The organism is Streptococcus cristatus ATCC 51100, assembly GCF_011612585.1.
Taxonomy (GTDB): domain Bacteria; phylum Bacillota; class Bacilli; order Lactobacillales; family Streptococcaceae; genus Streptococcus; species Streptococcus cristatus_H.
On record NZ_CP050133.1, the window covers coordinates 1735001 to 1792671 of the forward strand.

The 57671-nt window shown below is 43.4% G+C and carries 56 protein-coding genes, 1 tRNA gene and 1 rRNA gene (1 of these 58 cut by a window edge); 14 read left to right on the forward strand and 44 right to left on the reverse strand.

Going from position 1 to position 57671, the window contains the following annotated elements; all coding sequences use genetic code 11:
- Positions 1-80: 80 nt before the first annotated feature.
- The 4 genes from HBA50_RS08655 to rpoE form a co-directional block, all read right to left on the reverse strand.
- Positions 81-153 (reverse strand) — tRNA-Ala (locus HBA50_RS08655).
- A gap of 53 nt (positions 154-206) precedes the next feature.
- Positions 207-1753 (reverse strand): 16S ribosomal RNA (locus tag HBA50_RS08660).
- Positions 1754-2052: 299 nt separating this feature from the next.
- A complete protein-coding gene (locus HBA50_RS08665) occupies positions 2053-2535 on the reverse strand; it encodes a sigma-70 RNA polymerase sigma factor region 4 domain-containing protein (protein ID WP_045497765.1) in 483 nt (160 codons plus the stop codon).
- Positions 2536-2724: 189 nt separating this feature from the next.
- Entirely contained in the window at positions 2725-3315 is a 591-nt protein-coding gene (gene rpoE, locus HBA50_RS08670; protein ID WP_015604416.1) for a DNA-directed RNA polymerase subunit delta, read from the reverse strand.
- A gap of 257 nt (positions 3316-3572) precedes the next feature.
- On the opposite strand from rpoE, the gene HBA50_RS08675 reads away from it, so the two are divergent.
- Positions 3573-4538: an aromatic acid exporter family protein gene (locus tag HBA50_RS08675; RefSeq protein WP_045497768.1), complete on the forward strand. Its 966-nt coding sequence runs from the start codon at positions 3573-3575 to the stop codon at positions 4536-4538.
- Positions 4539-4617: 79 nt separating this feature from the next.
- Here HBA50_RS08675 and HBA50_RS08680 read toward each other — a convergent pair whose 3' ends face one another.
- From HBA50_RS08680 to HBA50_RS08715, 8 genes are all read right to left on the reverse strand, one after another.
- Positions 4618-6465: an APC family permease gene (locus tag HBA50_RS08680; RefSeq protein ID WP_045497771.1), complete on the reverse strand. Its 1848-nt coding sequence runs from the start codon at positions 6463-6465 to the stop codon at positions 4618-4620.
- 289 nt (positions 6466-6754) lie between these two features.
- Complete coding sequence (locus HBA50_RS08685) at positions 6755-7147, reverse strand: Mini-ribonuclease 3 (protein ID WP_045497774.1); 393 nt, start codon at positions 7145-7147, stop codon at positions 6755-6757.
- The gene (gene cysS / locus HBA50_RS08690) at positions 7140-8483 is read right to left on the reverse strand and encodes a cysteine--tRNA ligase (RefSeq protein WP_045497777.1); all 1344 of its coding nucleotides are present in this window, start codon (positions 8481-8483) and stop codon (positions 7140-7142) included. The genes HBA50_RS08685 and cysS overlap by 8 nt, the downstream gene beginning before the upstream one ends.
- A 17-nt stretch (positions 8484-8500) precedes the next feature.
- Positions 8501-9022: a dihydrofolate reductase family protein gene (locus tag HBA50_RS08695; RefSeq protein WP_045497780.1), complete on the reverse strand. Its 522-nt coding sequence runs from the start codon at positions 9020-9022 to the stop codon at positions 8501-8503.
- An 8-nt stretch (positions 9023-9030) separates the two neighbouring features.
- Positions 9031-9795: a nucleoside phosphorylase gene (locus tag HBA50_RS08700; RefSeq protein ID WP_045497783.1), complete on the reverse strand. Its 765-nt coding sequence runs from the start codon at positions 9793-9795 to the stop codon at positions 9031-9033.
- Between the two features lie 174 nt (positions 9796-9969).
- Entirely contained in the window at positions 9970-10587 is a 618-nt protein-coding gene (gene cysE, locus HBA50_RS08705; RefSeq protein WP_005591130.1) for a serine O-acetyltransferase, read from the reverse strand.
- Between the two features lie 88 nt (positions 10588-10675).
- The gene (gene pnp, locus HBA50_RS08710) at positions 10676-12874 is read right to left on the reverse strand and encodes a polyribonucleotide nucleotidyltransferase (RefSeq protein WP_045497789.1); all 2199 of its coding nucleotides are present in this window, start codon (positions 12872-12874) and stop codon (positions 10676-10678) included.
- Between the two features lie 1050 nt (positions 12875-13924).
- Positions 13925-15157, reverse strand: a complete 1233-nt coding sequence (locus tag HBA50_RS08715) for an RNA-directed DNA polymerase (RefSeq protein WP_052687621.1) — start codon at positions 15155-15157, stop codon at positions 13925-13927.
- Positions 15158-15428: 271 nt separating this feature from the next.
- On the opposite strand from HBA50_RS08715, the gene HBA50_RS08720 reads away from it, so the two are divergent.
- Positions 15429-17522: an RNA-directed DNA polymerase gene (locus HBA50_RS08720; RefSeq protein ID WP_045497792.1), complete on the forward strand. Its 2094-nt coding sequence runs from the start codon at positions 15429-15431 to the stop codon at positions 17520-17522.
- 254 nt (positions 17523-17776) lie between these two features.
- On the forward strand, positions 17777-19573 hold the full coding sequence (gene pepF, locus HBA50_RS08725; protein ID WP_045497795.1) for an oligoendopeptidase F: 1797 nt from the start codon (positions 17777-17779) through the stop codon (positions 19571-19573).
- Positions 19574-19662: 89 nt separating this feature from the next.
- Here pepF and HBA50_RS10445 read toward each other — a convergent pair whose 3' ends face one another.
- Complete coding sequence (locus HBA50_RS10445; RefSeq protein WP_045497799.1) at positions 19663-20007, reverse strand: hypothetical protein; 345 nt, start codon at positions 20005-20007, stop codon at positions 19663-19665.
- A 220-nt stretch (positions 20008-20227) separates the two neighbouring features.
- Here HBA50_RS10445 and HBA50_RS08730 point away from each other — a divergent pair, with 220 nt between their 5' ends.
- A complete protein-coding gene (locus HBA50_RS08730; protein ID WP_045497802.1) occupies positions 20228-20896 on the forward strand; it encodes an MIP/aquaporin family protein in 669 nt (222 codons plus the stop codon).
- A 91-nt stretch (positions 20897-20987) separates the two neighbouring features.
- Here the strand turns inward: HBA50_RS08730 and trxA are convergent, their stop codons facing one another.
- Entirely contained in the window at positions 20988-21302 is a 315-nt protein-coding gene (gene trxA / locus HBA50_RS08735) for a thioredoxin (protein WP_045497805.1), read from the reverse strand.
- A gap of 14 nt (positions 21303-21316) precedes the next feature.
- A complete protein-coding gene (locus HBA50_RS08740) occupies positions 21317-21538 on the reverse strand; it encodes a DUF4649 family protein (RefSeq protein WP_045497807.1) in 222 nt (73 codons plus the stop codon).
- Between the two features lie 226 nt (positions 21539-21764).
- On the opposite strand from HBA50_RS08740, the gene hslO reads away from it, so the two are divergent.
- Both hslO and dusB read left to right on the forward strand, forming a co-directional pair.
- Entirely contained in the window at positions 21765-22637 is an 873-nt protein-coding gene (gene hslO / locus HBA50_RS08745) for an Hsp33 family molecular chaperone HslO (RefSeq protein WP_045497810.1), read from the forward strand.
- Entirely contained in the window at positions 22624-23601 is a 978-nt protein-coding gene (gene dusB, locus HBA50_RS08750) for a tRNA dihydrouridine synthase DusB (RefSeq protein WP_045497813.1), read from the forward strand. The genes hslO and dusB overlap by 14 nt, the downstream gene beginning before the upstream one ends.
- Positions 23602-23660: 59 nt before the next feature.
- Here dusB and HBA50_RS08755 read toward each other — a convergent pair whose 3' ends face one another.
- The 9 genes from HBA50_RS08755 to HBA50_RS08795 all read right to left on the reverse strand — a co-directional run bounded on the left by HBA50_RS08755 (position 23661) and on the right by HBA50_RS08795 (position 31877).
- Positions 23661-24422, reverse strand: a complete 762-nt coding sequence (locus tag HBA50_RS08755) for a hypothetical protein (RefSeq protein ID WP_045497816.1) — start codon at positions 24420-24422, stop codon at positions 23661-23663.
- Positions 24423-24656: 234 nt separating this feature from the next.
- Positions 24657-25445 carry an NUDIX domain-containing protein gene (locus HBA50_RS08760; protein WP_045497824.1) on the reverse strand — a complete coding sequence of 263 codons (789 nt, stop codon included), beginning with the start codon at positions 25443-25445 and terminating at the stop codon, positions 24657-24659.
- 57 nt (positions 25446-25502) lie between these two features.
- Positions 25503-26318, reverse strand: coding sequence for a nicotinamide riboside transporter PnuC (gene pnuC / locus HBA50_RS08765; RefSeq protein ID WP_045497826.1), 816 nt, complete (start codon positions 26316-26318; stop codon positions 25503-25505).
- A gap of 21 nt (positions 26319-26339) precedes the next feature.
- Positions 26340-27398: an AAA family ATPase gene (locus tag HBA50_RS08770; RefSeq protein ID WP_045497829.1), complete on the reverse strand. Its 1059-nt coding sequence runs from the start codon at positions 27396-27398 to the stop codon at positions 26340-26342.
- A 179-nt stretch (positions 27399-27577) separates the two neighbouring features.
- Positions 27578-27979: a DUF4430 domain-containing protein gene (locus HBA50_RS08775; protein ID WP_045497834.1), complete on the reverse strand. Its 402-nt coding sequence runs from the start codon at positions 27977-27979 to the stop codon at positions 27578-27580.
- Positions 27963-28445: a hypothetical protein gene (locus HBA50_RS08780; protein ID WP_045497836.1), complete on the reverse strand. Its 483-nt coding sequence runs from the start codon at positions 28443-28445 to the stop codon at positions 27963-27965. The genes HBA50_RS08775 and HBA50_RS08780 overlap by 17 nt, the downstream gene beginning before the upstream one ends.
- Before the next feature lie 84 nt (positions 28446-28529).
- The gene (locus tag HBA50_RS08785) at positions 28530-28970 is read right to left on the reverse strand and encodes a GNAT family N-acetyltransferase (RefSeq protein ID WP_045497838.1); all 441 of its coding nucleotides are present in this window, start codon (positions 28968-28970) and stop codon (positions 28530-28532) included.
- A gap of 14 nt (positions 28971-28984) precedes the next feature.
- A complete protein-coding gene (locus HBA50_RS08790) occupies positions 28985-31414 on the reverse strand; it encodes an ATP-dependent Clp protease ATP-binding subunit (protein ID WP_045497841.1) in 2430 nt (809 codons plus the stop codon).
- Between the two features lie 4 nt (positions 31415-31418).
- Entirely contained in the window at positions 31419-31877 is a 459-nt protein-coding gene (locus tag HBA50_RS08795; protein ID WP_045497843.1) for a CtsR family transcriptional regulator, read from the reverse strand.
- 288 nt (positions 31878-32165) lie between these two features.
- Here HBA50_RS08795 and HBA50_RS08800 point away from each other — a divergent pair, with 288 nt between their 5' ends.
- Entirely contained in the window at positions 32166-32516 is a 351-nt protein-coding gene (locus HBA50_RS08800; protein WP_045497846.1) for a hypothetical protein, read from the forward strand.
- 264 nt (positions 32517-32780) lie between these two features.
- Positions 32781-33653: an AraC family transcriptional regulator gene (locus HBA50_RS08805; protein WP_142322402.1), complete on the forward strand. Its 873-nt coding sequence runs from the start codon at positions 32781-32783 to the stop codon at positions 33651-33653.
- Positions 33654-33763: 110 nt separating this feature from the next.
- Here HBA50_RS08805 and HBA50_RS08810 read toward each other — a convergent pair whose 3' ends face one another.
- The 10 genes from HBA50_RS08810 to rpsO form a co-directional block, all read right to left on the reverse strand.
- Complete coding sequence (locus HBA50_RS08810; RefSeq protein ID WP_045497848.1) at positions 33764-35875, reverse strand: ATP-dependent Clp protease ATP-binding subunit; 2112 nt, start codon at positions 35873-35875, stop codon at positions 33764-33766.
- 433 nt (positions 35876-36308) lie between these two features.
- Complete coding sequence (locus HBA50_RS08815) at positions 36309-37073, reverse strand: amino acid ABC transporter ATP-binding protein (RefSeq protein WP_045497851.1); 765 nt, start codon at positions 37071-37073, stop codon at positions 36309-36311.
- Between the two features lie 12 nt (positions 37074-37085).
- Complete coding sequence (locus HBA50_RS08820; RefSeq protein WP_045497853.1) at positions 37086-37772, reverse strand: amino acid ABC transporter permease; 687 nt, start codon at positions 37770-37772, stop codon at positions 37086-37088.
- 3 nt (positions 37773-37775) lie between these two features.
- A complete protein-coding gene (locus tag HBA50_RS08825) occupies positions 37776-38468 on the reverse strand; it encodes an amino acid ABC transporter permease (protein WP_045497855.1) in 693 nt (230 codons plus the stop codon).
- A gap of 21 nt (positions 38469-38489) precedes the next feature.
- Complete coding sequence (locus HBA50_RS08830) at positions 38490-39374, reverse strand: transporter substrate-binding domain-containing protein (protein ID WP_045497857.1); 885 nt, start codon at positions 39372-39374, stop codon at positions 38490-38492.
- A 15-nt stretch (positions 39375-39389) separates the two neighbouring features.
- The gene (locus HBA50_RS08835; RefSeq protein ID WP_045497859.1) at positions 39390-40388 is read right to left on the reverse strand and encodes a uroporphyrinogen decarboxylase family protein; all 999 of its coding nucleotides are present in this window, start codon (positions 40386-40388) and stop codon (positions 39390-39392) included.
- 252 nt (positions 40389-40640) lie between these two features.
- A complete protein-coding gene (locus tag HBA50_RS08845) occupies positions 40641-41690 on the reverse strand; it encodes an LLM class flavin-dependent oxidoreductase (protein ID WP_045497861.1) in 1050 nt (349 codons plus the stop codon).
- Positions 41691-41904: 214 nt separating this feature from the next.
- Positions 41905-43716 (reverse strand): glutamine--fructose-6-phosphate transaminase (isomerizing), encoded by a 1812-nt coding sequence (gene glmS, locus HBA50_RS08850; RefSeq protein ID WP_045497864.1) that lies wholly within the window; start codon positions 43714-43716, stop codon positions 41905-41907.
- Between the two features lie 221 nt (positions 43717-43937).
- Positions 43938-44351 (reverse strand): YjdF family protein, encoded by a 414-nt coding sequence (locus HBA50_RS08855; RefSeq protein ID WP_045497867.1) that lies wholly within the window; start codon positions 44349-44351, stop codon positions 43938-43940.
- Between the two features lie 377 nt (positions 44352-44728).
- Positions 44729-44998 (reverse strand): 30S ribosomal protein S15, encoded by a 270-nt coding sequence (rpsO, locus tag HBA50_RS08860; RefSeq protein WP_001018251.1) that lies wholly within the window; start codon positions 44996-44998, stop codon positions 44729-44731.
- Between the two features lie 274 nt (positions 44999-45272).
- On the opposite strand from rpsO, the gene HBA50_RS08870 reads away from it, so the two are divergent.
- From HBA50_RS08870 to HBA50_RS08885, 4 genes are all read left to right on the forward strand, one after another.
- Positions 45273-46199, forward strand: coding sequence for an aldo/keto reductase (locus HBA50_RS08870; RefSeq protein ID WP_045497874.1), 927 nt, complete (start codon positions 45273-45275; stop codon positions 46197-46199).
- 162 nt (positions 46200-46361) lie between these two features.
- On the forward strand, positions 46362-47543 hold the full coding sequence (aao, locus tag HBA50_RS08875; RefSeq protein ID WP_045497877.1) for an aminoacetone oxidase: 1182 nt from the start codon (positions 46362-46364) through the stop codon (positions 47541-47543).
- A gap of 13 nt (positions 47544-47556) precedes the next feature.
- The gene (locus HBA50_RS08880) at positions 47557-48078 is read left to right on the forward strand and encodes a DUF1697 domain-containing protein (RefSeq protein WP_045497880.1); all 522 of its coding nucleotides are present in this window, start codon (positions 47557-47559) and stop codon (positions 48076-48078) included.
- 9 nt (positions 48079-48087) lie between these two features.
- Positions 48088-48543, forward strand: a complete 456-nt coding sequence (locus tag HBA50_RS08885; protein ID WP_045497883.1) for an 8-oxo-dGTP diphosphatase — start codon at positions 48088-48090, stop codon at positions 48541-48543.
- Positions 48544-48725: 182 nt separating this feature from the next.
- Here the strand turns inward: HBA50_RS08885 and HBA50_RS08895 are convergent, their stop codons facing one another.
- The 7 genes from HBA50_RS08895 to tsaB all read right to left on the reverse strand — a co-directional run bounded on the left by HBA50_RS08895 (position 48726) and on the right by tsaB (position 53608).
- Entirely contained in the window at positions 48726-49466 is a 741-nt protein-coding gene (locus tag HBA50_RS08895) for a MerR family transcriptional regulator (RefSeq protein WP_045497886.1), read from the reverse strand.
- Positions 49467-49570: 104 nt separating this feature from the next.
- Positions 49571-50317: a class I SAM-dependent methyltransferase gene (locus tag HBA50_RS08900; RefSeq protein WP_045497889.1), complete on the reverse strand. Its 747-nt coding sequence runs from the start codon at positions 50315-50317 to the stop codon at positions 49571-49573.
- 122 nt (positions 50318-50439) lie between these two features.
- Complete coding sequence (locus HBA50_RS08905; RefSeq protein ID WP_045497891.1) at positions 50440-50778, reverse strand: AzlD domain-containing protein; 339 nt, start codon at positions 50776-50778, stop codon at positions 50440-50442.
- Positions 50768-51463: an AzlC family ABC transporter permease gene (locus HBA50_RS08910; protein WP_045497894.1), complete on the reverse strand. Its 696-nt coding sequence runs from the start codon at positions 51461-51463 to the stop codon at positions 50768-50770. Before HBA50_RS08910 ends, HBA50_RS08905 begins: the two co-directional genes overlap by 11 nt.
- A 9-nt stretch (positions 51464-51472) precedes the next feature.
- Positions 51473-52483, reverse strand: a complete 1011-nt coding sequence (gene tsaD, locus HBA50_RS08915; protein ID WP_045497897.1) for a tRNA (adenosine(37)-N6)-threonylcarbamoyltransferase complex transferase subunit TsaD — start codon at positions 52481-52483, stop codon at positions 51473-51475.
- Positions 52473-52925, reverse strand: a complete 453-nt coding sequence (gene rimI, locus HBA50_RS08920; RefSeq protein WP_045497900.1) for a ribosomal protein S18-alanine N-acetyltransferase — start codon at positions 52923-52925, stop codon at positions 52473-52475. The genes tsaD and rimI overlap by 11 nt, the downstream gene beginning before the upstream one ends.
- Positions 52922-53608 carry a tRNA (adenosine(37)-N6)-threonylcarbamoyltransferase complex dimerization subunit type 1 TsaB gene (gene tsaB, locus HBA50_RS08925; RefSeq protein ID WP_045497902.1) on the reverse strand — a complete coding sequence of 229 codons (687 nt, stop codon included), beginning with the start codon at positions 53606-53608 and terminating at the stop codon, positions 52922-52924. Before tsaB ends, rimI begins: the two co-directional genes overlap by 4 nt.
- Positions 53609-53895: 287 nt before the next feature.
- On the opposite strand from tsaB, the gene HBA50_RS08930 reads away from it, so the two are divergent.
- Together HBA50_RS08930 and rnjA are read left to right on the forward strand one after the other, a co-directional pair.
- Complete coding sequence (locus HBA50_RS08930) at positions 53896-54126, forward strand: DNA-dependent RNA polymerase subunit epsilon (protein ID WP_045497905.1); 231 nt, start codon at positions 53896-53898, stop codon at positions 54124-54126.
- A 3-nt stretch (positions 54127-54129) separates the two neighbouring features.
- On the forward strand, positions 54130-55812 hold the full coding sequence (rnjA, locus tag HBA50_RS08935) for a ribonuclease J1 (RefSeq protein WP_045497908.1): 1683 nt from the start codon (positions 54130-54132) through the stop codon (positions 55810-55812).
- Positions 55813-55840: 28 nt separating this feature from the next.
- Here the strand turns inward: rnjA and HBA50_RS08940 are convergent, their stop codons facing one another.
- The 3 genes from HBA50_RS08940 to HBA50_RS08950 all read right to left on the reverse strand — a co-directional run.
- On the reverse strand, positions 55841-56587 hold the full coding sequence (locus HBA50_RS08940) for a DNA alkylation repair protein (protein WP_045497911.1): 747 nt from the start codon (positions 56585-56587) through the stop codon (positions 55841-55843).
- The gene (locus HBA50_RS08945) at positions 56571-57158 is read right to left on the reverse strand and encodes a TetR/AcrR family transcriptional regulator (protein ID WP_045497914.1); all 588 of its coding nucleotides are present in this window, start codon (positions 57156-57158) and stop codon (positions 56571-56573) included. Before HBA50_RS08945 ends, HBA50_RS08940 begins: the two co-directional genes overlap by 17 nt.
- A gap of 214 nt (positions 57159-57372) precedes the next feature.
- Positions 57373-57671: the 3' portion of a GNAT family N-acetyltransferase gene (locus tag HBA50_RS08950; RefSeq protein ID WP_045497916.1), read on the reverse strand. The gene runs 106 nt beyond the window's last position; only the last 299 of its 405 coding nucleotides appear in the window; its start codon lies off the right edge, out of view — the gene reads right to left on this strand; it ends in the stop codon at positions 57373-57375.

The window sequence follows — 57671 nt, forward strand, 5'->3', positions numbered from 1 at the left end:
TCGGTTTATTTTCTTGTTACTATTTGATATAGTTATTCAATTTTCAATGGACAAGTTTAGAATAGTCATCACTATCCTAATGGAGCCTAGCGGGATCGAACCGCTGACCTCCTGCGTGCAAAGCAGGCGCTCTCCCAGCTGAGCTAAGGCCCCACAAGACCTCTCAAAACTAAACATGACGACCAATGGCTTCCGTTTTTCCTTAGAAAGGAGGTGATCCAGCCGCACCTTCCGATACGGCTACCTTGTTACGACTTCACCCCAATCATCTATCCCACCTTAGGCGGCTGGCTCCTAAAAGGTTACCTCACCGACTTCGGGTGTTACAAACTCTCGTGGTGTGACGGGCGGTGTGTACAAGGCCCGGGAACGTATTCACCGCGGCGTGCTGATCCGCGATTACTAGCGATTCCGACTTCATGTAGGCGAGTTGCAGCCTACAATCCGAACTGAGACTGGCTTTAAGAGATTAGCTTGCCGTCACCGACTTGCGACTCGTTGTACCAGCCATTGTAGCACGTGTGTAGCCCAGGTCATAAGGGGCATGATGATTTGACGTCATCCCCACCTTCCTCCGGTTTATTACCGGCAGTCTCGCTAGAGTGCCCAACTGAATGATGGCAACTAACAATAAGGGTTGCGCTCGTTGCGGGACTTAACCCAACATCTCACGACACGAGCTGACGACAACCATGCACCACCTGTCACCGGTGTGCCGAAGCAAAATCCTATCTCTAGGACGGGCACCGGGATGTCAAGACCTGGTAAGGTTCTTCGCGTTGCTTCGAATTAAACCACATGCTCCACCGCTTGTGCGGGCCCCCGTCAATTCCTTTGAGTTTCAACCTTGCGGTCGTACTCCCCAGGCGGAGTGCTTAATGCGTTAGCTGCGGCACTGAGTCCCGGAAAGGACCCAACACCTAGCACTCATCGTTTACGGCGTGGACTACCAGGGTATCTAATCCTGTTTGCTCCCCACGCTTTCGAGCCTCAGCGTCAGTTACAGACCAGAGAGCCGCTTTCGCCACCGGTGTTCCTCCATATATCTACGCATTTCACCGCTACACATGGAATTCCACTCTCCCCTTCTGCACTCAAGTTAAACAGTTTCCAAAGCGTACTATGGTTAAGCCACAGCCTTTAACTTCAGACTTATCTAACCGCCTGCGCTCGCTTTACGCCCAATAAATCCGGACAACGCTCGGGACCTACGTATTACCGCGGCTGCTGGCACGTAGTTAGCCGTCCCTTTCTGGTAAGATACCGTCACAGTGTGAACTTTCCACTCTCACACTCGTTCTTCTCTTACAACAGAGCTTTACGATCCGAAAACCTTCTTCACTCACGCGGCGTTGCTCGGTCAGACTTCCGTCCATTGCCGAAGATTCCCTACTGCTGCCTCCCGTAGGAGTCTGGGCCGTGTCTCAGTCCCAGTGTGGCCGATCACCCTCTCAGGTCGGCTATGTATCGTCGCCTTGGTGAGCCGTTACCCCACCAACTAGCTAATACAACGCAGGTCCATCTGGTAGTGGTGCAATTGCACCTTTTAATTGACTATCATGCAATAGTCAATGTTATGCGGTATTAGCTATCGTTTCCAATAGTTATCCCCCGCTACCAGGCAGGTTACCTACGCGTTACTCACCCGTTCGCAACTCATCCAGAAGAGCAAGCTCCTCCTTCAGCGTTCTACTTGCATGTATTAGGCACGCCGCCAGCGTTCGTCCTGAGCCAGGATCAAACTCTCATTAAAAGTTTGAGTTCTCACTCATTTCTGTCACTGACAGATTTATTGTTTTTTCTTTGTTCAGTACTACAACATATGTTGTAGCGCCCTGCACATTGGTTCGTCTTGTTCAGTTTTCAAAGGTCTTTATCGCTCTCTCAAGCGACAACTATATCAGTATATCACCTATCTATCCCCTTGTCAACACTTTTTTGAAATTTTTTTATCTTTTTTTCATCTTTTCTTCCTAACACCTCTATAACTACCTATAACTCAATAAATTAAAAGGGAAAGCCAACCTCTCCCTCTTACCTCTCCCCTATCCACTATATCACCGTGCTGCTAAAGTCTATTAAATATTCCTCTAACTCTCGCAACAGTCTTTTACGCCCCTTAAACCGTTCGTCACCTAGTAAGCGGTGGTATAACTCTAGTTGTTCTTTGTCTAACTTGGAAGTGTAGGCTGCTAACGAACTTCGAAGAGCGACTAAATCATCTAAAGCTAGTTCGCGCTTGCTCAGTCTATGACTAATGGTTCCAACTTCTTCATAAGACTGACGATCGAAGCGGCGTTTTTGGCTCTCTTGCTTGCGAAGTATGTCATGAATATGATTCCGAAATTTTGTCTTGAAGTAGCGATAGAGGCGGCTTTCATCTTGACTGATATCTGGATGACTTTCTTCCAGCTGGTGATAAACCAGCATACCTTCTTGTTCCCAGTCACTACTCTCCCATAAATGTACATAATAATCCCGTGCGCAGCGCCGGACGATCCACTGCACTTTCTCATAGCGTTCCTTGAAGTTCATGTTATCTCCTTTTTCTTTGATAATATGATTCTACAAGAAAAACTCTTCCCTCAGGCCTCCTGTCCCTATCCTGTCTATTTTATACCCTAACTGGTACTTAATGTAAGAAATTTCGGCATCTCAGGGACTTTTTATGACATGTTAGAACGCAAAAACAACTGCTTCAAAAAGCAGTTGTTTTTTTGGATATTATTCTTCGTCTTCAACATCCTGATCATCGTCAGAATATTCATCATCTTCTTCATTTAACTCAACTTCTTCGCCGAGATCATCTGGAGCTATTTCATTGATTTCAGCATCGTAGGCTTCAACCTCACTCTTTTCATCATCTGGATTGTCTTCATCGTATGAAAGAGCTGGATCCTCTTCATAAGAGTCCTCATCTTCAGGATCATCATCGCTATAATCAATCGCATCTTCGTCGCCATCCATAAAGGCATTAACGCGTTTTTTCTTGCGTTTCTTAGGCTCGTCTTCCTCGTCCGTTTCTTCCAAAGCGATGATTTCTTCATCGACTTCGTCAATGGCATACCAAGAACGAAGACCCCATTTATTGTCACCAAGTGGGATGAAGCTGCCATCTACATTCAGTTCTGTATAAAATAGAGGCAGCGCTTCTCGGATTTCGCTATTTGATTTTTCCAGATAATTTTGAATTTCATTGACAAGCTCATCGAAATACATTTCATGGTCACGCCCGCGCAATTCTAAGATGGCACGTGCTACCTCAATCATCGAAAGCTCACTTTTTTCTTGTCCTGCAAATACTTCTAATTCCAAAGTTATTCTCCTTAAGATTACACAGGCATTTAGCCAGGCATTTTTTCGCTACTTTCTATTGTACGATAAATTTGTCGTCTAGTCAAAAAAATTTCACCTAGACTATCCGACTTTTCAACTCCAGTCATTCTACCATAATCGTAGCATCTATGGAGCAGCATCTTCCTCTAATTTATAAACATTGACATATTTATCCTCACAAGTCTTCGACTAATCATGATATAATAGAAAAAACTTTGTTTAATAGAAAGAAGCTTATGCCTCTCCTCCAACGTACCATCAAACTAGCTCTCGCAACATGCCTGGCCGCTGCTCTAGCTGCTTTTTTAGGTTTGAACAATGCTATATCAGCTGGTATCATTGCTATCCTCAGTGTTTCTGACACCCGCAGAAGCACGATCAAACTGGCCCGCAACCGCCTCTTGTCTACTATTTTAGCACTAGCCATCGGGAGCTTATCTTTCATCCTTCTGGGATTTAACCTTTGGAGCTTAGGGATTTATATCCTACTCTACGTTCCCTTGGCTTATCTCTTTGGCTGGGAAATAGGCATCACCCCTAGTACAGTTTTGGTTACCCATCTGCTGCTAGCCCATTCTGTTTCTTGGCCTCTTTTGGCCAATGAAATGGCTGTCTTCCTCATTGGAACTGGATTCGCTCTCCTAGCTAATCTATATATGGTTTCGAACCAACAAGATATTGATAACTATCATATTCAAGTTGAAGAACAACTAAAGAAAATTCTACTACGTTTTGAATATTTCTTGAAAGCTGGAGACGGTCGAAACGATGCAACTCTAATTAAAGAACTAGATATTATCCTTCAAGAAGCCTTAGAACTGGTCTATCTGGACCATTCCAACCATCTCTTTCATCAGACCAACTACCACATTCACTATTTTGAAATGCGGCAGGAGCAGAATCGCATTCTAGAAGACATGGCAGGAAATATCAATAATTGCCAATTGGCAGCCAGTGAGAGCTTGATTTTAGCACGTCTTTTCTCCAAGACAGCCCAACAGCTCAGTCAAGAAAATCCTGCTCACGAATTAGTTGAAGAAATCGAAACCTGCTTGGCTGTCTTTCGCGAACGCCCGCTCCCTAAGACCCGGCAAGAATTTGAAACTCGCGCTACACTTCTGCAACTTTTACGAGACTTGGAAACTTTTATTAAGATTAAAGTAGAATTTTATCAAAATTACCAAAAGGTGCAAGCAAGTTAGCTCTATGCTATTTCCAATAGATAATAAAAGGAGTTGAAAATTCTTCAACTCCTTTTTCTCATTCAGTAAAGGCGTTCGCTCATTCTTTTAAGTGATATGAATAACTTGCGACTACGACATCCTCATACCATTTCAGATAGTATTTTAATTTTAAACTCATCTGGTTATGCAGAATATTCTGCCATCTTTTTTTAGGTATAAATTGAGGTACTAGGACCGTCACTGTTCGTCCTTCTTTTTTGGCTCGCTTGGCTACCTTAATCACATACTGAACTGTCGGACTGATGATATTGCGATAGCTAGTCGTGACTGTCTCGAAGCGAATATCAGGGAAGTAGTCAGCAAATTCCTCGGCTACTTCAGCATCTTTTTCAGCAGTTTCTGCTGTTGAAACGTGCATTGCCACGACTTCATCTCCGATACTGCGAGCATAGCTCATCGCTCCTACACTGACTCGGGTAACATTCCCGACTAGGACAATTACTGTATTACCAGTGTAGCTCTGACGCTCAATGTGGTCATGCAATCTCAACTGTTTAGCAACTCTATTATAATGCTGCTTGATAGATAAGAACAGCCAAGTCAAGACGATGATAATAGGAAAGAAAGGCCAAATATCTTGAAGACGGAACAAGAGCAAGATAAGGACAATCCCATAACAAATGATCGCACCAAGGATATTCGCAATCGAATGCTTCAAGAAATTATTTCCATATTTTTTCTTCCAATGGACAACCATACCGGTCTGGGAGAGTGCAAAGGGCACGAACACACCAATCGTGTACAGGGGAATCAAGCGTTCTGTATTTCCCTTAAAGATGAACAAAAGAGCAATGGCACCAAAAGCCAGGGTGAAAATGCCATTAGAATAGCTGAGCCGATCTCCTTTTTCCATGTACATATGAGGCATGTATTTGTTCTTAGCCATATTGTAGGAAAGCATCGGAAAAGCTGAGAAGCCTGTATTGGCTGCCACTGCTAAGATCAAAGCAGTCGACAATTGGAAAACATAGAACAAGATACGACCAAGGGGAGAAGGCCCCAAAATCGCTTGCGCCATCTGAGCCAAGGTCGTTACACCTTTGACAGGCACGATGCCAATCCAATAATTCAAGAAGGTAATGCCCGCAAACATGATTCCTAGGATTAAGGCCATAATCGATAGGGTAGCTGCGGCATTATGGGCTTTGGGTTTCTTGAAAAAAGGGACCGAATTGGAAATAGCTTCCACTCCTGTCAAGGAAGCAGAGCCGCTGGTGAAAGCACGAAGCAGCAAGATCAAACTGACTCCAGTAATCGGACTACCAATGCTCGCAGTTGCATGATAGTCTAAATTTCCTATCAGGATTTGCACAAAACCAAAACCAATCAACAATAAGGTGCTGACAATAAAAAGATAGACAGGAATCATCAAGGAAGTGGCCGATTCTTTTAGTCCTCGGAGATTCATTAGCATCAACAAGAGAACTAGGAAAATAGAAATATGTAAATTGTAAGGGTGTAAGACGGGAATCGCAGAGGTAATTGCGTCCGCTCCCGAAGCGACCGAAACAGCTACTGTCAACATGTAATCTACCAGTAAGCTTCCGCCAGCAATCAAACCTGCCGTTGGAGATAGATTTTCTGTCGTCACCATATAAGCTCCTCCTCCTTGAGGATAAGCATGAATAACCTGACGATAGGAAATCGTCAAACTCGCTAATAGAATCAAGACGACAATTCCTATGGGAAGCGACCACCAAATGGCACCAACAGAAACTGAAGTCAAGACCAAAACAACCTGCTCTGGTCCATAAGCAATCGAAGACAAAGCATCACTGGAGAGCATGGCTAAAGCTTGCATCTTAGTCAGTAAATGGCCATCTTCTCCCTCTTTCCCTGATTTTAATGGGCGTCCAATAAAAAAGCCTTTTAGCTTGGAAAACATAAGTTCCTCCTTTAAAAACATGAGCCATTCTACTCCTTTTCAGAAAACATGTCAATACTTTTCTGAAAATAAATTTCAATCTCCTACTTTTCATCCAATTATATATTTAAAGTTTTAAACTCAATCTTCTATAAAATTTTCCAGTTTTTCTGTAGACAACATGCTTGTTTATATAGGAGCATCAAAAAACGAGCTTTATGTAAAACTCGTCTTTGATATATAAATTTCTTAAATCCTAGTGGTTGTTAGTAAAAGAATTCTATCTCAGAATAAATAAGATAGCAGTGCATCAGGACGAGGCCTCTATCTTCCGGATACACCAGTCAATCAGTTCTTCCAGTCGCTCAATTGCTTCGGTCATATGCAGGTAGCCCATGACTGCCTCAAAGCCAGTAGACATACGGTAGGTAACGATGTCCGTATTCTTAGCCTTGGTGTGGCTGTTGGCATTGCGACCGCGCTTGTAGATATCCTCTTCCTTCTCCGTCAGAATCCCTTCTTCCAGCATGAGAGAGATGAGATTAGCCTGAGCCTTGGCAGAAACGTACTTGGTCGCTTCCCTATGCAGCTGATTGGGCTTAGTCAGCCCCTGAAAAATCAGGTGCCGCCGGATATACATGGAGTAGACAGCATCTCCCTCAAAGGCGAGGGCAATGCCGTTAATCAGGTTGACATCAGTCACGTGTCCACCTCACTCCGTCCTTAGTATCTAAGAGCTTGATGCCCTGAGCGGCCAATTCATCCCGAATACGGTCTGCAGTCGCAAAGTCCCGATTAGCCCGCGCTGCCTGGCGTTCCTCAATCAAGCGCTCAATGTCCGCATCCAGGACTTCTTCTACAAAGACGATACCGAAAACTTCTAAGAGCTTGGCAAAGGCTTCCTTAACTTCAGCGGTGTAATTGCCAGAGTTGATCCACTTGGCTAGCTCGAAGACAACCGTGATACCGTTAGCTGCATTGAAATCTTCGTCCATAGCGGCAGTGAATTTGTCCAGAAAGGCCTGAAGCTGAGCAGAGTCTGCCTGACCAGTGAAAGGCTGCTCATAGGTATTTTTCAAATACTTGAGATTGACGGCTGCATCATGAACAGCCTTTTCTGTGAAATTAATCGGCTTGCGGTAATGCTGGGTCGCAAAGAAAAAACGCAGCACCTGACCATCAATGGTCTTGAGAGCATCGTGAACAGTGATAAAATTGCCTAGAGATTTGGACATCTTGACGTCGTCGATGTTAACAAAGCCATTGTGCATCCAGTAGTTGGCAAAAGTCTGACCAGTCTTGGCCTCTGACTGGGCAATTTCATTGGTATGATGAGGAAACTCTAGGTCTGCCCCACCACCGTGGATATCAATGGTATCACCCAAAATCTCCGTCGACATGACCGAACACTCAATATGCCAGCCCGGACGACCAGGTCCCCAAGGACTGTCCCAAGAAATCTCGCCCGGCTTAGCCGCCTTCCAGAGAGCAAAATCTACCGGATTTTCCTTACGAGCAGTCTCATCATCTGTCCGACCAGAAGCACCCAACTCCAAGTCTGCCAAGGTTTTGTTGGCTAATTTGGCATAATCACGAGACTTTTCGACGCGGAAGTAGACATCGCCCTCTGACTCATAGGCGTAGCCTTTGTCAACCAAGTCCTCAACAAAACGGATGATGTCAGCCATAAACTCCACCACCCGCGGATGACGAGTCGCAGGTTTTACACCCAGAGCTGAGACATCCTCACGAAAAGCTGCGATATACTTGTCAGCCACCTCTTGAGGCGTAATGCCTTCTTCCTTGGCGCGATTGATAATCTTATCATCTACATCTGTAAAATTGGAAATATAGTTGACCTCAAATCCCCGATACTCAAAATAGCGACGAACTGTGTCAAAAGCTACTGTTGAGCGGGCATTGCCGACATGGATATAGTTATAAACCGTCGGACCGCAGACATACATGCGAACCTTGCCCTCTTCAATGGGCACAAATTCACGTAGGCTGCGGGTCATGGTGTCGTAAATTTTAATCATGCGGTCCACTCCCTTCTCTATTTCTGACTTTTTCGGCTGAAAACCAGCTCTGCAAAAGGGCCAAATTGTCTGAGGCTATTCAGTTGGTAAAAGCGCTGCCCTTCCTCTTGGGTAAAGAGGGGAACCCCCTTTCCTAGGATAAGGGGTGCTATCTGAATAATGAGGTGATCGAAAAGATCCGCATCCAAGAGCGGTCTTACCAAGGAATTACCACCAATCACAAAGACATTTTTGCCTTTATCAATCTGGTGAACAAAGTCCACCACATCCCCAGCTACTGGCTGGTAATTGCTGACAGGCAGGTGCCTATCATGCGTAAAGACATAGTTTTCCGTAGCTTGATAAAAACTTTCTACATCTTGCAAATCTTGGATTTCCTCAAAGGTCCGCTTGCCCATGATGGTGATATCCATTTGCCTGTAAAAGTCATCATAGCCTGTATCCTCTACAGAACCAAGCTGATGCAGCCAGTCTATCCTGTGCTGGCTGTCTGCCAAGTAGCCATCCATGGTGATACAGCCGTAAAAATATACTGCCATTCTTGTAGTTACCTTTCTAGTTCCTTTGCTATTGTCAAAGCGATAGTGAAAAAAGTCATGGCATTAGCTGTCCGCTCTTCATGGCGGGCATCCCAGATTCGGTTATGATGATCCACATAGTCAGCTGTGTAGAAGAATTGATAGACCTTGGTCTTGCGAAATTGACTCCAAGCCATGATAGCTGAAGCTTCCATGTCCACCACTTGAGCTCCAGCAGCCAAGCGACGCTTGACCTTATCAGGCGTTTCTCGATAAAAGGCATCAGTCGTCCAAGTCTTGGTGCGGATATGCTCAATATCGTGCTTGTCAAAGATGGCTTCTATCTTAACCAATAGAGCTTCGTCATAGGCTACTTCGTCACCCGGTGGGGCATAATGGTAGCTAGTGCCTTCATCTCGCAAAGCAGCAGCCGGCAGGATAATCTTGTCCGCCTCAATTGAGCGATCCAAAACGCCACAGGAACCTAGAATGATGAAATTCTTGAAGCCTCTGGCCGCCAACTCCTCCAGTTGGCCAATCACTGATGGAGCTCCAATAAGCGCAGTCATGACCGCAACTTGATTTCCATCATAATTATATACATACCAAGGGAATTGACCGTTAAGATTTTTTAAATAGCCTCCTTGATAGACTTTTTCTGACTCAATCAAACGTTTCAGAATTTCGCCATTAAAGGACAGGATGATAGTTTCACAAACCTCACCCTTGTCCATCATCTGCCTATCTGTTGGCTCAATAACCCCAGCTTCATCTTCGAATTCCTCTAATAACATAACTTCACTTTCTTTAAGACTTCAGCAAATCCAGCTTCATCTTTTCTATGCGGCGCAGTTTGGTCTCATCTTTTCGGCTTCACTTATAGTGAGCCCATTGGGTTACAGTTTGCCAAATTACTCCTTAGCAAGACCCCCTAAAGTATCTTGTTAGCTGTCCAAAATTGGCCTTTCTTAGAGCTCCGACGAATGGTGGCTGGCTTCGCGGGCATGCTCCAGCTTATCCAAATAATATTCTCGCTGTTCTTCCACCTCGTGGATGGTTGGCTCATCTTTCTGACCATGAACACGCACGATCTTAGCCGGGATTCCAACTACAGTTACATCACTAGGCACATCGGCCACAACAACTGCTCCAGCTCCAACTTTGGCATTTTCACCAATTTCAACTGGGCCAATGACTTGAGCATGAGCAGAGACCAAGGCACCCCGACGCACAGTCGGATGTCGTTTCCCTGTATCCTTACCAGTTCCGCCTAAGGTCACTCCGTGATACAGGAGCGCACCCTTTTCCACGATGGCCGTTTCACCGATAACCAATCCACCACCATGGTCAATGAAAACACCTGACTCAATCTGAGCACCTGGATGAATCTCAATCTGAGTCCAAAAGCGCCAAAATTGGCTGTGCATGCGTGCCAGTAGCTTAAAGCCTCTCTTCCAGAGGAAATGAGAAAGACGGTGGGCTGCCAAGGCCTTGACACCTGGATAAGTCAGAATGACCTCCAGCGAAGTACGAGCAGCCGGATCATTTTCTTTTACAATCTCAATGGCTTCTTTCCACCAGCCCATCTTCTTCTCCTTTCATTAGGTAAAATAAGGGAGCAGGCCCTACACAAAGAAATTTGTAAGGTAATCGAGCCTGATCACTCCCTTTTCATTATTCTTCCGATTTAGTTTTAGGGGCGTCTTCATGTTTCTTATGAAAATGCCCTTTTTCCTGATGTTTATCGTGGTCTCTCTTTGGCTTGTCAGGCTTAGGCGGACGTGGCAAGAGAGCTTTCATAGACGCATCTACACGGCCTTTTTCGTCAATCTTAATGACCTTAACATCGACAAAATCACCAATTTGTACCAAGTCTTCGACATTGTTGGTTCGAGTCCAAGCCATTTCAGAGATGTGAACGAGGGCATCGGTCTTGTCAAAGAGGTTGACAAAGGCACCGAATTTCTCAATCCGAACAACCTTGGCATGGTAAACTTCGTCCACTTTTGCTTCACGGACCAAGCCAGCAATGATTTCCTTAGCACGGTTAATGGCCGCTTGGTCGCTAGAGTAGATCGATACATTTCCTTCTTCGTCAATATCAATCTTAACGCCTGTTTCAGCGATGATCTTGTCGATAGTTTCGCCACCCTTACCGATGACAATCTTAATTTTGTCCACATCAATCTTGATAGTGTCGATTTTCGGAGCAGTTGGAGCCAACTCAGGACGTGGAGCTGGAATTGTCGCTTCAATCAAGTCCAGAATTTCAAAACGGGCTTTCTTAGCTTGGGCAAGAGCCTCTGTCAAGATTTCTGCTGTAATTCCTTCAATCTTGATATCCATCTGCAGGGCTGTAATCCCTTCACGAGTACCAGCTACCTTAAAGTCCATATCACCAAAATGGTCTTCCAAACCTTGAATGTCCGTCAGAACCGTGTAGTTGCTGCCATCTGAAATCAAGCCCATGGCAATTCCGGCAACCGGTGCCTTAATCGGCACACCACCTGCCATCAGAGCCAACGTACCCGCACAGATAGAGGCTTGAGAAGAAGAACCATTTGATTCCAAGACTTCTGCTACCAGACGGATCGCGTAAGGAAACTCTTCCAAGCTAGGCAAGACTTGCTCCAAGGCACGCTCCCCAAGAGCACCGTGTCCAATTTCACGACGGCCAGGAGCACCATAACGGCCTGTTTCACCGACAGAGTATTGCGGGAAATTATAGTGGTGCATGAAGCGTTTCTTGTATTCTGGATCCAAGCCGTCCACGATTTGCGTTTCGCCCATTGGTGCCAGAGTCAGAACAGACAAGGCTTGGGTTTGCCCACGAGTAAAGAGACCAGAACCATGCACGCGCGGCAGGTAATCCACTTCTGCATCCAGCGGACGGATTTCATCAACCTTACGACCGTCAGGACGGACCTTATCTTCAGTAATCAAACGGCGCACTTCTGCATGCTCCATTTGCTCCAAGATTTCAGCCACATCACGCATGATACGGTCGGATTCTTCATGGTCCGCATATTTTTCTTCGTAGACTGCTGTGACTTGGTCTTTGACAGCCTGAGTTGCGGCTTCGCGCGCCAGCTTTTCTTCTACCTGAACAGCCTTTTGGAGGTCGCTGTTGTAGGCTGCGATAATCTCTGCCTGCAGCTCTTCATCAACATGCAGCAGTTCTACTTCTGCTTTTTCCTTGCCGACTGCTGCGACAATTTCTTCTTGGAAGGCAATCAATTCTTTGACTGCTTCATGCCCTTTGAGAAGAGCTTCCAGCATGATATCTTCAGACAGTTCCTTAGCTCCGGATTCTACCATGTTGATGGCGTCTTTGGTGCCAGCCACTGTCAGTTCCAAAAGCGAAACTTCTTTTTGTTCCTTGCTCGGGTTTATGATAAATTCACCATCCACATAGCCGACCTGAACTCCTGCGATAGGGCCGTTAAAAGGAATATCTGAAATAGAAAGAGCCAGAGAGCTACCGAACATAGCGGCCATTTGAGGCGAAGCATCTTCGTCATAAGAAAGAACAGTATTGATAACCTGAACTTCATTGCGGAAACCTTCCGCAAACATAGGACGAATCGGACGGTCAATCAAGCGGGCAGTCAGAGTGGCATCTGTTGACGGACGGCCTTCGCGCTTGTTAAAGCCACCAGGATATTTCCCAGCTGCATACATTTTTTCCTCATAGTTGACCTGCAATGGGAAAAAGTCCCCCGTAGCCATCTTTTTGGACATGGTTGCCGCGGTTAAAACGGTACTTTCTCCATATCGAACAACGGCGCTACCATTTGCCTGCTTTGCAACCTGACCGGTTTCAACTACCAGCTCACGACCTGCAAAAACGGTTTTAAAAACTTGTTTTGTCATAAAGACTCCTTGCCGAGCACATGCTCAAATTTTTTCATACGCCTTGGCTACAAAGATCAAGATATTAAGCCCGTCAAAAGCAATGTAAACATAGGAAAGCGAACGGCGGAGCGACTGCTCCTAGATAGATTTATCTTTTTTTACAAAAAGCCTAGGAGGTGTTCAGTTAGCACCGTGACTTTAATTTTATGTTCTTAGTAGCTTATTATATCCTCATCTTTGTATCAAGCACGTACAGACCCTATTTTACCACAATTTCAGCCAAAAGAAAAAGGCTTTGATAGCCTTTTTAAATGAATATCTTGAATCTACATATTTTTAGAGCTAGTTATATTTATTTTAAAAAAATTAAACCTAATCTATCGTTTCGCGACTAACCGCATAAAAACGCGTTTTTTGAGCACCGCCTGAATTATTCTTCTTATTTCACACCATATGAAGCGAGACAGACTGAAACTCCCAAAATAAAAAAGAGCCCTAATATGACTCCGGTTGCAGATTATTCAAATTTTGATTCATTCGCGTCATTGGCAGGTTTCATATTGATTTGCAAAAGATTCGTAATGTTTTCTTTATCAGTCGTAGCTTTTCCTTTACTATCTACTTTAATAGCAAGGCAATGAGTACTAGTATCAACTATTTTGCATGCTTTATTTTTATGTAAATATTTTAATTATAACTCAATAAAAAGTGAAAGGAATTTTAAAATGTTAAAAGACAATATAAAAAAGCCCGACTAGATGCAGGACTTACTCAAATTAGAAGTTACTGAAAATTAGGTGTAGCTCAAGCCCAATATGCTAGGTGAGAGAATGGAGGAAGAATCCTAAAAGATGAAACAGTAGAAAAGCTAGCTGAAATTTTTGGCACATCTTTTGAAATTTTAAAGGGGCGCGATGACGGATTGGAAGAAATTGTTAGTTTATTGAAACAATATACTCTATCTAGTAAACAAAAGGAAGAAGTCAAGTGTTTAATTGAAGAATATGTTAAAAAAATAACTATATAGGAAAAGGGAAAGGAAAAAGAGAGCCTAGGCTCTCAGTTAAATCAATGAATTCGTAATTTTTTCATAATCTGTATTTGTAGATTATATTTATACAAACTATCGTTACTTCTAGCAATTGACGGACAACCAATTTTCTGTGCAATTCCCTCTAACTTTATTATTGAATACTTAGTATAAGTCACTCTCTTATTGAGCAAAAGCAAAATATCATCGATTTCAGAAAATTGGTTAAGAATTATTCTTCCATTTACACTAGAATCAACAGTAATCAGACTAAATAGGCGTGCGGTTTGTTCCGAGGTAAAGTTATTTGAATATTTAGTTCTAAAATAATGAAATGTCTTCAATAAATCTTTTAATCTGTCTTCGGAATTAATAAACTTATAACTAAAACCAATTCCAAATTTTAACTTATGATCAGTACCTTTTTCCCCACTCGATGTTACACCATATATTAAATTTTTTATTCTATAATAAAGAATCCAAAAATCTTCATCGGTATGAGCAGAAGATTTATAATATTTAAAATATCTCGTAAGTCTATTTAATACTTTTTTGTCATACTTTTTTTTAGAAATGTCAATGTGTAACTTTTTATCAGATATATTAAAATTATATCCAAGATACTCAAAGTTTAGTGTATTAACAGAGGGTGTGTATTCATATATATCTGTTTTACTCTCATTAGCCGATAAATCAATTTGTTCCAATAAACTAAATAATAAATTTTTCTCACTATTTTTATCAATAGTCATACTTTTGGGATAACTTTTTATGATTAATATGTCATCTACATATCTAACATAAAAAATTGGAGAAAATTCTCGTCTTATAGCATCATCAAATTCTTCTAAATAAACTTCAGATAATGCATTAGAAAATGGCATTCCTAACGGAACACCAGAAATGTCACTATTAAAAATAAACTTTTTAATAATATCCATACTAGGGTCTTTTAACAAAGATGATTTAACTAATTTTTGATATAGTTTGTGTTTGTTGATGGATGGAAAGAAGTTTTTAATATCTGATTTTATGACATAAAATTTCTGAGGTGTTGCAGTTAAATTTGACTGATTACAATAAATACTCCCCTGACTTAAAAATTGAATCAATGATTTGATAATAGCGTTTCTATTTGGGAGCACTAGGCTGAATTTATTTATAATTTCGGTATTTACATCCTTTAATTCTAAACGTAAATCCTCTTTTTTTAATTTATAAACCAGTCGCTTTCCTATGTTATTTTTTGAAAAAATCGAACTAAATTTCATGAAATATCCCTAAAATCGTAGGCACAGGAAGGATAATAAAATTCCCTATGGGCAAGATTTTAATATCCTTACCTAGATAGACACCATATACAACGTGAGGTACATAATACAATGTACGGTACATGACACCTTAAGCTAAAGCTTGAAATAATCTTTTTGTGTGTATGAGAACTCAATCTTGTATTAAACTAGTATTAAAATATTTAGTGTTCTCAAGCCTACACTTTATATGGTACAATATAAGGGACAAAAAATCAAGGATAATTAAATTATGAATAAACAATATCTTAAACAGGAATGGTTTTTAACTACAGAAATTCTCCCTTCTGAGGTACCAACCTTTTTCTCAAATTCACCATTAAAAAATAATTTAGAAAATTTGATGAATCTGGTTCCAACCAATAATAAAAAGTTTAACGAAAAATTCAATGGAAAATATACAATACCACTTCACTACGAAATCCCTAAAAATAATGGTAGTTATAGGACAATTTCGTTGATGCATCCTTCTTCACAGTTAAAGTTTTTATTTTATATTATGAAATATGAATATTTACTAATTAACTTTCTTCAAAAGTCTAAATTTAATGTTCGTAAAGTTCAAAAAGCAAACACTATAACATATTCAGAAAGCAAAGCTTTAGAAAAAGAACTGTTAAAAATAGAACAAGATTTTGGCATCGAAGGAAATAATTCTATTACAAATGAAGAATTGGACCCTTTCTTTAAAAAATATTTCACCTATAATAAACATCATACATTATCTAATATTCTGAATTCCCCTAGTTTTAATAGAGATAGTTTGCGATATAGATTTTTTTCTAAACTTGATATCCAAAACTTTTTTAGAAGTATATATACACACTCAATCACATGGGCAATTGTTGGAGATAAACATCTAGGTAAGGAATATTCTCATCATTCATTGAAAAATACTTTTGCCGCTCAATCTGACATAATTCAACAAAAAAGCAATGATAACGAAACTAACGGGATTATAATCGGACCAGAAATAAATAGAATAATTGCTGACATTATTTTAACACACTGCGATTTTAATATTGAGAAAAACTTAAATCAGCAAAATATTTATTTCAATAAAAATTATAAAATTTATCGCTTCATTGATGATTATTACATCTTTTCCTCAACTTACGAAATACTAGAAATTATTGAGCAAGAAATTTCTAGGGAACTTTCTAACTTCAATTTAAAACTTAATCTTGAAAAACATCAAATTAAGGAGCAGCCTTTCTCCTTGGCTGATTCATCCATTATACAATTAAAGCAACTTTTTTATAGTTTCAATAATAGGAGAGAACTAAATCTTCTGAAATTATCACAGAATCCTAATGCTATTGAAAACATTGAAAAGTATAAACAATGTCTTAATAGAGACTCTGCGAATTATAAAATTTCAGTAGGCAAGATAATTCTTAAGGAACATACTTGGAATCATCTATATGATACAATAAGGAATATAATTAGCAATACACATAGTTCTAAAAGGCGGGTCGTTCTATACTTTTTAAAGACTATCTCTTTAGAAATTTATGAACCAATTTTTATTAATCAAGAAACGACTAACTATAATAAAAACTTTTATGAATACCTTCGAACGATAAATACTGCTCTTGATCAGATAAATAATATCTATTCAATCCATCCTGATTCTGATACAACAAAGTCATACATTTATACTTTAATGAAATTCAGAGCTTCGATTTCTAAATTAAGAACAACAATCAATAATAATGATAATAAAAACTTTATAACAAATAGTAAAAATTATTTATTAGATATCGAAAATAGGATATTTGAAAATATCTATCGTATATTGAAGAATAACTCAAATAGAATCAATAATATTTCTGATCTAATTGTATATTTGAAATTTTTTGATAAGAAGTTGAGTTCTCAGTTTTTATGTCAACTACTCGATGAAAATCCAGAAGATTACTATACACTTTGCGCTATTGGTTATTATATAATTGGATATGAAAGCAGATATAAGGTCGTCTTAAACTATTTATTTAAAACGATAATGAATTTTGTCAGAAATTACCAAACACATACGGAAAGTTTATTAGAAGATGCTAAATATTTTTATATTTTAAATGATTTTATTTACTATCCTGGATTTCAAGGACTAAAAAAAGAAGGTCAATTTATCAGAGACATTTTAGAGGATTTGAAAGATGAAGAATTAAATAAACTAGAAAGAGATAGTACCAATTATTTAATTTTTAAAGAATTAATGAATCAATCTTACTTTAACTGGAGTTTACAAGAACACGATTTTAAAAAATTACAAATTAAAAAGAAAGCTACAGACAGAAAAAGTTATTCTTTTAATGATTACTAACATGATTCCAAGATTAAAAAGCAATGTTAAAACTTTACCTAATGTTCGTATGGTGATATGAGTTGATTTTGAAAGATTATGTCTTTGGTAGCTTGTTTATCGCTAAATAGACAAAATATCTAGTTTTTCTCAAATAGTTTCAAAAAAGAATGTTGATTTATCAGCTTTCTTTTTCATTTCAAATCAATTCTCGGAAAGACATTTTGGGGGATTTTTTGCTATACTATTTCTATATATGACAAAAGGAGTAGACTATGGAACAAAAACATCGTTCTGAATTTCCGGAAAATGAACTCTGGGACCTAACAGCCCTTTACCAAGACCAAGAGGACTTCCTACGGGCCATTGAAAAGGCCAGAGAGGACATCCAGAAATTCGTCCGTGATTACCAAGGTAAGCTCAGCACTTTCGAAGATTTTGAGCGGGCATTTGCTGAGCTAGAGCAGATTTATATCCAAATCAGCCACATCGGCAACTACGGTTTTATGCCACAGACCACTGACTTTGGTGACGAGAGCTTTGCGCAGATTGCCCAAGCAGCCATGGAGTTTGAGACCGAGGCCAATGTCGCCCTCAGCTTCTTTGACGACGCCCTAGTCGGTGCAGACGAGGCTGTCTTGGAGAAACTAGGCCAAGAGCCCCATCTGACATCAGCCATCCGCCAGGCTAAAATCAAAAAAGCCCACTATCTGGGAGCGGATGTCGAAAAAGCCTTGACTAATCTAGGTGAAGTCTTTTACAGTCCACAGGATATTTACACCAAGATGCGGGCTGGCGACTTTGCCATGGCTGACTTTGAAGTAGACGGCAAAGTTTACAAAAACAGCTTTGTTACCTATGAGAATTTCTATCAAAACCATGAAAATGCAGAAATCCGCGAAAAAGCTTTCCGCTCTTTCTCAGAAGGGCTTCGTCAGCATCAGAACACTGCCGCTGCTACCTATCTGGCTCAGGTTAAGTCTGAAAAATTGCTGGCTGACATGAAGGGCTATGAGTCTGTCTTTGACTACTTGCTAGCTGAGCAAGAAGTTGATCGCTCTATGTTTGACCGGCAGATTGACTTGATTATGAGCGAATTTGCCCCAGTAGCTCAGAAATACCTCAAGCATGTCGCTAAGGTAAACGGACTTGAAAAAATGACCTTTGCTGACTGGAAGCTGGACTTGGACAGCGAGCTCAATCCCGAAGTCAGTATTGATGATGCCTACGACCTGGTTATGAAGTCAGTCGAGCCACTCGGACAAGAGTATTGTCAAGAAGTTGCCCGGTATAAGGAAGAACGTTGGGTCGACTTTGCGGCCAATGCCGGGAAAGACTCTGGAGGCTATGCTGCTGATCCTTATCGGGTCCACCCTTATGTCCTCATGAGCTGGACTGGCCGCATGAGCGATGTCTATACTCTGATTCACGAGATCGGCCACTCTGGTCAGTTTATCTTCTCTGACAATCACCAAAGCTACTTCAACGCCCACATGTCCACCTACTATGTGGAAGCACCATCTACCTTTAATGAGCTCCTGCTCAGTGATTATCTGGAGCGCCAATTTGATAACCCGCGCCAGAAACGCTTTGCCCTGGCTCACCGTCTGACGGATACCTACTTCCACAACTTCATTACTCACTTGCTTGAAGCTGCCTTCCAACGCAAGGTCTATACTTTGATTGAAGAAGGCGGAACCTTCGGTGCGAGCAAACTCAACGCTATCATGAAAGAAGTTTTGACAGAATTCTGGGGCGATGCTGTTGAGATTGACGATGATGCTGCCTTGACCTGGATGCGTCAAGCCCACTACTACATGGGACTTTACAGCTATACTTACTCAGCTGGTCTGGTCATCTCTACCGCCGGCTACCTACACCTAAAAAATGACGAAAATGGTGCCCGTGACTGGATTGAACTGCTCAAATCTGGTGGCAGCAAGACCCCTCTTGAGTCAGCTATGATTATCGGAGCAGATATTTCGACAGACAAACCCCTTCGTGACACGATTCAGTTCTTGTCCGACACAGTTGATCAGATTATTGCTTACAGTGAGGAGTTGGGGGAGTAAAAAAACAAGACTGAGACATTTTTATCTCAGTCTTATTTTTACATGATTCAATTAAATCTGTTCCTAAAATGAAATTTGAAGCCAAATTTTTAAAAAAGTTTGAAGAAATATAGATAAACCAAAATATAGATTGTAAAACAGACGCTAAATATAAGCCACCTTATCCAGAACTGTGACTTGCTATAATTTTTAGCACGTAGGAGGCCAATAAAGAACCAGATAAGCCCCCAAAAAAACATTCCCAACAGTTGAGGGGCATAATATGAAATCAAAACCAAGCAAAAAAGGACAAAGCTTAATACAGCCATGATGCTTTTTTCCGTTATTTGCGACCTAGGAATCATCCAGCCCACAAAGAAACAGAAAATTGGCACCGCAATAAACGGAGTAAAAACCATCAAAATAAAGCCAAACTGCGATAATGACTCAAGCATAAACAGCGACCTTTCTATACCTTGTAATTTACCTTCTTCCTATTATAACCTAAAAACTATATTTTCCAACAAAAAAACTGGGAGATAGACCATTTACTCTATTTTTCCTGTAATAAACAAAGGATATTCCAGCCAAAATATATGTTCAGAGCACTTTTCTTGAATCCACCTGTTTGTTTTGATAGACTAATACATAGATTTTTTAAAAAGGAGATAGAAAATGAAAAAATTTGTCGCTGAATTAATCGGTACTTTCATGCTTGTGTTCATCGGAACAGGAGCCGTTGTTTTTGGAAATGGTGTTAAAGGTCTTGGACACCTTGGAATTGCTCTTGCCTTTGGCTTGGCAATCGTGGTAGCAGCTTTCTCAATCGGAACTGTTTCAGGCGCTCACCTGAACCCAGCTGTTTCAATCGCTATGTTTGTAAACAAACGCTTGTCATCAAAAGACCTTGTCAACTATATCCTTGGACAAGTGGTTGGAGCTTTCCTTGCGTCTGGTGCGGTCTTCTTCCTCTTGGCAAACTCAGGCATGTCAACTGCTAGTCTTGGTGAAAATGCCTTGGCAAACGGTGTAACTGTCTTTGGTGGTTTCCTGTTTGAAGTCATCGCAACTTTCTTGTTTGTTTTGGTGATCATGACCGTGACTTCAGAAAGCAAGGGAAATGGTGCGATTGCTGGTTTAGTGATTGGTTTGTCATTGACAGCTATGATCCTTGTGGGATTGAACATCACTGGACTGTCAGTAAACCCAGCTCGTAGCTTGGCGCCAGCTGTCTTGGTAGGTGGTGCTGCTCTTAAACAAGTATGGATTTTCATCCTTGCCCCAATCGTAGGTGGTGTTCTTGCAGCTCTTGTTGCTAAAAACTGCCTTGGAACAGAAGAATAAGAAACAAAAAGAGCCCTGGCCTCAATTTGAGGAACAGGGCTTTTTCTATGAAATCAAAAGAACACTCCCTTTTGAATGGGAGTGTTCGTGATTAACTCAATTCCGCAACAATCGCCTTGATTTGTTCCGCAGTGTGAACACCAGCGACTTGCTTGACCACTTGACCGTCTTTTTTGAAGAGAAGGGTTGGGATAGACATGATTCCAAAGGCACGAGCTGTGTTTGGATTTTCATCAACATCCATTTTGACGATTTTCAAGACATCTTCTGAAAGCTCTTCAGACAATTTATCCAAGATTGGACCTTGCATACGACATGGACCACACCAAGTTGCCCAGAAATCTACCAAGACCAAACCGTCTTTTGTTTCTTGTTCAAATGTTGCATCTGTAATTGCTTTTGACATTGTATTTCTCCTTTTTACTTATATTGGCTCAAATCCTGTTTCATCAGGAAAAAGTACACATCTCCATAAGTCCCATGGTAGTCCAAATCATGGCCATTATAAACTAACTTTTTAACTGGATGATAATCCGCCACCCCGATCAGGCAGGCTTGCTGGGATAGTTCAAACTCCTCATAAGACTCGAAAGTTATCTTCCGTTCTGACTTAGCTGCATCTAGATAAGTAATTTCAATCATAAGCTCTCCTTTTTGATTCCATTCGTAATTTATGATTTAATTGTAACTAAATATGTTACATTTGTCAAATCAAACGCATCCGCCACTGCTAGATCGCCTCTAAATTCTGATTAATCATCTTCTCCTTTTTGTTTGACTTGATTCTAGCACAATCTAAAGAAGAAATCTTTGGCAAAACAAGCACAAAGGCTACGTTTGTTTTTATTTTTATGTTAAAATAAAAGGTATGGACAAAATTATTAAAACTATCTCAGAAAACGGTTCTTTCCGCGCTTATGTGCTGGATAGCACAGAGACGGTTCGGACCGCTCAAGAAAAACATCAAACTCAAGCAAGCTCTACCGTGGCACTCGGCCGCACACTGATTGCCAGTCAAATTTTGGCGGCTAATGAAAAGGGCCAGACCAAGATCACCGTCAAGGTTCTTGGTACTAGCTCGCTAGGCGCAATCATCACCGTGGCGGATACCGAAGGCAATGTCAAGGGCTATGTGCAAAATCCCGGTGTCGATATTAAAAAGACAGCCACTGGCGAAGTTCTGGTCGGCCCTTTTGTCGGCTCTGGTCAATTTTTGGTTATCACGGACTACGGCACTGGCAATCCCTACAATTCTATGACGCCACTCATCTCTGGTGAAATCGGCGAAGACCTAGCCTTCTATCTGACTGAGAGCCAGCAGACTCCTTCTGCCGTTGGCCTCAATGTTCTCTTAGATGAGCATGATAAAGTCAAGGTTGCTGGCGGTTTCTTGGTACAGGCTCTGCCTGGTGCCAAGGAAGCTGATATTGCTCGCTTCGAGAAGCGGATCCAAGAAATGCCTGCTATCTCAAAACTGCTAGAATCCGATGACCATATCGAAGCACTGCTGGCTGCCATCTATGGTGATGAACCCTACAAACGCCTGTCTGAAGAAGAAATCCGCTTCCAATGTGATTGCAGTAAAGAGCGCTTCATGAATGCCTTGGCTACCCTGCCAAAGGCTGACTTAGAAGAGATGCGTGACCAAGACCACGGGGCTGAAATCATCTGCCAATTCTGCCAGACAGCCTATCACTTTGACCAAAACGACCTGGAGGAACTGATTCGTGACAAATCTTAATACCCCTTTTATGATTGGAAATGTTGAAATTCCCAACCGTACGGTTCTGGCGCCCATGGCCGGTGTAACCAACTCTGCTTTCCGGACCATTGCCAAAGAGCTGGGAGCAGGCCTGGTCGTGATGGAAATGGTCTCTGACAAGGGCATCCAATACAACAACGAAAAAACCCTTCACATGCTTCACATCGATGAAGGCGAAAACCCTGTCTCTATCCAGCTTTTCGGTAGTGACGAAGACAGCCTGGCCCGCGCAGCAGAATTTATCCAAGAAAACACCAAGACGGATATCGTCGATATCAATATGGGCTGCCCGGTCAATAAAATTGTCAAAAACGAAGCTGGCGCTATGTGGCTCAAGGATCCTGAGAAAATCTATAAAATCATCAACAAGGTTCAGTCCGTTTTGGATATCCCTCTGACAGTCAAGATGCGGACAGGTTGGTCCGACAGCTCACTGGCTGTAGAAAATGCTCTAGCAGCTGAAGCCGCTGGCGTTTCAGCCTTGGCCATGCACGGTCGCACCCGTGAACAAATGTACACAGGTCACGCAGACCTTGAGACCTTGCACGACGTAGCCCAAGCCCTGACAAAGATTCCTTTCATCGCCAACGGTGATATCCGCAGCGTACAAGAAGCCAAACAACGTATCGAAGAAGTCGGCGCTGACGCTGTTATGATTGGACGAGCTGCCATGGGAAATCCCTACCTCTTCAACCAAATCAATCACTATTTTGAAACAGGCGAAATCCTGCCAGACTTGACCTTTGAAGACAAGATGAAGATTGCTTATGAACACCTCAAACGCTTGATTAACCTCAAAGGAGAAAACGTAGCCGTTCGTGAATTCCGCGGACTCGCTCCTCACTACCTTCGTGGGACATCTGGTGCAGCTAAACTTCGCGGAGCCATTTCACAGGCCAGCACATTGGCAGAGATCGAGGAACTCTTGCAACTCCAACATTAAAGAAATAAAAAAGGATGCATCTAAAAAGATACATCCTTTTTTTGCAAATTTCTTTTTTCTTATTTGATCAATTGAACACTAGCTACTTTACCATCAGCGCCAGTGGTGATTTGGATGCCCAATTTAGGAGCAGATGGCTCAGCAGAACCCAGCTGAGCTGTATAGCGACCATCATCCAAAGTATAGGCATATGAAGCAACATGGTAAGTATTGACAGTTCCATTCGCTGACTTGACGCTAAATTGTCCGCCTGCTGAAACAGTCACTGTACTACCTCCTGCATCTGCCCAACTACCAGCCGCTGCAGAGAAATCTCCATCCACCATATTCAAAACGCCTTTATAGCGAGCATTTGTTTCTGCCTGCTTGTTTTGAAGCTGACGATCAGTAGCTGGATTTTGAGCTGGTTGACTCGGTTGGGCTGGCTGAGTTGCTTGATTTGGTTTAGTTGGTTGAGTCGGCGTAGTTTGTTGACTAGGAGCTTGTTGAGATTGGCTTGGTTGAGCCTGTGTATTTTGTTGAGCTTGAACTTGCTGATCCACCCCTTGTTGTGTTTGGTTTTGTGAAGGTTGAACGGATTCCACAGCTTTCTGTACTTGTTCCGCTTGCCCTACTGTTTTATTTGAAGAAGCATTGCTGCTGGCTTTTGGAGCGCTGCTAGTTTTGCTAGATGAAGCAACTTTAGAGCTAGAAGAAGTTTGTACTGTCTTGCTAGAACTTGCACTAGGCTTGGTTTCTTCTTTGTGACCACAAGCCCCTAAAAGTAAGCTAGAAGCTAGAACAGTAGCAGCCATCAATTTTGTATAAGTCTTAGTTTTCATTTTTCTTCTCCTTCGTAACATTCGGAAATCTTTTTGTAATATTATTGTAACACTCGTAACAAAATATGTCAACTAGCTAAATGGAATTTTTCAAAAAATTTTGAAGCAAGCATCATCCAGAACTTAGGCCTCCTCTCTTCCTCAGTAGATATGTCGCTACTTTTATATTCGTAATAAAAATAAAAAAAGCAGAACATTTTTGTCCTGCAAGTAAACTATATCATCAATTTTCTTTTAATCCGATTTTTCTGTCTTCAGTTTATAAACTTTTCTCGGCTTCTTCTTTGGCACGCGCTTGACACCGGCCTCCTCCAAGTATTCTCCAAATTTTACGAGAAAATTATTGCTAACGATCGGTCGTCTAGGCGAGATGAGATTGACCAGCTCAGTCCCTTCATAGACAGTAAAGGGCGATTCCAGTAAATGGAGAAAAGTTGGATTCCAGTCCAGTCGCCCTTGAATGCGCTTGATAGATTCCAGCAGGATTTGGTAGTGGTCAAAGGCAAAGTCCTCTGCTGTCAGGAGCCGTTCACCATCTCTAAAGCTCTTTGTCTTAAAGTCCACATCGAGAAAAGTGACTTCCTTGGCATCATCACCAGCCTTGACTTGGTTGATAGCGATTGCCGGTAGATAGACCAAATGGGCAATGGTGATGACCCAACCGCGCGGATCGCGTCCTGGAGTAGAGACCGTCATCAACTGCTCCACTTTTTCTAGCGGTATCTCGAGATCCACTTCTTCCTTGACTTCCCGAATGCAGGCTTGATAGGCATCCTCATTTTTATCCACAAAGCCTCCAACCAAGGCATATTTATTCTGATAAGGGTGGGCCTTGCGCTTGATAACCAAGAGTTTCAACCGGCCTTCTACGAAGCAGTAGGCCACCATATCCGCTGTTACGCTGGGCGTCTCATACTTAGGCAAATCCTGTGTCTTGTACCATGCCAAAAAGGCGGGCTCATCCGCCATTGTTTCGTAATACTCTTTTTCCGACATTCCCGCTGGGATATCCTGTTTGGTCATGAATATTTCTTCCTTTCCTAAGTTATCTTTTCTATCAAAAATCCTCCAAATCTTGCTCTAAGCTTTCTTCACTGCCTTGGTCCACTGATACCAGCCAACGATACTATTAAGGGTATAAACCCAGTACATAGCCTGAATGTGAAGATTGCTGCCCCACCAGAGGTAGATACTGAAGAGATTGGTTGCAATCCAGAAAATCCACTGCTCGCGATAGAGACCCGTCATGAGAAGCTGACCGATACCATTGGTCGCATCTGTCACACTATCGCGGAAAGGCCGGTGACTGTGAATACTCTTATAGGCAAAGCCCATACCAATCCAAATCAAGGCAGTCAAGGCCAAATATTTAAGCCAACCACGCCAGTCTAACTTCTTAGCTTCAAAATGAGACGGCTCTTCTTTATCTTGTTCATTGACCCGGTTGGACAGCCAAGTATAAAGGCCAATCGGCTGCATGATAAAGAAGTAAACCGTAGTCAGCACTTCTCCATAAAAGCTAGCCTGGAAGGACAAGATGAGATAAATCGCCGAATTAACAGCCCCAAAGAGGTAATTGCTAGCCCGCCCCTCGGCCACTAGAATAACGCAAACGATGCCTGTCCAGGAAGCAAAGAGTCCCAGCCAGTCATGCTGCTTCTGACCACTGGTAAACTCCAAAATGAAAGGCAGACTAGACAGAGCTATCAAGTAAAGCCATTGAGCCAAGCTACGCCCGCCAAATAAATCCTGCCAGAGCAATTTGGCAATACCGCTAAAGCCCTGTTCTTTAGCTGCTGCACAGACATTATAGAAATTCCGAGCAAAGGTTTGAGATTTTTGTTTTAGTCCTGCGGAGAGAGCCGCAGGAGAGAGTTTTTGATTTTTTACTACCATTCTATTTTACCACTTTCTTTTTTAATCTGCTTGATAAATCTTGTTAATCGCTTCTTTAGCCGCCTGATAATTGTCCAAATAACTGTTAGCCAGATAGACCGTCGGAATATGAGCTAAACACTGCTCTTTCAGCTTTTTCAAATAGCTTGAAAAATCACTCCGGATAGCCTCGTCTGCCATGCTCATATCGCGAAAGCCATCGTTGACATAGGATCCGACCGGCTCAGCAAAGAGAATCAAATCCCATTTTTCCTTGGCCAAAATGCTAGCAAAGAGATTGTCAAAGGTATCTGTCTCCTCATCTTGAACGGGACTTTCTTTCAGATAATAATCATAGTAAGCCTTGGTTACTAGCGAATTTGTATCAGCCACGACCAGACCACGGTTGGCGCTGCTGTCAATCAAGCGGGAAGTCTGAGCATATTGTCCCAAGAGCAAATAATAGTAGTCCTTAGGTGTCAGCTCATCGTCTCGCACGTTATTTTGAATCTGGTATTCCCGAGCATATTCTAGACTGACAGGAGCATCATAGAAGCGAGCTAAATCCTTGGCCAAGGTCGTTTTACCATTGCTGGCGCTACCCATAATCAGCACTTTCTTAGTAAAGTGACGGCGGAAAGGTTGGGCGATATATTTCCAATAACGACTAGGATTTTCCCGAATCATCGTTGCTGAAATCCCAAACTGTCGCTCCTGCAAAGAAGTTTTGAAGTCACGCTTTTCTAACTCCTCCTGATAGTCAGCCTCTCCAACAAAGAAAATCAACTCTTCGTCTTCTGAATCATAGCCCACTAAGTCCAATAAAGCTGGCAACCACTGATCCCAACCCAGAGGATAGCGGGGAAAGAAAGTTTCATCTAGCTTATAAACCTTTGTTAACTCATCATCTGCGAAGGTCTCACGCGTATAGCGGAAGCGCTTCTGCAGAGGCAGACCTACTTCCTCTCCACGGTCTCCCTGATAACCAGAAACTACCACGCGCACCTTGTCGTAAGAACGCTTCGCCTTCTGAATCAAATCAATATGCCCCTGATGCAAGGGAGCAAAGGTCCCAAAGACGATTGCAATTTTTTCTTTCATACGCTTAACCTTTTTATTATATTTTATTCTTTCTATGATTTTATTATAAACTATATTTTTCTTTTGTCAATAGTTTTTTATAAAATTTTATAAAAATATTTTTCAGACACTTTAAAACTGTATCAAGGGCACAAAAAAGAACCTAATGCTTTAAGCATCAGATTCTTTTTCTACAAGATTTATTGCTGATAGACTTCTTGGTAGAATTCCAGCTTGTCTCCATCCTTGAGCGTGATTTGATTGGCACCCTTAGGAGCCATTTCTCCGTTGACCTTAAACATCCAGTAGAGTCCTTTCGCTTCATCCTGAGCATGACCGTCAATAGAAGTGATAAAACCATCTTTTTCTTCGACCTTATAGGCCTTCTTCAAAGCATCCATCGCTGTCTTTCCTTCTTCAACAGCCACCGTTTTCTCGCTCTTCTCCTGACCTTCTGGTGCAATACTGATGCTGATTTTCAGTTCCTTTTTGACGGAAGAAGCAGCCGAACTAGAGCTGGTATCAGTTTTTGTTTGGCTATTGCTACAACCCACTAAGAAGAGAGCAAAGGCAAGCGTAAGTAAGCTAAAGATTTTTTTCATGATAAAGTCTCCTTAAAATAAAATACAAAATAGGATAGAAGAGCATCGTGGACCAGGCGTGGGCTAGATTGAAGCCCACTCCCGCTGCCACATAGGTCCACCAAGGCATTTGATAAAGCAAGGCTGTGATACCATCAATCACAAGACCATAGCTAAAGGCTAAAAACAAGGCCAACATACTCTGGCCAAACAAGCCTAGTCGCCGATACAGTAGGTACCATAGGCAAATAACCACCGTAAAGGATAAGATCTGGAAAAGAACCCATGGTCCCATTCCAAAGAGGAAAGAAGATACAAAGATACTGATAGACATGACTAGAAGAGAGCCCTTCAAGTCCTCAAAATCCACCAAGAGAAAATACAGCGCTGTAATCGGCTTGATATTGGGCAGGCCAGCAAAGGCATAACGAAGCACGACGCAGACAGCCGCCAGAAGAGCGATTCGAGTAAGGTAACGAAGAGACACAGTTTCTGCCTTTCTAAGCGATATTCTTCAGTATGATAACACGGTTCTGACTAGCCTAGCAAGAATGCTAAGTAAATCAGCTTTTTATGTATCCTGTCGAATCATCTCCGTTAGTCCTTGATCTCGGTAAAGCAGATCATTTCTAACTGAAAATCCCAGCTCCTGCCAAAAATGGTTGCCCAGTTCATTTCTTTCAAAAACGACCAGCGATACTTTATGGATACCAAGTCTTTTCACTGCTGACAAGGCCTGTTCGACCAGAGCTCTGCCTACTCCTTTTCTACGAAAATATGGATGGACAGCTGTATGATAAATGTACGCTCTACGTCCATCTGTGCCAACTAGAATAGCACCTATAAAGCTCTCCCCTTCCAAGGCAACCAGACAGGTCTCAGGATTGCGCTTCAAAAAACGGGCAATCCCTTCTTCAGAGTCATCTAAGTTATTGAGCCCCATACCAGCGCAAGAGAGCCACAGCTGGTAAACAGAGGCATAATCCTTTTCTGTCATCACACGAATTTCCATTGCACACATCCTCCCTAAGCCATTTCAAATTTGAGTTGACCGCCTTTGACGCCAACTTTAAGCGTTTGACCAGCTGCCAAATCTCCAGTCAGGAGCAACTCAGACAGCTTGTCCTCCACCTGCGTCTGCAGGGTACGGCGCAGCGGCCGCGCTCCCATTTCTGGATCGTAACCTTCCTGAGCCAGCAATTTCAGGGCACTAGCTTGGAATTTAAGCACGATGCCTTGCTCTGCCAGACTCTTAATCAACGGTTGCACCATAATCTTGACCACTTCCTGCATATCCTCAGCAGATAGACTGTGGAAGACCACCTTTTCGTCAATCCGGTTGATAAATTCAGGCCGGTAGGTCTTTTTCAATTCTTCCAGAATGCGTTTTTCCATATTGGCCTGATCAAAGTGGATATCCCGCGCCCCAAAACCAACCGTCTTATCATCCCGCAGGGCCGTTGCCCCCAGATTGCTGGTCATGATAATGATGGTATTGGAGAAGTCCACCTTGCGGCCCTTGCTATCGGTCAGCTGACCATCATCCAAGACCTGCAAGAGGACATTGAAAATATCTGGATGAGCCTTTTCTACCTCGTCAAAAAGGAGGACAGAATATGGACGGTTGCGAACCTTTTCCGTCAATTCGCCGCCTTCCTCATAACCTACATAGCCCGGAGGCGCCCCGTTGAGACGACTCGCTGCGAATTTCTCCATATATTCACTCATGTCGAAGCGAATCAGGGCTGATTCATCATCAAAGAGAACTTCTGCCAAGGCCTTAGCCAGCTCAGTCTTTCCGACACCCGTTGGCCCTAAGAACATAAAGGAACCAATTGGGCGTTTGCCGGTGCGGATGCCCGATTGATTGCGACGAATAGCTCGGCTGACAGCCGAAACTGCTGCATCCTGTCCGATAACCCGCTTGTGTAGTTCTTTTTCCAAGTTGAGGTATTTTTTGGCATCTGTCTGAGTTAATTTCTGCACAGGAATACCAGACAAGCGGCTGAGAGTCTCTAAGATATCCCCTGCTTCCACTTTCAGCTTGTAAACAGTTGGCTCCTGCTCTTTTGCCAGTAGCTGACCGACTTTTTTCAACTTTCCAGCCATCAAAGCCTGATCCACAGGCGTCAAATCCGACTGTTTATAATTCTGCGGTCCTTTGTTCTGCACAGTTGCACTGGCCTCATCCAAAAGGTCAATAGCAGAGTCTGGTAGATGCTTGCTGGTTAGGTAGCGATGTGCATACTTGACCGCTGTTTCGATGGCCTGATCACTAATCTGCACCTTGTGGTGATCCTCATAACTCTTTCTCAAACCCTGCAGAATAGCAATGCTGTCGGCCACAGTAGGTTCTTCAATAGTGACCTTGGCAAAACGCCGAGACAGAGCAGCGTCTTTTTCGATATGTTTTTGGTACTCTTCCTGCGTCGTAGCTCCAACTGTCCGCAAGGTTCCCCGAGCCAGAGCCGGTTTCAGGATATTGGCCGCATCCAAGGTCGAATCAATCCCGCTGCCAGAGCCCATGATGGTATGCAGCTCATCGATAAAGAGGATGATATGACCGTCTTCTTCAATATCATTGATGATATTGTTCATCCGTTCTTCAAAGTCTCCGCGGAAACGAGTCCCAGCGACAACATTCATCAAGTCTAATTCCAAAACGCGCATCTTGGCAAGTTCTGCTGGAACCTGACCAGCTGCCACACGTTGAGCCAAACCCAGAGCCAGAGCTGTCTTACCGACCCCCGCATCACCGACAAGTACTGGATTATTCTTTGTCTTGCGACTGAGGATCTGAATCATCCGAGAAATTTCCTCGTCCCGACCGATAACTGGTTCCAGACGACCAGCCCGAGCCAGTTCTGTCAAATCCCGAGTATAGTCTTCCAGACCACCGCTGGTTGAAGGAGGCATGCCCATCATATTCGCCATGGTTTGCTTGGCAGAGGCCGTGTTTTTATTTAGCGAGCGGATCGATTTGATTTCCTCTCTGCCCCAGCCAGCACGCTGCTCCAAAACCTTTCGCAAATCACTAAATCGAGGGGCTGAACTTTTATCATCATAGCCGAAGCCTGCAGCTTCTAACACACGGGCTGCCAAGGTCCCACGATCAAATAGCATGGCTAGGAGCAGGTGCTCTGTCCCTAAGCTTTTAGCGTGGACGGCTTCCGCAATATGCCCTGCTTGAGTAAAGAGCTCCTCCAAACGGTGAGAGAAAGGCAATAAGTCAAAACCGCCTTGTTTTTGATACTCTTTTCCAGTAATGTCAAAGGCTGCTTCTTCCAGTTTATCCACTTCAATAGGGAATTCATTTAGAGCCGAGCCTGCCACGCTGTAGGGATTATTAGCCAGAGCCATCAGCACTTGCCACGATTCTAAATAATCAGTAGCAAAATGACCGGCTAAGAGCTGAGCCGCCTCCAAGCTTTCTACTAAAGCTTTTGAATAATTCATATTCTTAATTTCCTTTTCTATCTAATTGCTGCAAAATTTTCCGTAACATTCTAGCTCGAATCCTCGGAGCCTCTGCCCCCAAGACAGCATCGCTGGCACTCGCTAGGAGCAGATCTCCCTCACGCTGGCTAATAATTTTTTCATCAAAGAGCCACTGCAAAATATCTGAAAAAACTGGTTGACTGAGCGACTCACCGACATTGGCCAACAAATCAGACAGCATTTGGTGCTGATCGGAAAATTCAATCTTACCAATCCTGATATAGCCACCGCCACCGCGCTTGCTTTCGACGATATAACCCCGACTCTCCGTAAAGCGTGTCTTAATCACATAATTGATCTGACTCGGAACCACCTGAAAAACATCAGCTAACTCACTGCGCTTTAACTCGACCATACCCGCCTGCGCCAAAATTGTTTTGATATATTCTTCTATACTATCCGAGGTATTTTTGATGCCCATGATATACCTTTCTATCTGTTATATCTAAAAATAAGCATTCAAGTCTTCTCTAACATTGACTATCTTTGACTATTATACCGAAAAAATCTATTTTTTGAAAGAAAAAGAAGTACCAGAAAGCTTGAAAATATCTGATAATTCAGAGTAATGAAAAAGATTGATAGGCTGAGTAAATATGATTGTAATCGCTTGCTTTTTACTTTTAAAGACTTATAATAAAGGTGTGAAAGTGTGGTGTTTACACCATCAACCGTATCCAAACAATCATCATCAAAAGGAGGTTTTCCAATGAAAATAAATTGGCTCAACTATACCCATCATGTACTTAGCTGCCTGTTTGTCACTCTGAGTATCTTGACAATTTTTTCTGCCGAGTATGTCGTTTTCCCAACGAGCCTTCTTCTAGGCTGTCTCCTTATTCCTCTGCTCTTTGAGCAGCACTTACTCAGTCGCCGAATGACTTGGAGCCTTAGCATCTTCTTTGCCATTCTTGCCTTTGCCCTTCTCTTTATCATCAAAACCAATCATATCTCCCTTAGCTATCCAGCAACAACCCTTCTTCTTTTTGTACTAGCAAGCCTGAGTTTTTCAAACTCCTTTATCCTTCACAAACATAAAGAACAAAAGGCCGCTAGATAACACAGCACAAAAAAGTGTGGAAGCAACATGAGCTCGAAAGAGTCATGGATTCCACACTTTTCTTATTCTATAAGGAGCTGGATGGTAGCCAAATATTCTTAAATGGTTCGTCCACGCTGCCAGCCTAAACTAGACTTTCAGAAAATTTTCTCCTCTCTATTTTCCTACTTTCATTTTCTTTTTAATTATATTATAATAGTTGGCAAACACATTTTCTAATCTAATTTCTTTAAAAAATGATAGTATTCTACGAAGGAGGGCATTATGATGGATTTGGGCCAATTGCACAAAACTACTGAATATAAGAATCAAGGGACCCCCTATTCTCTGACGCGGACCATTACGGAAAACGGCCAGCCTGACATCCTTTTCCACTGGCACACCGATGTTGAAATCATTTACGTCCACGAAGGAAGTGCCCAATTTCATATTGACGATCATTATTTTAACAGCCACAAGGGCGATATTGTCCTGATTCGTCCCAATGCCCTTCACTCCATTCATCCGATTGAGCAGCAGTGCCACTACATGGATGCCATTAACTTTCACTTGGACTTAATGGGCTATTCGGCCATGGACCATGCCAGTATCCACTACTTACAGCCTCTCTACAATGGTCAACTGGACTTTGTCCATGTCATCAAGCCGACTGATCAAGCCTATGAGGAAATTCGTCAATGCCTGCTAGCTACTATGGAAACGGGTTATTGCCAAAAGAAATACTATGAATTTCAGCTCAAGGCCCAGCTCAATCAGCTCTTCTACTTACTCTTTGAGAACGACTATATCGTTTCTAAGGAGCTATCTGCCGAGGGCTACCGCAAGGAAGAGAAAATTCGATCTATCATCGACTATATCAATGAGCATTATCAGGAAGAACTGTCTATTGATCAGCTGTCTGGCATCTGCGGCTACAGTCCGACGCATTTCATGAATTTCTTCAAAAAACATCTGGGTGTCTCTTGCATTGAATATCTGATTCAATTCCGCCTGCGCAAGGCTGCCGAGCTCCTCCAGCACTCCACTCTGTCGGTTCTTGAAATCTCAAGCCAGTCTGGTTTTAATAACCTTTCTAATTTCAACCGGCAATTTAAAAAATACTATCAAATGACACCCAGTCAATACCGAAGAAAGTAAGAAAATCTCCAGTCAACTGATTGGAGATTTTTTTATCTGAACATGATTAATAAAAAAACGAACAGACTAAATATCTGTTCGTTTTACGGGATTTTGAAAGTTATAGGTAGTTATTCTGCTGATTTTTCACGGATCACCAAAGTTCCATCTTCCATATCTGCAGTTAAGTGCTTAGCATCTAGATTATCCAAGTGGAAGTCAGTCACCTTGTCACGGATTTGTTGCTCGATAACACGGCGAAGCGGACGAACACCCATGACTTGGTCATAACCAGCATCGCGCAGGAATTCCTTAGCTGCATCAGATACAGCCAGATCAATTTCCTTCTTGCTTAAGGTTTGATTTACTTCAACCAACATGAGATTCACAATCTCCATCAGGTCTTCTTTCTTGAGATGAGAGAACTCGATCACTGCATTGAAACGATTAAGGAACTCTGGACGGAAATAAGCTTTGAGTCGATCCATCAGATCAGGCTTTTCTGCATCCTCTTCCAAGCCTGCTTCATAGCCAAAGCCGGCATTGGAAGTCGCAATGATGACCGTGTTCTTGAAGTTGACTGTATTCCCTTGACCATCTGTCAAGCGGCCGTCATCCAGAACTTGAAGGAGAAGGGTAATCACCTGTGGATCCGCCTTTTCAATCTCATCCAAGAGAATGATAGAGTATGGATTGCGGCGCACACGCTCGGTCAGGGTATTACTGTTGTCATCATAGCCGACATAGCCTGCAGTGGTACCAATCAGCTTGGAAACAGCAGTCCGGTCGGAGTATTCTGACATATCCAGACGGATGATCGCTTCCTTGGTACCGAACATATCCAGAGCTAGTTGCTTAGCTAGCTCAGTCTTGCCGACACCTGTCGGACCAACGAAGAGGAAGCTGCCAATCGGACGGTTGCCTTCATCGAAGCCGGCACGGTTACGGCGGATGGCACGAGCCACAGCTTCTACAGCCTTGTCTTGGCCAATCACCTTGGCTTTAAGACGATCATTCATGCCCTTGAGGCGCTCAATGTCGCTAGCACCCATCTGTGAGACAGGCACTCCCGTCATCCGTTCAACAGACTCTGCCACATCATTGACTGTCGCCGTCACCTTCATATCCTCAGTGTGATTTTGAATTTTCTTTTCCAGCTCTTCAATACGGGTCTTGGCATTCAGAGCTGCTTCATAATCTTCTTTCTCAACAGCCGCTTCCTGCTTGTCTTTCTGTTCAGCAATCTCATGCTCAACTGCATGAACATCAGTCACTGGATGTTGGGCTGCCAAGTGGGCAGCAGTCACATCGACCAGGTCAATCGCCTTGTCTGGCAGGCTCCGTTGTGGAATATACTGAACTGAGTAGTCCACAGCTGCTTTCAATACTTCATCTGGCAGGATGACATTGTGGTGCTTTTCGTACAAGTCCCGAATACCTCGAAGGATCTGATAGGTGTCCTCAGCAGACGGTGCATTGACCTTGACTTCATTGAAACGGCGAGCCAAAGCTGCATTTTTAAGGATAGTATTGCGGTACTCGTCTTGAGTAGTAGCCCCGATAACGGTCAACTCCCCACGAGAAAGCGCTGGTTTGAGAATATCCGCCAAGCCCTTAGAACCGCTATCTCCTCCTGTGCTACCTGCTCCCAGAATTTGATGGATTTCATCAAAGAAGAGGATAATGTTGCCAGCTTCCTTGACTTCATTGACTAAGTTTTGGATATTTTCTTCAAAGCTACCACGATATTGAGTACCAGCTTCCAAGCCAGAAATATCAACAGAAATAATTTCCTTGTTCTTGATGGCCGCTGGCACATCACCATTGACGATAGCCTGAGCCAAACCTTCTACGACAGCTGTCTTACCAACTCCGGCATCTCCGACCAGAACCGGATTATTCTTAGTACGGCGGGAAAGGATTTCAGCTGTTTCTTGGATTTCCTTATTGCGTCCAATGACTGGATCCAGCTTACCATCACGCGCTTCTTGAGTCAGATTGCGACCTAGCTTAGCCAGAATGCCATCTTGCTTAGGTCCATGCGCTCCAGCTTGCACATCCTGTTCGCTAGTCATTTGACCAGGAAGCTTGCCAGTAGCCCGGTACTGAGCAAACTCTTCCGGTGTGACCTCTCTACCATTAATCAAGTAGCGCCGGTGTTCGCTGTTGTAGCCACCCATGCGCCCCATGAGTTGGTTGAAAAGGTCGTCCATATTGTTAAAATTGTTGTAATTGTTATTCATCATTTTTCCTCACTTTTTATACGTTTTTATATCATTTTTTCATTTGCTAAAGTTTCAGATAAGAAATCTCTTTCTTACTTACTATACATTTATGTTCATATCGGAGATCTTCTCCTATCTATTATTTTACATAACTTATTCTATTTCCAAAAATTAAGACTCCTTCAGTCTCTTACTTTATGGATGAGTTGGAGCTATTTCAGAAGAATATAATGTTACATAATTTTTAATCCTCCCAAAAATAATCGCCTACTGGCTACATCCCCATCTTCTGAATAAATTCTGTGTAAACTTTTTTGTTTACAGTTGTAATTATACATCCTTTTTCCCCCCTTGTCAATAGGTTTTAATAAAAAATTTACATAATTTTTAAAAAATCAAAAAACCTCCTCCACACTAAAATATGGAGAAAGTTTCTCTATTTTGATACAAGTTAAATCATATACTCTACACTATAGCTGGCATCCGACAGAATGCGGGACAGAAACTGTTTGGTCCGCTCCTCCTTAGGACTAGTGAAGAATTCCTGAGGAGGATTTTCTTCGACGATGTGACCTCCGTCCATAAAGATGACATGGTTGGCCACATCACGGGCAAAGCTCATCTCGTGGGTCACAACGACCATGGTCACTCCCTCCTGGGCCAGCTGTTTCATGACGCTGAGAACTTCACCGACCAATTCCGGATCTAGAGCCGAAGTTGGTTCATCCAGCAGGATGACATCTGGCTTGACGGCAATGGCACGGGCAATCCCAATCCGCTGCTGCTGGCCGCCTGATAGCCGCGAAGGATAATAGTCCTTGTAGGCTAAGAGGCCCACGCGCTTCAAGGACTCTTCCGCAATCTCAAGCGCTTCTTCCCTCGGTATCTTACGTGCTATCACTAAGCCCTCTAAGATATTTTCAAGGGCTGTTTTATTGGCAAAGAGATTATAATGTTGAAAGACAAAGGCCGTCTTTCTACGAATTTCCAAAATCTCTTTTTTGCTGAGTTTAGCCAAATCATAGTCCTTACCAGCCAAAGTCAACTGACCACTATCCGCTTTTTCTAAGTGATTCAGACAGCGCAGAAATGTTGTTTTCCCAGAGCCTGAGGGTCCCAGAATAACCACAACATCACCTTGATTGACCTTGAGACTGACATCTGCCAGCACCTGGTGCTCTCCAAATCGTTTGGAGATATGTTTTACTTCTAACATAATCTTTCCTTCCTAAGCAAGAGCGTAGCGCTTTTCCAAGCTTCTAAAAATCCACTGAATCAAGCCACAAATAATGAGATAAATAACAAAAATCACTAAGTAAGACTCTGAATACTGGTAAGAATGGGAGGCTTCGACCTTAGCCAAAGCTGTGATATCTTTCACCGTCATGACAAATACCAGCGAGGTTCCCTTGACTAGATTGATAACCAGATTGGCCAGATTGGGCAGGGCAGAGCGCAATGCCTGAGGAAAAACAATCCTCCGATAGGCTTGAAAATTCGTTAACCCAATCGCCTGAGCTGCTTCTAACTGTCCTTTATCCACTGTCAAAATAGCAGAGCGCAAGATTTCCGATAAACTGCCTGTCGTCATCAGGCTATAGATGATGAAAGCATAGTAAAGCGGATTGAACTTAAAGACATCTACCTGACTGCCTAGACTTTTGAAAAATTGATTCAGCAAGCTAGGAAATAGACTGTAGAAAAAGAGGATAAGTAAAATGGGCGGCGTTGCTCGAATAAAGGCTAGATAAACCACCGAAAAGGTCCGCACACCTCGGACTTTATAAATCTGACCTAGAGCTAGAAGCAGGGCCGGAATAAAGCTGAGCAGAATAGCCACCACCATAATGATCAGGGTTACCGGTATGCCTTTCAAAGTAACCAGAAAGGTATTTACAATATAATTCAAATCCATGCTTTACCTCTCCTTGACAGTCAGACTTTTTTCCAGAAGCTGGGAAGCCAGCGAAACCACTAGGGCAATCCCCCAGTAAATCAAAGCCACCGCTGTATAGGTTTCGAGGGAATAATTGCCCAGATTACGGCTGATGAGATTTTGCCCCGCTCCCATGACATCAACTGCCCCAATCGTATAGGCCAGCGCAGCATCCCGCATGAGATTAAGAAAGGCGGTAGTCAGATTGGGTAGGGCAATGCGAAAAGCCTGTGGCAGAATGATGCGCAGAAAAGTCTGCAGCGGTGTCAAGCCAATACTGAGACCCGCCTCGGTCTGTCCCTTGGGAACAGCTAGATAGGCTGCCTTGAAGACTTCTGCAATCATGGCCGCAAAGAGCAGAATCATGGTAATAATGACAAATACGGTCCGTGACCAATTGTTGATATCCAGTCCCAACCACCATTTTAAAAACTCTGGAATGCCATAGAAGACCAAGAAGAGCAAGACAATAGGCGGTGTACACCTAAGGATAAATATATATCCTCTAGCCAGACCAGCAAAAGTCGGCTCCTCCGCAACTTGAGCCCAGACCAACAGACCACCTAGCAAGGAGCCAATCAAAACCGTCACGAACATAATCCATAAAGTAGTCGGCAAGGCCTGTAACAAACCAGGCAGCAAGCCAAAAACACGGGACAAATCATAAGCGACCATACGGTCTCCTTTCTCCAGCTTTTAGTCTTTATCTACATGAGAAAAGACATCTTCACCAAAGTATTTTTCCGATAATTTAGAGAGTGTCCCATCTTTCTCCAGCTCTTTAATAGCCTTTTCATAGGCTTTGGCAAACTCCTCATTCTTTTTATCTTTATGAATGAGTGGATAGGTAGGGATACCCTTATAAGGGAACCAGCTCAACTGATCCGCATACTGATGGTAGGAACCTGCCTTGTCTGTGACAGCTTTTTCAAAGGACAATTTGATATCAAAGAAGGCATCATAGCGACCTTCCAAGACCCAAGCATAGGCATCCGCTATCTGAAAAGACTCTGCTGCGGTCAACTCAATTGGACTAACACTGTGCTTTTTGTTGTACTCTTCAATCACTGTCCATTGAGCATTCTGTGGTGAAATCGGCACCAATTTTCCTTTTTCTTTGGCAAAATCATCAATATTTTTAAATTTATTTGCATCTGCTTTTCGGATGGTGAAGCCGATGATGCTAGCTCCGATAGGACTTTCTGGAATGATGAACTTCTTCGCCCGCTCTTCGGTGTACCAAGCTCCCTTGGTTCCGATATCATATTTCCCAGATTCCAAACCAATCAAAAGATCTTCGTCACTGGTGCCAGTATATTCGAACTGATAATCTGGCAATTTTTCATCAATGGCCTTGAGTACCGCTACTTCATACCCATCTGACTGGCCTTTTTCGTCCAAAAAGTCGTAAGGAACGTAGTTTTGCGTATGAGCTACTTTTAAAGTCGTAACCTTGTCACTACCTGATGTCGAACTACTCGCCTTACTGGACGAAGCCCCTGTTAAGGTCCGTCCAAAATAAGTTGCGGCAACAATAGCAATCACAGCTACTCCACCGATAATCCATTTTTTCTTACTCATTCTTTCGTCTCCTTTTTATGCTAAACTCGCTGCTTGACGAACCCACTCAATCCGCTCTGGATCAATATCGCTTGGGATGGTGCAGTCAGCCCTGATAATCAAAGCATCCTTGCCAGCCTCTGCTATCAAGCGCTTAGTCTCATTTTGAATAGCTTCTTGGCTACCTGTGTAGAGCAGACCAGTTTTGCCATTTTCAAAGCCACCTAGAACGGTCCGACCGCCGAATAATTTACGACCTTCCGCCAAACTGATACCTTCTGGCCCCACTGCCCAGTTAATAACTTGAGCTGGATAATCTGTGAAAAGATGAACGTCATTTCGCGCACCTTCGTAGCCACAAATATGCAGAATATTTACTCCACCAGCTGCATTGGCTGCTTCCAGCACCGCTAATTCACCAGGAGCGATGAAAGCCTTGTAATCTTCGACCGACACTCTCGCATCCTGAATGCTCTGAACGCTGAGGTAAATTCCATCTGCACCAGCTTCCTTGATAATGCGTTCTGTCAGAGCCGCAATATCTTGAGCAATCACATCCAGCACCCGCTTTGTCACTTCCGCATCCTCTGCTAGAAAATCTGCAATGATGTCATCTCCTCCAGCAACCTTGCCAACCAGCCATTTGAAGTAGGTCACCGGTGCAAAAATATTGTAAATAGCAACCAAATCCTCTGTGAAGCCGGCCCTAATCTTTTGAACCAGCTCCACCTGCTCACTGATCCAAGGATGGTCGGCGCCTAACGGCTCGATATCTGCCAAGTCCTTGATAGATTGAACTTTTTTCAAGCGCTCATTCGGATAGGCAAAATAACCATCGCTCATCAGTTTGACAAAGTCTGGCTTAACTTCTGATAGAAATGCTTGATGGCCTGCCAGATTTTTCTCAATAATAGTCTGATTGCCAAAACCAGCCAGCCACTCATCCTCGCTGGTAAAATGATGCCAGAAACCAACTGGCACTCGGTCAACTTTTTCCCCCTTAAAGGCTTTTAAAACCAACTCCCTTTTAGACATATCTTGCTCCTTTTCAATTTGATTGCTATTATCATATCACTGAAAAGTAAGCTTTCCAAATATATATTTCCTATCAGCTCGATTAAAAATATTTATAAGAGTAAATTAAAAAAGCTAGCTCAAGCTAGCTTTAGCAAGGTTTTTCAGCTTTCTATGAAAAACCTGTTTTTTCTTACTATTTTTAGAAAGACAAGATATATATTTTCTATGGGAGAGATAGGCAATCTTTATCAAAAGACCTCTACTTCGATCTTACTTACCCTTAGCTGCAAAATACTCCCGCACAAGCGGTGCAACCTTGGTGCCAAAGAGTTCGATAGACTGGAGAACCTGCTCATGCGGAAGCGATCCCAACGGCAGATGCAGCATGAAGCGGTCCAGTCCCAGCTCTTCTATCATCTTGATCAATTTCTGAGCGACCTTTTCAGGACTGCCGACAAACATGGCTCCCTCTGGTCCTACCTGATCTAGGTATTGCTCATAGGTCATCTCCCGCCAGTGAGGGCGGTCCTTGGAAATAGCGTCCACTACCTGCTTGGTCGGATGGAAGTAAGTCCGGACCGCCTCCTCATTGTCCTCCATGACCCAGCCCCAAGAGTGGGCAGCGATTTTCAACTTTTCATCTGAGTGCCCACTTTCCTGCCCAATCCGGCGATACGCATCCAGCAGGGGCTTGAAGCGCTTAGGCTGTCCACCGATAATGGCATACGCAATCGGTAGGCCTTTCTGGGCGACCTTAATGGTGGACTCGACATTGCCCCCCGTCGCTACCCAAACTGGCAATGTTTCTTGCACAGCCCGTGGATAGACTTCCCGATTTTCAATAGTCTGCGTCAGCTTTCCCTTCCAATTTAACCGCGTCTCGGCACTGGCATAGAGGAGCAGGTCCAGCTTTTCATCAAAAAGCTCTTCATAATCCTTCAAGTCATAGCCAAAGAGCGGAAAGGACTCGATAAAAGAGCCACGGCCAGCCATGACCTCTGCTCTGCCATTTGACAAAGCATCAATCGTCGCATACTGCTGGTAGACTCGGATAGGATCCAAGCTCGACAAGACACTGACAGCACTGGTCAAGCGAATCTTCTCTGTCTTGACCGCACCAGCCGCCAGCACAATCTCCGGTGCAGAGACAGCAAAGTCCTCTCGGTGGTGCTCTCCAATGCCATACACGTCCAGTCCCACCTTGTCTGCCAGCTCAATCTCTGCTACCAGTTGCCGAATCCGTTCGTCATGAGTATAGGTCTGCCCTGTACCCTCCAGTGGCGTTGTCTCTCCAAAAGTAGAAATACCTAATTCCACCATGCTTTTGTCCTCCTGATATTTAAGATAAAAATATTTTATCACTAATTAGTGATATATACAAAAATGATGCTCAACCTATTGTCCATCTGCATAGAATAACATGGTTTTGGCATGATAGAAAGAGACTTCCAAAGAGCACCATCACCAAAATACCATACCAAAAGCCCCAGAAAAATCTGAGGCTTGGTATTTTTATCGAGATTCATTAAGACAGTTATTCTACCGTTACAGATTTAGCGAGATTGCGTGGTTTATCTACATCCAATCCGCGGTGCAAGGTTGCAAAATAAGCAATCAATTGAGTTGGCACCACCATAGAGATTGGTGACAAATAAGGGTGAACTTGGCTCAGGACAATATCATCTCCATCCTTAGCCACATTTTCCTCCGCAATGGTCAACACCTTGGCTCCGCGCGCCACAACTTCAGAAACATTTCCGCGAGTATGGCTAGCCAAGACCTCGTCTGAAAGTAGGGCTAGAACAGGTGTTCCCTCTTCAATCAGAGAAATAGTACCATGCTTGAGCTCTCCTGCCGCAAAGCCTTCACACTGAATGTAGGAAATTTCCTTAAGCTTAAGGCTAGCTTCCATCGCCACATAATAGTCCTGACCACGACCGATATAAAAGGCGCTGCGAGTTTCCGCCAACAAGTCACGAACCTTGCTTTCGATCAATTCTTTCTCAGAAAGAGTAGACTCGATAGACTGGGCTACGATAGACAGCTCATGAACCAAGTCAAACTTCTTGGCTTTTTCATTGCCATTGGCATCACCGACCGCCTTGGCCAAAAAAGCTAGGGCAGCGATTTGTGCAGTATAGGCTTTGGTTGAAGCCACGGCAATTTCTGGTCCAGCATGGAGAAGCAGGGTATGCTTGGCTTCACGAGACAAGGTTGAGCCTGGCACATTGGTCACTGTCAAGCTAGGAATGCCCAGTTCATTGGCCTTGACCAAGACTTGGCGACTATCAGCTGTCTCACCAGATTGGCTAATAAAGATGAAAAGTGGCTTCTTGCTCAGAAGCGGCATAGCATAGCCCCATTCTGAAGAAATACCCAGTTCAACTGGCGTATCCGTCAGTTCTTCCAACATCCGTTTAGAAGCATAACCCGCATGATAAGAAGTTCCAGCAGCAATGATATAAATGCGATCCGCTTCTTGGACTGTCTTGATGATGGCTGGATCAATTAGCATCTTATTATTTTCATCCGCATAGGTGCTGATCAGCTTCCGCATCACGGTCGGCTGCTCGTCAATTTCCTTCAGCATGTAGTAAGGATAAGTGCCTTTGCCGATATCAGACAGGTCCAGCTCAGCAGTATAGCTACCGCGTTCAAGAACATTGCCTTCGTAGTCTTGCACTTCTACGCTATTAGCCGTCACGATAACCAGCTCTTTATCATGGATTTCCATGTATTCGCTGGTCTCACGAATCATAGCCATGGCATCGGAGCAGACCATGTTGTAGCCTTCACCCAAGCCGATCAAAAGCGGAGATTTGTTTTTGGCAACGTAGATCGTAGAAGGATCTTGAGCGTCTACCAAGGCAAAAGCGTAGGAACCTTCGATAATGTGAAGGGCCTTGCGGAAAGCGTCAAGAACAGAGAGACCGTCTTCTTCCGCGAATTTTCCAATCAAATGAACAGTAATTTCTGTATCTGTCTGGCCTTTAAAATCATGGCCAGCAAGATAGTTATTTTTGATATCCAGGTAATTTTCAATCACACCGTTGTGAACCAAAACAAAACGGCCTGTCTGAGAAGTGTGAGGATGGGCGTTATTCTCACTTGGTTTTCCGTGGGTTGCCCAGCGGGTATGCCCAATACCTGTTGAACCTGCTACATCCATGCCAATCTTGGCACGAAGATCTGCAATTCGGCCAACAGACTTGATCAAGCTGGATTTTTCTCCTGTTGTCACAAAAATTCCAGCTGAATCATAGCCTCGGTATTCTAACTTTTCAAGTCCTTGCATCAAAATATCTGTTGCATTGCGGTTTCCCACAACTCCGACGATTCCACACATAGATTTATTTCTAGCCTTTTGCTGGCAAAAAGCTAGTTCCTCCTTTATCGAAAATTGGTATAGTCTTATTTATCTTTTTATCGAGAGACAAAGACATTATACATACCGATTTGATATTTGTCAACATAAAATTGGTATAGTTTCGAGGCAGGGAAATTTGTTTAAGAAACAAAAAAAGCCTCCCGACAGAAGACTTTTCATAGCAATCAGAAAAACCAGGCTCAATGCCCCTTGTGCTTTTCCAATCGTTTTTGCTGTTTGAGTTCGAATTTCCTTTGCTTAGCCAGTTCTTTCTGCTGCTTGCGCTTGGCTTGAGCGATTTTCTTTTGCTCTTCAAATTGCAGCTTCAACGCTTCCTGAGACTTTGAAGAACGTGAAGCTATCTGCTCCTTTTTAGCCTGTCTCTGCAGGCGTTTAGGACTGACCGACTTAGTCTTCTCCTTCACCCTGATGCTAGGACTAAACTGCAACCGATGATAATAACGGTTTAGAAAATCCAACAATTCCTGCGTGCTAGGCTCTGCACCAAAGGTGACTCGGCAAACTCTATAAGATTGAGCATGTTCCTGCTCGAAAAGACCGTGCCAAAATCCCTCTTCAAAATAAACTGACAGCGTCATTGAAATCTTATCCATGACAGCACCTCCTTTAAAAATCCCTAAGAATGGACAACCAAGGAGGACGGTTACTGACAAAAAATAGATTTTTTGCGTCTGGACTACCAACCAGAACTGTGTTTTTATCTTAGTAGCTACAGTCTAGCAAGATTTTCTAAAAAATTCAAGGAGAGCTAAAAATTGTACTGATCGAAGACAAAGTAAGGATAACGAAAAACCTCTAAATTCAAAAGTAATTTTGAGATTGTCCTAAAATCTTAGTAAAAACAAAAAAGCCCTCTGAATTCAGAGAGCTTTATTCTTGCTAGATAAAACGTTTATAGACTAGGCGAAAATTGTACTAATGGTACATCAAGACGAAGTCAACGAAGTATAGAAACGTTTTAAACGCAAGATTAGCGACGAAGTCCAAGAGAGTTGATCAACTCACGGTAACGGTTAACGTCGTTTTTACGCAAGTATGCAAGCAAGTTACGACGGCGACCGATTTTCTTCATCAAACCACGGTAAGTAGCGTGGTCTTTTTTGTGTTGTTTGATGTGTTCGTTAAGGTGGTTGATTTCCCAAGTAAGGACAGCAACTTGAACCTCTACTGAACCTGTATCACCTTCGTGACGTGCATATTGTGCAATGATTTCATTTTTTTTCTCTTTTGAGATTGCCATGATAAGCTCCTTTTCTTTACGCTTCATCCGAGTGACAGGCTTGGCAATTCCTGCAACCAAGAAGAAGTTATTTGTCTTTAAGACATTCTTATTCTATCAGGAAGCCAAGTTTTTGTCAAATCTTCTACTTTTCCGACAAAGTCAGCCAAATTTCATTAGCCAAAATGAGGATTTTCTACACATTTGCTCCAAGGCTCGATCTAGCTAGTCGCTTTTTGACTTTGGAGCAGGTTTAGCTTATACTGGGATTAAGATGACACGAGGAGAAGAGCTTATGAAATATCTTGAATTTGGAGAAAGCAAGCGAGAAATTTCCCAGATTATCATAGGACTGATGCGAATTGCCAAAATGACTCCCAAAGAGGTGGAAGAACTGATCGAAACAGCCTTGTCAGTCGGAATCAATGCTTTTGACTTAGCCGATATCTACGGTGGAGGCAACTGCGAAGAAATTTTGGGACAAGTGCTCAAAAACCGACCTGACTTACGGGATAAAATGTGGATCCAGTCCAAAGTAGGAATCCGCATAGAAGAATTCACCTACTTTGACTTTTCCAAAGACCATATCCTAGAGGCAACAAACGGTATTTTACAGCGCTTGGGCGTGGACCATCTGGACTCTCTGCTCTTGCACCGACCTGATGCCCTGATGGAGCCTAGTGAAATCGCTGAAGCTTTCGATCTGCTCAAATCTCAAGGAAAGGTCCTTGATTTTGGAGTATCCAACCAGAACCCTATGATGATGGAGCTACTCAAAAAAGAGGTCCAGCAGCCCTTGGTAGCAAATCAGCTCCAATTGAGCGCAGCTTTTTCACCTGCCTTTGAGTCCAGCTTCCACGTCAACATGGAGGGCACAGCCGCAAATATGCGCGACGGTAGCATTTTCGAATACTGCCGCCTCAACGACGTCGTGATTCAGGCATGGTCTGTCCTCCAGCATGGCTATTTCGAAGGCGTCTTTGTTGGTTCGGATAAATATCCCAAGCTCAATGCCGTCTTAAACCGACTGGCCGATAAATACCAAATATCACCATCGGCAGTGGCTATTGCTTGGGTGCTACGCTATCCAGCCCACATGCAGGCGGTCATCGGCACGACCAAGGCTAGCCGCATCATCGAATCATCCAAGGCGACAGATATTGAACTGACTAGAAAAGAATGGTACGAAATCTATTGGGCCTCTGGAAAAGATCTTCCTTAAAAAATGAGCCTAAAATCCGATCAATCTTCTACCAAGATGCTAGCTAAAGGACTGACAGAAAAGCTGTCCAGAGCATGTCCACTGTATGACCGAGAAGGCAAAATCACCTTGCACAAGATTAGCTAGCACATAAAATTCCTATTTCACGAAAGGAAAAAATATATGAACCATTTCGACACAATCATCATCGGCGGAGGACCGGCTGGTATGATGGCTGCCATTTCCAGTTCTTTCTACGGACAGAAGACCCTTCTCCTCGAGAAAAATAAACGACTGGGCAAGAAACTAGCCGGAACGGGTGGTGGTCGCTGCAATGTGACCAATAACGGAAATTTGGATGACCTCATGGCCGGCATTCCAGGCAACGGACGCTTTCTTTACAGCGTCTTTTCCCAGTTTGACAACCATGATATCATCCACTTTTTTACGGAAAATGGCGTCAAACTAAAGGTCGAAGACCATGGCCGTGTTTTCCCAGCGACAGACAAGTCCCGCACCATTATCGAAGCCTTGGAAAAGAAGATTGCAGAGCTGGGCGGCACTGTCATCACCAATACTGAAATCGTCTCCGTTAAAAAATCTGATGAGCTTTTCACCGTCAGATCCAGCGACCAGACTTGGACCTGCCAGAAATTGATTGTGACGACTGGTGGCAAGTCCTACCCTTCAACTGGCTCGACTGGTTTTGGCCATGATATTGCCCGACACTTTAAGCACACTGTGACCGACTTGGAAGCAGCCGAAAGTCCACTTCTGACTGACTTTCCTCACAAAGCGCTTCAGGGGATTTCGCTGGACGATGTGACCCTCAGATATGGCAAGCATGTCATCACCCACGATCTGCTCTTTACTCACTTTGGTCTATCAGGTCCGGCAGCCCTGCGCTTGTCTAGCTTTGTCAAGGGCGGCGAAACCATCTATCTAGATGTCTTGCCTCAGATGAGTCAGCAGGATTTGGCGTACTTTCTAGAAGAAAATCGTGAAAAATCCTTGAAAAATACCTTAAAAAATTTGCTTCCAGAACGCTTGGCAGAATTTTTTGTTCAAGGATATCCTGAAAAAGTTAAACAGCTGACTGAGAAAGAACGAGAACAACTTCTCCAGTCTATCAAAGCACTCGAAATCCCTGTGACTGGCAAAATGTCCCTTGCCAAGTCCTTTGTTACCAAGGGTGGCATCAGCCTCAAGGAGATCAATCCTAAAACTCTGGAAAGTAAGCTAGTACCTGGACTCCACTTTGCTGGCGAAGTTTTAGACATCAATGCCCACACGGGCGGTTTCAACATCACATCTGCCCTCTGTACTGGCTGGGTGGCAGGCTCAAATCCAATAAGTACCAAATAAGAAAGGAAGTCCTTTGGAACATATTATTTTACTAAGAGGCGTTACTCCTAATGGAAAAAATGCTATCCCGAAAATGTCTTATTTGGTAGATATTTTGACAGAAGCTGGCTTTCAACACGTCCGAACCTATATTCAAAGCGGGAATATCATTCTTGAAAGTGACTTGGATTTGGAAGAAATACGAGAACGCGTTCATACTCTAATAAAGGAAAAAATTGGGGCCGACTTAAAAATGGTTATCAAGAATAAGAACTATTTTGAAAAGATTGTTCAAGAGAACCCATTTAAAGAAGACTATCTTCATGATCGTGTGCATGTGATCCTTTATCAAGGACTTATCCAAAGTCTGCCACTAGAAAAATTGAAAGCTGACTATGGCGAGGAAGAAATCTGTATAGGCGATCACTGTCTCTACCTCTATCTTCCTAGAACTGCAAAACGAAAAAAGCTCAATACCAACTATCTTGAAAAACTTTTTGGCGTGGATCTGACCATGAGAAAGTTAAACGTAGTAGAAAAATTACTAACAAAATAGGAGAACAAGATGAACAGATGCGAAACAGTCGAATTCGTCAACATGTGCATGATTTATGACGGAGAAAAAGTTCTTGTCCAGGACCGAGTTAGTCCTGACTGGCCCGGCATCACTTTTCCTGGCGGGCATGTAGAGCGCGGGGAATCTTTCACCGAGGCCGTTATCAGAGAAGTCAAAGAAGAAACTGGACTGACCATATCCAAACCCCAACTTTGCGGCATTAAGGATTGGTATGATGATAAGGATTTTCGCTATGTCGTCCTGCTCTACAAGACAAAGCATTATTCCGGCGTGCTGCAATCCTCAGATGAAGGAAAGGTTTGGTGGGAAGATTTGCAAAATCTGTCTCATCTGAAACTTGCAACCGATGATATGTCTGACATGCTTCGCGTTTTTCTAGAAGACGATTTAAGCGAATTCTTTTACTATAAAGACGGCGACGACTGGCTTTATGATTTGAAGTAAAAAATGAGGCTGGGACAAAAGTCCTAGCCTCTCAATTGTATTTGGATTGTCGAGCAAGACGCAGTGGTTGAGTGGACTCTATTACGCTGACTGCATCAGCTTTTATATCCCTACTCAACTGTGCGGAGGTGGGACGACGAAATCGAATTCTAACGAATTACCGATTTCTGTCCCACTCTCATTTATTCTGCATTTGTCCGAACGTAAGCTGCAATCACATCTGATGTGTACTGGGCTGTACCTGGGCCAAATTTATCAATGTTTTCCTTAAACTCTGGGTTATAGACATAGCCTTTACCGATATGACCGAATACTTCAATAGAGCAGTCAAAACCATAAGTACGGATGGCTTGCAAGAGTTGAGCTGCCTGTTCTTGATTTTCTGCTGCCTCAACTGGCAAGCCTTGCTGCATATTCTCTGCCAGACTTTGAAAAACTTGATTGAAGGCTGCGGCAGATTCTTCTTCCCGTCCATTTTGACGAGTCAGTGCTTCCGACATGACTTCTTGACCGTATTCTTCGACTGCTTTTTGGTGGTATTTTTGATTATCTTCGTAGGTAAAGCCTGCGAATTTTTCTTTCATTGTCATCTTTCTTTCTCCTTTTTCCTCTTGGATGGTTTTTCGCAAGGTAGAAATCAAGGTATCCAAGCGGTCTCTTTCCTGCTGCAAATACTCTAACTGCCTCACCAGATGCGGCAATAAGGCCTGATCGTCCTGACTCAGTAGCTCTGCTATTTTCTCCAAAGAAAAGCCCAGATACTTATAGTAAAGGATGACCTGTAGCCGCTCTAGATCAGCTTGACTATACGTTCGATAGCCATTTTCTGATTTTTGAGGAACCAAAAGCCCGATTTTGTCGTAGTGGTGCAGGGTTTTGACAGAGACACCCGAAAGCTGCGCAGCTTCTTTGATATGATACATAAAAAACCTCCTTGCCCTTATAGTATAAGCCCTGACCTTAGGGCAGAGTCAAGCTTTTTATGAAATTTTTTAAATCACTTTAAATTTTCCAAAGTAGCTAGTATTTATTTGCGAGAAACCATAGCAATAAAGCCCAGTTTTTCCTGATTTTTTTGAAACATCTTAAACATCTTCATAAATTGCCCATAGTTCTCTTTTTTAAGGGCATTAAAGCAGATTTTCAGAGTGCCTCCCAGTCCTTCGTCATATATCATCCCTCGAAGGCTCATCAAGGTCATTTCGCCAACAAAGGTGTCCACACGGTCAAAAGCATGAGAACGTGCCAGCTGAATCCAAGATCCCTCGGTTAGAGGCCCCACATTGACATTAATCGCACGTGACAGCTCTTCTCGGACATTCTCATCTTTTTGCTTGAGCATAACATCGTGGGTAAGGAGCACTCCGCCTGGCTTCAGCACCCGGTAGTACTCATCCATACATTTAGCTTTTCCCCTTTCTGTCTGCATGGTCAGCATGGCTTCATTGATAACAATATCAAAAGAATTGTCCTCATAAGGTAGCTTCATGGCATTTGCGAGTTCAAATGTGACGAGTTCACTAACACCAGCCTTGTCTCCATTAAGCTTAGCCTGAGCCAGCGCAGCCTTATCCAAATCAACTGCAGTAATCTGGCAGCCATATGTTTTAGCCAGCTCAATTGTTGTAGTCCCCATATTGCAGGCAACCTCTAGAACTTTCTTATCACTGGAAAACTGCCCCTGCTCAATCAGCCAGTCGGTCGCCAGCTTACCACCGGGACGAAGACGTTTCTTTCCTAACTTTGCCAAAAATTTATGACCTGCTTCTGCCATTTCCGAACCTCCATAATTTTGATTGGTTCCATTATAGCATAAAATATTATATTTTCAGATAATTCTTAGAATTTAACAAAAAAACAGACCGAATCGACCGATTCAATCTGTCTTGTATCTCTTTACAGCCCAAGAAATCCAACCAGATAGCGCAGCAAGGCCACCAAGACTACACCAAATACAACAGTTGCAATTAAGTTTTTATACTTAAAAGCCACATAAGTCGTCGGAAAAACGGCCAGCAAATCCAGCCATTTAAAACTCGGCAACTGACCTGTTTTAGCATTAGTAACACTGGATAAGATAAGGGCAAAGATAATAGAAACTGGCAGATATTTGAGAAAACGCTCTACCATAGGCGGAAGCCCCTTGTACTTGACTAGGATAAAGGGCAAAACCCGCGGCATCCAAGTGACCAGGGCTGACAAAAGAATGGCCAGCAAAATATACTTACTTATCATCTAGAATCACCCCCACCGTACAGCCTAGTAAGGTTGCAAAAAGCACCGCCAGCGAATTTTGAAGTAGCGTAGTTAGGACTAAGTAGGCAAGGCCCACCACGCCCAAGACTAAAAAGAGCTTCTTTATCTTGACCCGTCGCAGCATGATTGTAAATTGAGAGGAGAAAATGCCAATAAACATGGCGACTAGGGCAAAATCCAGGCCAAAGCTCTCAGGATTGGGCAGAAGGGCGCCGAGGGCAGTTCCTAAAATAGTACCCAAAATCCAAGAAGTATAACTCATGAAATTGTTACCCATCATCCAGCTAGCCGCAATCTCTTCTGTATGCACCTGCTCCCCCATCAAGACCCCATAAGATTCGTCCGTCAAAAAAGAGCCAATGACAATATTCTGAGCCAAGCTAGACTTACGAAAAAGGGTTGAGGCATGCAGACAGAGCAAAAGATGCCGAATATTTATCAGAAAAACAGTCAGTGCGATGGCCAAGACTGGCGCCTGCTGGGCAAATAAGCCAATCATGGCAAACTGGGCACTTCCGGCATAAACCAGAATACTCATCAGTCCCATCTCCAAAGGATTCATATAGGGCGCCGCCATGATGCCGCAGGCTAGGCCAATCCCAATATAGCCCAGAGCCGTTGGCACAGCTGCTTTTGCACCCTGTTTAAATGTCTGTCCGCGCATTGTTCTCCTTTACTCCATGGTTTCAAAAGCCAGACTTGGCTTAGCATTGAGGTCCAAACTGGCAAAATTCTCCTTGTTCCACTCACTGACACTGGCATAGGCAATCATACCGGCATTGTCACCGCAAAGGCGCAGAGGTGGAATAATCACCTTAACGTCCTGAATCTCAGCTGACAAGCGCTCTCTCAGGCCTTGATTGGCCGCAACGCCTCCCGCCACGACCAGAGTCTTGACTGGATATTTTTCCAGCGCTTTTTTAGTCTTGGCCATGAGAATATCCATGACCGCTGCCTGAAAGCTAGCCGACAGATCTTGATTAGACAAGACTTCTCCCTTTTGCTGGGCATTGTGGTGCAGGTTGATAAAGGCCGACTTGAGACCGGAAAAAGAAAATTCCAGATTGTCTTCCTTAATCATGGCCCGCGGAAAATCATAAATATCCTGCCCCTCATGAGCCAGCTGATCAATCTCTCGGCCTGCTGGATAGGTCAGGCCCATGACTCGACCGACCTTATCATAGGCTTCACCGACCGCATCATCGCGAGTTTCCCCCACAATCTTATAGTCACCAGCCTGACTAACATAGACCAGCTCGGTATGGCCGCCACTGACCAAGAGAGCCAGCAAGGGAAATTCCAAGGGCTCCACGCTCTGGGCTGCCATCAGGTGTCCAGCCATATGATTGACCGGAATCAAGGGAATATCATGAGCCCAGGCAAAGGACTTGGCCGCTGCCAAGCCGACCAGAAGCGCCCCAACCAGACCAGGACCGTAGGTAACGGCCACCGCTGTGACTTGCTCCTCGCTAATCCCCGCTTCTGCCAAGGCTTCCTCAATGCAAACCGTAATGACCTCCACATGGTGACGGCTGGCCACTTCCGGTACCACTCCGCCAAAACGCTTGTGGCTCTCAATCTGGCTGGCAATGACATTGCTCAAAAGCTCCGTCTCATTCTTCAGAACCGCCACACTGGTCTCGTCACAAGACGTCTCAAAAGCTAAAATATATCTATCTTTCATGAATCTCTCTTTTCATAACAATCGCATCTTCCACCGGTGCATGGTAGTAGGCCTTCCGCCGCGCGATTTCTTCAAATTTTTCTTTTTTGTAAAATAGCAGAGCTGGCTTGTTGGACTCCCTCACTTCGAGGAAAATTTCTTTGTCTGCTGGCAAAAAGTCAAACAAGGCTGTCGCGATTTTTCGCCCCTGATAGCTAGGCAATACAGCAATCTGCAGGACTTCCGCTTCAAAGTCTGTCTCCTGCCAGACTAAAAAGCCGACAAGCTGACTCTCATCTGCTGCTAGCGCACAACTGTTCACATCCGAACGCAGAACCTCCGCTACTTGATCCGCTGTCCAAGGGCTGACCTCATAGACTGCAAGTAGGAGCTGTTCCAGCTCTTTTGCGAGAGTTAGCGCGCCCATATCCGAGCTGGCGCTCCATTTTCTCATCTCAATCATAGGCGCTGAATGTAAGAATCGCTGGATTCCTGGTGGGTTTTGAGCCAATTTTCCTCGGCTTCTACTCGCTTAAGATAATTAGGCACAAAGTCATGAATGGACTGGGCTGGCAGATCTAAACCGAGACGACCAATAGCTGCCGCATCTGGTAAGGTCGGCTGAATAGCAGCCTGAGGAAGAGCCGCTTCAATCTGCTCCACAAAAGCTGCTGTCTCTCCGACAAAAGTGACTGATTGGTTAGCAGCGCCAGCCATTTCCAACACCTCTGCCAAAGGCAGGTGAGCTTCCGGCCGTACAGCCTGACCAGACTGGTAAAAGCCAGCATAGACATTGTTGCGGCGGGCATCCATGACAGGAATGACCAAGCCTTCTACCTGCCCTGGAACCAGAGCCAGCAGACTAGACACACCGACCAGCTCAATCTTGAGGGTGTGGGCTAGAGTCTTGGCTGTCGCCACCGCAATTCTCAGACCTGTGTAGCTGCCCGGCCCCTGCGCCACCACGATCCGATCCAAATCCGTCGGCTTCATATCCAGACTATTCATGAGAAAATCAATAGCCGGCATAAGGGTAATGCTATGATTTTTCTTGATATTGAGCGTCACCTGCCCCAAGAGCTCCTTATTCTCTAAAATTGCTAGAGACAGGGCCTTATTTGACGTATCCATCGCTAAAATGTTCATCATTTTCTTCCTTACTCGAGTGTTTGCTTTTTATTATACTACAAAAGCAGCGACAAGGGTAGAGAGAGGCAGTCATTTGGTTACCCAGATTGTCCTCAAAAGCTTTTCTGAAAATCTCCATAAGATTTTCTCGGCTATGTCTTTTACTAAAAGCTGGTTTTATGATATAATTGGTTAGAATTATATCGAATCAAGGTCAATCTACTACTCATAAAACTGAATAAAAGAAAACAGCTGATTAGCTGTCGTTTTCTGTAGCTTGATCGTGAAAAATGGAAGGAAATAAAATGATTTACAAAGTTTTTTATCAAGAAACAAAAGAACGCAGCCCACGCCGTGAACAAACACGCGCCCTGTACTTGGATATAGAAGCAACCGATGAATTAGAAGGCCGCATCAAAGCCCGCAAATTGGTTGAAGAAAAGACTCCTTACAATATCGAATTTATCGAACTCTTGTCTGACAAACATTTGGAATACGAAAAAGAGTCAGGCGCCTTCGAATTGACGGAGTTGTAACCTATGGCATATAACTTAAAGAAAGAAGAAGTTGGTGTTTTCGCCATCGGCGGTCTGGGCGAAATCGGTAAAAACACCTACGGAATTGAGTATCAAGATGAGATTATCATTGTTGATGCTGGGATTAAATTCCCTGAAGACGACCTCTTGGGTATCGACTATGTTATCCCCGACTACTCTTATATCGTAGAAAATATCGACCGCGTGAAAGCTGTCCTCATCACCCACGGGCACGAGGACCACATCGGTGGCATTCCTTTCCTGCTCAAGCAAGCCAATGTTCCCATCTATGCTGGCCCTTTGGCTCTGGCTCTCATTCGGGGCAAGCTAGAAGAGCATGGACTTTTGCGTGATGCCAAGCTCTATGAAATCAATCAAAATACAGAGTTGACCTTTAAAAATCTGAAGGCGACCTTCTTCCGCACAACCCACTCGATTCCAGAACCTTTGGGGATTGTCATTCATACGCCACAAGGCAAGATTGTCTGTACCGGTGACTTCAAGTTTGACTTTACACCAGTCGGTGAGCCAGCAGACTTGCACCGCATGGCTGCTCTGGGCGAGGAAGGCGTCCTCTGCCTCCTGTCTGACTCGACCAATGCTGAAGTTCCGACCTTTACCAATTCCGAAAAAGTGGTCGGACAGTCTATCATGAAGATTATCGAAGGCATACATGGACGGATTATTTTCGCTTCCTTTGCTTCAAACATCTTCCGCCTCCAGCAGGCAGCAGAAGCTGCTGTCAAGACAGGGCGCAAAATTGCGGTCTTTGGCCGCTCCATGGAAAAGGCTATTGTCAACGGGATTGAGCTGGGCTATATCAAGGTTCCCAAAGATACCTTCATCGAGCCAAATGAACTCAAGGACTATCCAGCTGGTGAAGTGCTGATTATGTGTACCGGAAGTCAGGGTGAGCCCATGGCAGCACTGTCTCGGATTGCTAATGGTACCCACCGTCAGGTGCAACTGCAACCTGGAGATACGGTCATCTTCTCATCTAGCCCAATCCCTGGAAACACCACTAGCGTCAACAAGCTGATCAACATCATTTCCGAAGCTGGCGTCGAAGTGATTCACGGTAAGATTAACAATATCCACACCTCTGGACACGGTGGCCAACAAGAGCAGAAACTCATGCTCCGCTTGATCAAGCCTAAATATTTCATGCCAGTCCATGGTGAATACCGCATGCAGAAAGTCCATGCAGGTCTAGCCGTTGATACTGGAGTACCAAAAGACAATATCTTCATCATGAGCAATGGTGATGTGCTGGCTCTGACAGCTGACTCAGCTCGTATTGCCGGCAGCTTCAACGCTCAGGATATTTATGTTGATGGGAACCGCATTGGTGAAATCGGAGCTGCAGTCCTACGCGACCGTAAAGACCTGTCAGAGGACGGTGTGGTTCTGGCTGTCGCGACGGTTGACTTTGATTCCAAGATGATCTTAGCCGGTCCAGATATTCTCAGCCGTGGCTTTATCTACATGCGCGAATCAGGTGACCTCATCCGCCAAAGCCAGCGCATCCTCTTCAATGCTATTCGCATTGCACTCAAGAATAAAGACGCCAGCGTCCAATCTGTCAGCGGCGCTATCGTCAACGCCTTGCGTCCTTTCCTCTACGAAAGCACCGAGCGCGAACCGATTATCATTCCGATGGTGCTTACACCAGACGAAGACAACTAAAAAATAAGCTTTGCTAGACTAGCAAAGCTTATTTTTCTGCTTTATTTTTTGTTCGAGAGGCATGCTTGATAATCCAAGCGCAGCTCGGACTCAGTTCTTCCTCTTGCCAAGATCCAATCACCCTCTCAAACTTTTCAGGATCTTCTTTATATAAATCATTCAGATTATTAGCGACACTTTTTTGGATTGATTTATCTGTATCATCCTTTAGATTCCTTAAAATAGCGGTAAATTCATCAAAATAATCTAAGACCACAGTCTGCTTCTTAGCCCAAGGCAGACGGATTCGCATACACTCGCTGGCTAATCTACGGACGCGCATATTCTCGTCTTTACTCCACTCTAACAGTAAATCCATCGTAGCTTTAGGAAAATTGGCCAGTAAGGGCCGCATAGAAAATTCTCCAGTAAATCGCTTGGTTAATTCCTTACTGAAGGCTGCACTCAGATCAAATTCCTGACCTCCGTAAAGTTCTACGTATTTGCCAATCGGCCACAACCAGTACCCCTCTGAGAACATCCCCAGGCCGCCCTCTAACTCCGGACCAAGTATCTGCTCAAAAACCTTCAGAGAATCAGCATAAGAAAGCGGCAAGCATTCTTTGATACTCTTTGCCAAAAGCTCTTGACGCTGAGTAAATTCCAAAGCCTCTAAGTCGCTTTCAACTAGAGACATAAAATGCTGAACTTCAAACTTATCTGTGACTTCTTGCAGGCGACGGCTCAAGTCCTCCGCATAAACCAAATCATAATAATCTTTAACCTTTTTCGCCATGATTTTTAAATCCCCTTAACAGACTTTTCACTGCTCCTCTGACTTCTGCTTCTTCCTCTTTCTCAGCCAGAAAAAGAGACAACTCGTTCAAGGCGCCTGAAATCATATGAGCTGCCATATCCAAATCAATAGAGATAAGTCTTCCTTCTTTAGATAAGATGTCTAATTGTTCTCTCAAATGAAAGAAAGAATTAGCCTCGTCCTGACGACGCCACTCTTTCCACTCAACGACATTGGGACCATCAAGCAGGAGAATACGTTTATTTTCGGTCAAGGTCGCAAAACGAACAAAAGCAACACAGCCTTCCACCAACTGCTCCCAAGAATCCTGTGCTTCCAAGGCACTTTTTTCTACATAAGACCCCAGTTCGGACTGAATTTGTGCTAGTACGGCGGTAAATAAAGTTTTCTTATTCCCGAAATGATGATAAAGTGCGCCTCTTGTCATTCCCAACTCATCTACAATTTCTTCCAAGGAAGTTTCTGCATAACCCTTTAAAGAAAAATGTTTCCGAGCGATGGCTAATATTTTGCTACTTGTCTCTAGTGAAGCCTGCTGCTTTTTATTCATTCTCACTCTCCATTTTAAACTGCTCTAACACTCTAAGCAAATCTTTCTGAAAATCAGAAATAACCCCTTGTACTGAGCCAGCACATCTTTGTTTATTAACATAAAGTCCTAATTCTCAAAAAAATTTTTCAGTCTTAATTATAACATACATGCAGTATGTATGTAAAATGATATAAGAAATAGAAGCCAAATTGACTTCTATTCTAAAAACAATTCAGCCCAGTCGCTTGATGAAATGATATTTGGTCACACCTTTTTGAGGTACATCTTCCAGACTGGCGTAGATTTCATAGCCTTGCTTGACGTAAAAATCCTTGGCTTGATAAGATTTGGTGGATAAGGTGATGCTGCTGACTCCCGCTTTCTCGGCCTTTTCTTCCAATTCTGCCAGCAGACTAGCTCCCAAGCCCTTTTTCTGGTGTCCCTTATCTACCATTAAGGCCTTGATATGGATGTTTTCCAACACCTGCTGGGCATGGAGCAAGGCGATTAAGTTTCCTTCCTCTTCCCGTG

What these genes read in the sequence shown, in the direction of transcription:
- HBA50_RS08665 (WP_045497765.1), bottom strand. Translation starts at nt 2,535, where the DNA reads ATGAACTTCAAGGAACGCTATGAGAAAGTGCAGTGGATCGTCCGGCGC.
- HBA50_RS08675 (WP_045497768.1), top strand. Translation starts at nt 3,573, where the DNA reads ATGCCTCTCCTCCAACGTACCATCAAACTAGCTCTCGCAACATGCCTG.
- HBA50_RS08680 (WP_045497771.1), bottom strand. Translation starts at nt 6,465, where the DNA reads ATGTTTTCCAAGCTAAAAGGCTTTTTTATTGGACGCCCATTAAAATCA.
- cysS (WP_045497777.1), bottom strand. Translation starts at nt 8,483, where the DNA reads ATGATTAAAATTTACGACACCATGACCCGCAGCCTACGTGAATTTGTG.
- HBA50_RS08695 (WP_045497780.1), bottom strand. Translation starts at nt 9,022, where the DNA reads ATGGCAGTATATTTTTACGGCTGTATCACCATGGATGGCTACTTGGCA.
- HBA50_RS08700 (WP_045497783.1), bottom strand. Translation starts at nt 9,795, where the DNA reads ATGTTATTAGAGGAATTCGAAGATGAAGCTGGGGTTATTGAGCCAACA.
- cysE (WP_005591130.1), bottom strand. Translation starts at nt 10,587, where the DNA reads ATGGGCTGGTGGAAAGAAGCCATTGAGATTGTAAAAGAAAATGATCCG.
- pnp (WP_045497789.1), bottom strand. Translation starts at nt 12,874, where the DNA reads ATGACAAAACAAGTTTTTAAAACCGTTTTTGCAGGTCGTGAGCTGGTA.
- HBA50_RS08715 (WP_052687621.1), bottom strand. Translation starts at nt 15,157, where the DNA reads ATGAAATTTAGTTCGATTTTTTCAAAAAATAACATAGGAAAGCGACTG.
- HBA50_RS08720 (WP_045497792.1), top strand. Translation starts at nt 15,429, where the DNA reads ATGAATAAACAATATCTTAAACAGGAATGGTTTTTAACTACAGAAATT.
- pepF (WP_045497795.1), top strand. Translation starts at nt 17,777, where the DNA reads ATGGAACAAAAACATCGTTCTGAATTTCCGGAAAATGAACTCTGGGAC.
- HBA50_RS10445 (WP_045497799.1), bottom strand. Translation starts at nt 20,007, where the DNA reads ATGCTTGAGTCATTATCGCAGTTTGGCTTTATTTTGATGGTTTTTACT.
- HBA50_RS08730 (WP_045497802.1), top strand. Translation starts at nt 20,228, where the DNA reads ATGAAAAAATTTGTCGCTGAATTAATCGGTACTTTCATGCTTGTGTTC.
- trxA (WP_045497805.1), bottom strand. Translation starts at nt 21,302, where the DNA reads ATGTCAAAAGCAATTACAGATGCAACATTTGAACAAGAAACAAAAGAC.
- HBA50_RS08740 (WP_045497807.1), bottom strand. Translation starts at nt 21,538, where the DNA reads ATGATTGAAATTACTTATCTAGATGCAGCTAAGTCAGAACGGAAGATA.
- hslO (WP_045497810.1), top strand. Translation starts at nt 21,765, where the DNA reads ATGGACAAAATTATTAAAACTATCTCAGAAAACGGTTCTTTCCGCGCT.
- HBA50_RS08755 (WP_045497816.1), bottom strand. Translation starts at nt 24,422, where the DNA reads ATGAAAACTAAGACTTATACAAAATTGATGGCTGCTACTGTTCTAGCT.
- HBA50_RS08760 (WP_045497824.1), bottom strand. Translation starts at nt 25,445, where the DNA reads ATGACCAAACAGGATATCCCAGCGGGAATGTCGGAAAAAGAGTATTAC.
- pnuC (WP_045497826.1), bottom strand. Translation starts at nt 26,318, where the DNA reads ATGGTAGTAAAAAATCAAAAACTCTCTCCTGCGGCTCTCTCCGCAGGA.
- HBA50_RS08770 (WP_045497829.1), bottom strand. Translation starts at nt 27,398, where the DNA reads ATGAAAGAAAAAATTGCAATCGTCTTTGGGACCTTTGCTCCCTTGCAT.
- HBA50_RS08775 (WP_045497834.1), bottom strand. Translation starts at nt 27,979, where the DNA reads ATGAAAAAAATCTTTAGCTTACTTACGCTTGCCTTTGCTCTCTTCTTA.
- HBA50_RS08785 (WP_045497838.1), bottom strand. Translation starts at nt 28,970, where the DNA reads ATGGAAATTCGTGTGATGACAGAAAAGGATTATGCCTCTGTTTACCAG.
- HBA50_RS08790 (WP_045497841.1), bottom strand. Translation starts at nt 31,414, where the DNA reads ATGAATTATTCAAAAGCTTTAGTAGAAAGCTTGGAGGCGGCTCAGCTC.
- HBA50_RS08795 (WP_045497843.1), bottom strand. Translation starts at nt 31,877, where the DNA reads ATGGGCATCAAAAATACCTCGGATAGTATAGAAGAATATATCAAAACA.
- HBA50_RS08800 (WP_045497846.1), top strand. Translation starts at nt 32,166, where the DNA reads ATGAAAATAAATTGGCTCAACTATACCCATCATGTACTTAGCTGCCTG.
- HBA50_RS08805 (WP_142322402.1), top strand. Translation starts at nt 32,781, where the DNA reads ATGATGGATTTGGGCCAATTGCACAAAACTACTGAATATAAGAATCAA.
- HBA50_RS08810 (WP_045497848.1), bottom strand. Translation starts at nt 35,875, where the DNA reads ATGAATAACAATTACAACAATTTTAACAATATGGACGACCTTTTCAAC.
- HBA50_RS08815 (WP_045497851.1), bottom strand. Translation starts at nt 37,073, where the DNA reads ATGTTAGAAGTAAAACATATCTCCAAACGATTTGGAGAGCACCAGGTG.
- HBA50_RS08820 (WP_045497853.1), bottom strand. Translation starts at nt 37,772, where the DNA reads ATGGATTTGAATTATATTGTAAATACCTTTCTGGTTACTTTGAAAGGC.
- HBA50_RS08825 (WP_045497855.1), bottom strand. Translation starts at nt 38,468, where the DNA reads ATGGTCGCTTATGATTTGTCCCGTGTTTTTGGCTTGCTGCCTGGTTTG.
- HBA50_RS08830 (WP_045497857.1), bottom strand. Translation starts at nt 39,374, where the DNA reads ATGAGTAAGAAAAAATGGATTATCGGTGGAGTAGCTGTGATTGCTATT.
- HBA50_RS08835 (WP_045497859.1), bottom strand. Translation starts at nt 40,388, where the DNA reads ATGTCTAAAAGGGAGTTGGTTTTAAAAGCCTTTAAGGGGGAAAAAGTT.
- HBA50_RS08845 (WP_045497861.1), bottom strand. Translation starts at nt 41,690, where the DNA reads ATGGTGGAATTAGGTATTTCTACTTTTGGAGAGACAACGCCACTGGAG.
- glmS (WP_045497864.1), bottom strand. Translation starts at nt 43,716, where the DNA reads ATGTGTGGAATCGTCGGAGTTGTGGGAAACCGCAATGCAACAGATATT.
- HBA50_RS08855 (WP_045497867.1), bottom strand. Translation starts at nt 44,351, where the DNA reads ATGGATAAGATTTCAATGACGCTGTCAGTTTATTTTGAAGAGGGATTT.
- rpsO (WP_001018251.1), bottom strand. Translation starts at nt 44,998, where the DNA reads ATGGCAATCTCAAAAGAGAAAAAAAATGAAATCATTGCACAATATGCA.
- HBA50_RS08870 (WP_045497874.1), top strand. Translation starts at nt 45,273, where the DNA reads ATGAAATATCTTGAATTTGGAGAAAGCAAGCGAGAAATTTCCCAGATT.
- aao (WP_045497877.1), top strand. Translation starts at nt 46,362, where the DNA reads ATGAACCATTTCGACACAATCATCATCGGCGGAGGACCGGCTGGTATG.
- HBA50_RS08885 (WP_045497883.1), top strand. Translation starts at nt 48,088, where the DNA reads ATGAACAGATGCGAAACAGTCGAATTCGTCAACATGTGCATGATTTAT.
- HBA50_RS08895 (WP_045497886.1), bottom strand. Translation starts at nt 49,466, where the DNA reads ATGTATCATATCAAAGAAGCTGCGCAGCTTTCGGGTGTCTCTGTCAAA.
- HBA50_RS08900 (WP_045497889.1), bottom strand. Translation starts at nt 50,317, where the DNA reads ATGGCAGAAGCAGGTCATAAATTTTTGGCAAAGTTAGGAAAGAAACGT.
- HBA50_RS08905 (WP_045497891.1), bottom strand. Translation starts at nt 50,778, where the DNA reads ATGATAAGTAAGTATATTTTGCTGGCCATTCTTTTGTCAGCCCTGGTC.
- HBA50_RS08910 (WP_045497894.1), bottom strand. Translation starts at nt 51,463, where the DNA reads ATGCGCGGACAGACATTTAAACAGGGTGCAAAAGCAGCTGTGCCAACG.
- tsaD (WP_045497897.1), bottom strand. Translation starts at nt 52,483, where the DNA reads ATGAAAGATAGATATATTTTAGCTTTTGAGACGTCTTGTGACGAGACC.
- rimI (WP_045497900.1), bottom strand. Translation starts at nt 52,925, where the DNA reads ATGATTGAGATGAGAAAATGGAGCGCCAGCTCGGATATGGGCGCGCTA.
- tsaB (WP_045497902.1), bottom strand. Translation starts at nt 53,608, where the DNA reads ATGAACATTTTAGCGATGGATACGTCAAATAAGGCCCTGTCTCTAGCA.
- HBA50_RS08930 (WP_045497905.1), top strand. Translation starts at nt 53,896, where the DNA reads ATGATTTACAAAGTTTTTTATCAAGAAACAAAAGAACGCAGCCCACGC.
- rnjA (WP_045497908.1), top strand. Translation starts at nt 54,130, where the DNA reads ATGGCATATAACTTAAAGAAAGAAGAAGTTGGTGTTTTCGCCATCGGC.
- HBA50_RS08940 (WP_045497911.1), bottom strand. Translation starts at nt 56,587, where the DNA reads ATGGCGAAAAAGGTTAAAGATTATTATGATTTGGTTTATGCGGAGGAC.
- HBA50_RS08945 (WP_045497914.1), bottom strand. Translation starts at nt 57,158, where the DNA reads ATGAATAAAAAGCAGCAGGCTTCACTAGAGACAAGTAGCAAAATATTA.